At 47.3% G+C, this 54,975-nt stretch carries 59 protein-coding genes, 1 tRNA gene and 1 riboswitch; of the genes, 24 read left to right on the forward strand and 36 right to left on the reverse strand.

The genetic code is table 11. From position 1 onward, the window contains the following. Positions 1 to 47 precede the first annotated feature (47 nt). Positions 48 to 123, reverse strand: a tRNA-Thr gene (locus tag HP568_RS24300). 176 nt (positions 124 to 299) lie between these two features. Further along, entirely contained in the window at positions 300 to 1,169 is an 870-nt protein-coding gene (locus tag HP568_RS24305) for a YitT family protein (protein WP_056492436.1), read from the reverse strand. Between the two features lie 241 nt (positions 1,170 to 1,410). On the opposite strand from HP568_RS24305, the gene HP568_RS24310 reads away from it, so the two are divergent. After that, positions 1,411 to 1,707 carry a Fur family transcriptional regulator gene (locus HP568_RS24310; protein WP_048034340.1) on the forward strand — a complete coding sequence of 99 codons (297 nt, stop codon included), beginning with the start codon at positions 1,411 to 1,413 and terminating at the stop codon, positions 1,705 to 1,707. Positions 1,708 to 1,770: 63 nt separating this feature from the next. On the opposite strand, the gene HP568_RS24315 is transcribed toward HP568_RS24310, so the two are convergent. After that, on the reverse strand, positions 1,771 to 2,613 hold the full coding sequence (locus tag HP568_RS24315) for an aldo/keto reductase (protein WP_173630459.1): 843 nt from the start codon (positions 2,611 to 2,613) through the stop codon (positions 1,771 to 1,773). A 174-nt stretch (positions 2,614 to 2,787) separates the two neighbouring features. Here HP568_RS24315 and HP568_RS24320 point away from each other — a divergent pair, with 174 nt between their 5' ends. Beyond that, on the forward strand, positions 2,788 to 3,147 hold the full coding sequence (locus tag HP568_RS24320) for a winged helix-turn-helix transcriptional regulator (protein WP_048034342.1): 360 nt from the start codon (positions 2,788 to 2,790) through the stop codon (positions 3,145 to 3,147). A gap of 120 nt (positions 3,148 to 3,267) precedes the next feature. Here HP568_RS24320 and HP568_RS24325 read toward each other — a convergent pair whose 3' ends face one another. Beyond that, positions 3,268 to 4,104, reverse strand: a complete 837-nt coding sequence (locus HP568_RS24325; RefSeq protein WP_217366756.1) for a serine hydrolase — start codon at positions 4,102 to 4,104, stop codon at positions 3,268 to 3,270. A gap of 136 nt (positions 4,105 to 4,240) precedes the next feature. Between HP568_RS24325 and HP568_RS24330 the strand changes: the two genes are divergently transcribed. After that, a complete protein-coding gene (locus HP568_RS24330) occupies positions 4,241 to 5,353 on the forward strand; it encodes a GerAB/ArcD/ProY family transporter (protein WP_173630460.1) in 1,113 nt (370 codons plus the stop codon). A gap of 20 nt (positions 5,354 to 5,373) precedes the next feature. Here HP568_RS24330 and HP568_RS24335 read toward each other — a convergent pair whose 3' ends face one another. Beyond that, positions 5,374 to 6,054: a copper homeostasis protein CutC gene (locus HP568_RS24335; protein ID WP_173630461.1), complete on the reverse strand. Its 681-nt coding sequence runs from the start codon at positions 6,052 to 6,054 to the stop codon at positions 5,374 to 5,376. An 18-nt stretch (positions 6,055 to 6,072) separates the two neighbouring features. After that, on the reverse strand, positions 6,073 to 7,080 hold the full coding sequence (locus tag HP568_RS24340; RefSeq protein WP_173630494.1) for an asparaginase: 1,008 nt from the start codon (positions 7,078 to 7,080) through the stop codon (positions 6,073 to 6,075). A 172-nt stretch (positions 7,081 to 7,252) separates the two neighbouring features. Continuing rightward, positions 7,253 to 7,296: riboswitch (PreQ1 riboswitch) on the forward strand. 92 nt (positions 7,297 to 7,388) lie between these two features. On the opposite strand from HP568_RS24340, the gene queC reads away from it, so the two are divergent. From queC to HP568_RS24410, 14 genes are all read left to right on the forward strand, one after another. Next, on the forward strand, positions 7,389 to 8,057 hold the full coding sequence (gene queC / locus HP568_RS24345; RefSeq protein WP_048034346.1) for a 7-cyano-7-deazaguanine synthase QueC: 669 nt from the start codon (positions 7,389 to 7,391) through the stop codon (positions 8,055 to 8,057). Then, positions 8,057 to 8,545 (forward strand): 6-carboxytetrahydropterin synthase QueD, encoded by a 489-nt coding sequence (queD, locus tag HP568_RS24350; RefSeq protein WP_015892823.1) that lies wholly within the window; start codon positions 8,057 to 8,059, stop codon positions 8,543 to 8,545. The genes queC and queD overlap by 1 nt, the downstream gene beginning before the upstream one ends. Then, positions 8,542 to 9,261, forward strand: coding sequence for a 7-carboxy-7-deazaguanine synthase QueE (gene queE, locus HP568_RS24355; RefSeq protein WP_173630462.1), 720 nt, complete (start codon positions 8,542 to 8,544; stop codon positions 9,259 to 9,261). Before queD ends, queE begins: the two co-directional genes overlap by 4 nt. A 42-nt stretch (positions 9,262 to 9,303) precedes the next feature. Continuing rightward, entirely contained in the window at positions 9,304 to 9,801 is a 498-nt protein-coding gene (gene queF / locus HP568_RS24360; RefSeq protein WP_007729714.1) for a preQ(1) synthase, read from the forward strand. A 525-nt stretch (positions 9,802 to 10,326) separates the two neighbouring features. Beyond that, positions 10,327 to 10,530: a hypothetical protein gene (locus HP568_RS24365; RefSeq protein WP_173630463.1), complete on the forward strand. Its 204-nt coding sequence runs from the start codon at positions 10,327 to 10,329 to the stop codon at positions 10,528 to 10,530. Between the two features lie 161 nt (positions 10,531 to 10,691). Further along, a complete protein-coding gene (locus HP568_RS24370; protein WP_048034349.1) occupies positions 10,692 to 11,135 on the forward strand; it encodes a hypothetical protein in 444 nt (147 codons plus the stop codon). Positions 11,136 to 11,308: 173 nt separating this feature from the next. Further along, positions 11,309 to 11,674: an HsmA family protein gene (locus HP568_RS24375; protein ID WP_048034350.1), complete on the forward strand. Its 366-nt coding sequence runs from the start codon at positions 11,309 to 11,311 to the stop codon at positions 11,672 to 11,674. A gap of 263 nt (positions 11,675 to 11,937) precedes the next feature. Next, positions 11,938 to 12,615: a hypothetical protein gene (locus HP568_RS24380; protein WP_173630464.1), complete on the forward strand. Its 678-nt coding sequence runs from the start codon at positions 11,938 to 11,940 to the stop codon at positions 12,613 to 12,615. Positions 12,616 to 12,754: 139 nt separating this feature from the next. Next, a complete protein-coding gene (locus HP568_RS24385) occupies positions 12,755 to 13,111 on the forward strand; it encodes a group I truncated hemoglobin (protein WP_173630465.1) in 357 nt (118 codons plus the stop codon). A 197-nt stretch (positions 13,112 to 13,308) separates the two neighbouring features. Then, positions 13,309 to 13,488 (forward strand): hypothetical protein, encoded by a 180-nt coding sequence (locus HP568_RS24390; protein WP_048034353.1) that lies wholly within the window; start codon positions 13,309 to 13,311, stop codon positions 13,486 to 13,488. A 25-nt stretch (positions 13,489 to 13,513) separates the two neighbouring features. After that, the gene (locus HP568_RS24395; protein ID WP_048034354.1) at positions 13,514 to 13,984 is read left to right on the forward strand and encodes a GNAT family N-acetyltransferase; all 471 of its coding nucleotides are present in this window, start codon (positions 13,514 to 13,516) and stop codon (positions 13,982 to 13,984) included. A gap of 55 nt (positions 13,985 to 14,039) precedes the next feature. Further along, positions 14,040 to 14,327, forward strand: a complete 288-nt coding sequence (locus tag HP568_RS24400; protein ID WP_173630466.1) for a hypothetical protein — start codon at positions 14,040 to 14,042, stop codon at positions 14,325 to 14,327. A gap of 36 nt (positions 14,328 to 14,363) precedes the next feature. Continuing rightward, entirely contained in the window at positions 14,364 to 14,927 is a 564-nt protein-coding gene (lepB, locus tag HP568_RS24405) for a signal peptidase I (protein ID WP_048034356.1), read from the forward strand. A gap of 150 nt (positions 14,928 to 15,077) precedes the next feature. Next, positions 15,078 to 15,416 carry a YmaF family protein gene (locus HP568_RS24410; RefSeq protein ID WP_082517251.1) on the forward strand — a complete coding sequence of 113 codons (339 nt, stop codon included), beginning with the start codon at positions 15,078 to 15,080 and terminating at the stop codon, positions 15,414 to 15,416. Between the two features lie 44 nt (positions 15,417 to 15,460). Here the strand turns inward: HP568_RS24410 and cydC are convergent, their stop codons facing one another. The 6 genes from cydC to HP568_RS24440 all read right to left on the reverse strand — a co-directional run bounded on the left by cydC (position 15,461) and on the right by HP568_RS24440 (position 23,049). Further along, positions 15,461 to 17,218: a thiol reductant ABC exporter subunit CydC gene (gene cydC, locus HP568_RS24415; protein WP_173630467.1), complete on the reverse strand. Its 1,758-nt coding sequence runs from the start codon at positions 17,216 to 17,218 to the stop codon at positions 15,461 to 15,463. After that, entirely contained in the window at positions 17,215 to 18,960 is a 1,746-nt protein-coding gene (cydD, locus tag HP568_RS24420) for a thiol reductant ABC exporter subunit CydD (protein WP_173630468.1), read from the reverse strand. The genes cydC and cydD overlap by 4 nt, the downstream gene beginning before the upstream one ends. Continuing rightward, positions 18,960 to 19,973, reverse strand: coding sequence for a cytochrome d ubiquinol oxidase subunit II (cydB, locus tag HP568_RS24425; protein ID WP_173630469.1), 1,014 nt, complete (start codon positions 19,971 to 19,973; stop codon positions 18,960 to 18,962). The genes cydD and cydB overlap by 1 nt, the downstream gene beginning before the upstream one ends. Then, positions 19,963 to 21,378 carry a cytochrome ubiquinol oxidase subunit I gene (locus HP568_RS24430; protein WP_048034360.1) on the reverse strand — a complete coding sequence of 472 codons (1,416 nt, stop codon included), beginning with the start codon at positions 21,376 to 21,378 and terminating at the stop codon, positions 19,963 to 19,965. Before HP568_RS24430 ends, cydB begins: the two co-directional genes overlap by 11 nt. 341 nt (positions 21,379 to 21,719) lie before the next feature. Then, the gene (locus HP568_RS24435; protein ID WP_048034361.1) at positions 21,720 to 22,475 is read right to left on the reverse strand and encodes a hypothetical protein; all 756 of its coding nucleotides are present in this window, start codon (positions 22,473 to 22,475) and stop codon (positions 21,720 to 21,722) included. After that, the gene (locus HP568_RS24440; protein WP_173630470.1) at positions 22,465 to 23,049 is read right to left on the reverse strand and encodes a sigma-70 family RNA polymerase sigma factor; all 585 of its coding nucleotides are present in this window, start codon (positions 23,047 to 23,049) and stop codon (positions 22,465 to 22,467) included. Before HP568_RS24440 ends, HP568_RS24435 begins: the two co-directional genes overlap by 11 nt. A 128-nt stretch (positions 23,050 to 23,177) precedes the next feature. Here HP568_RS24440 and HP568_RS24445 point away from each other — a divergent pair, with 128 nt between their 5' ends. Further along, entirely contained in the window at positions 23,178 to 23,573 is a 396-nt protein-coding gene (locus HP568_RS24445; protein WP_173630471.1) for a hypothetical protein, read from the forward strand. Positions 23,574 to 23,677: 104 nt separating this feature from the next. On the opposite strand, the gene HP568_RS24450 is transcribed toward HP568_RS24445, so the two are convergent. From HP568_RS24450 to HP568_RS24465, 4 genes are all read right to left on the reverse strand, one after another. After that, positions 23,678 to 24,553: a pentapeptide repeat-containing protein gene (locus tag HP568_RS24450; protein WP_048034363.1), complete on the reverse strand. Its 876-nt coding sequence runs from the start codon at positions 24,551 to 24,553 to the stop codon at positions 23,678 to 23,680. A gap of 73 nt (positions 24,554 to 24,626) precedes the next feature. Continuing rightward, on the reverse strand, positions 24,627 to 26,360 hold the full coding sequence (spoIIP, locus tag HP568_RS24455; protein ID WP_173630472.1) for a stage II sporulation protein P: 1,734 nt from the start codon (positions 26,358 to 26,360) through the stop codon (positions 24,627 to 24,629). Positions 26,361 to 26,593: 233 nt separating this feature from the next. Then, positions 26,594 to 27,538 carry a GNAT family N-acetyltransferase gene (locus HP568_RS24460; RefSeq protein WP_173630473.1) on the reverse strand — a complete coding sequence of 315 codons (945 nt, stop codon included), beginning with the start codon at positions 27,536 to 27,538 and terminating at the stop codon, positions 26,594 to 26,596. 378 nt (positions 27,539 to 27,916) lie between these two features. Beyond that, positions 27,917 to 28,126: a hypothetical protein gene (locus HP568_RS24465; RefSeq protein ID WP_048034366.1), complete on the reverse strand. Its 210-nt coding sequence runs from the start codon at positions 28,124 to 28,126 to the stop codon at positions 27,917 to 27,919. A gap of 166 nt (positions 28,127 to 28,292) precedes the next feature. On the opposite strand from HP568_RS24465, the gene HP568_RS24470 reads away from it, so the two are divergent. Next, positions 28,293 to 28,811 (forward strand): acyl-CoA thioesterase, encoded by a 519-nt coding sequence (locus tag HP568_RS24470; RefSeq protein ID WP_173630474.1) that lies wholly within the window; start codon positions 28,293 to 28,295, stop codon positions 28,809 to 28,811. Positions 28,812 to 28,883: 72 nt separating this feature from the next. Here the strand turns inward: HP568_RS24470 and HP568_RS24475 are convergent, their stop codons facing one another. After that, positions 28,884 to 30,500 (reverse strand): peptide ABC transporter substrate-binding protein, encoded by a 1,617-nt coding sequence (locus tag HP568_RS24475; RefSeq protein ID WP_173630475.1) that lies wholly within the window; start codon positions 30,498 to 30,500, stop codon positions 28,884 to 28,886. A gap of 59 nt (positions 30,501 to 30,559) precedes the next feature. Continuing rightward, positions 30,560 to 31,057 (reverse strand): GNAT family N-acetyltransferase, encoded by a 498-nt coding sequence (locus tag HP568_RS24480; RefSeq protein ID WP_173630476.1) that lies wholly within the window; start codon positions 31,055 to 31,057, stop codon positions 30,560 to 30,562. 37 nt (positions 31,058 to 31,094) lie between these two features. On the opposite strand from HP568_RS24480, the gene HP568_RS24485 reads away from it, so the two are divergent. After that, the gene (locus HP568_RS24485; RefSeq protein ID WP_048034370.1) at positions 31,095 to 31,277 is read left to right on the forward strand and encodes a hypothetical protein; all 183 of its coding nucleotides are present in this window, start codon (positions 31,095 to 31,097) and stop codon (positions 31,275 to 31,277) included. A gap of 50 nt (positions 31,278 to 31,327) precedes the next feature. Here HP568_RS24485 and HP568_RS24490 read toward each other — a convergent pair whose 3' ends face one another. Further along, positions 31,328 to 34,240 carry a WG repeat-containing protein gene (locus tag HP568_RS24490; protein ID WP_173630477.1) on the reverse strand — a complete coding sequence of 971 codons (2,913 nt, stop codon included), beginning with the start codon at positions 34,238 to 34,240 and terminating at the stop codon, positions 31,328 to 31,330. 203 nt (positions 34,241 to 34,443) lie between these two features. Here HP568_RS24490 and HP568_RS24495 point away from each other — a divergent pair, with 203 nt between their 5' ends. Continuing rightward, positions 34,444 to 35,505 carry an AI-2E family transporter gene (locus HP568_RS24495; RefSeq protein WP_173630478.1) on the forward strand — a complete coding sequence of 354 codons (1,062 nt, stop codon included), beginning with the start codon at positions 34,444 to 34,446 and terminating at the stop codon, positions 35,503 to 35,505. A 51-nt stretch (positions 35,506 to 35,556) separates the two neighbouring features. On the opposite strand, the gene HP568_RS24500 is transcribed toward HP568_RS24495, so the two are convergent. Further along, positions 35,557 to 36,441, reverse strand: a complete 885-nt coding sequence (locus HP568_RS24500) for an NAD(P)-dependent oxidoreductase (RefSeq protein WP_173630479.1) — start codon at positions 36,439 to 36,441, stop codon at positions 35,557 to 35,559. 191 nt (positions 36,442 to 36,632) lie between these two features. Here HP568_RS24500 and HP568_RS24505 point away from each other — a divergent pair, with 191 nt between their 5' ends. Then, positions 36,633 to 37,331 (forward strand): cyclic nucleotide-binding domain-containing protein, encoded by a 699-nt coding sequence (locus HP568_RS24505; protein ID WP_173630480.1) that lies wholly within the window; start codon positions 36,633 to 36,635, stop codon positions 37,329 to 37,331. 23 nt (positions 37,332 to 37,354) lie between these two features. Further along, positions 37,355 to 37,783, forward strand: coding sequence for a DMT family transporter (locus HP568_RS24510; RefSeq protein ID WP_048034375.1), 429 nt, complete (start codon positions 37,355 to 37,357; stop codon positions 37,781 to 37,783). Positions 37,784 to 37,808: 25 nt separating this feature from the next. Here the strand turns inward: HP568_RS24510 and HP568_RS24515 are convergent, their stop codons facing one another. From HP568_RS24515 to HP568_RS24575, 13 genes are all read right to left on the reverse strand, one after another. Next, a complete protein-coding gene (locus HP568_RS24515) occupies positions 37,809 to 38,921 on the reverse strand; it encodes an aminopeptidase (RefSeq protein WP_173630481.1) in 1,113 nt (370 codons plus the stop codon). A 501-nt stretch (positions 38,922 to 39,422) separates the two neighbouring features. After that, positions 39,423 to 39,896 carry an MgtC/SapB family protein gene (locus tag HP568_RS24520; protein ID WP_048034377.1) on the reverse strand — a complete coding sequence of 158 codons (474 nt, stop codon included), beginning with the start codon at positions 39,894 to 39,896 and terminating at the stop codon, positions 39,423 to 39,425. A gap of 73 nt (positions 39,897 to 39,969) precedes the next feature. Next, the gene (locus tag HP568_RS24525; protein ID WP_173630482.1) at positions 39,970 to 41,658 is read right to left on the reverse strand and encodes a DUF4127 family protein; all 1,689 of its coding nucleotides are present in this window, start codon (positions 41,656 to 41,658) and stop codon (positions 39,970 to 39,972) included. Positions 41,659 to 41,688: 30 nt separating this feature from the next. Further along, the gene (locus tag HP568_RS24530; RefSeq protein WP_173630483.1) at positions 41,689 to 43,032 is read right to left on the reverse strand and encodes an FAD-dependent oxidoreductase; all 1,344 of its coding nucleotides are present in this window, start codon (positions 43,030 to 43,032) and stop codon (positions 41,689 to 41,691) included. Positions 43,033 to 43,076: 44 nt separating this feature from the next. Continuing rightward, positions 43,077 to 43,934 (reverse strand): carbohydrate ABC transporter permease, encoded by an 858-nt coding sequence (locus HP568_RS24535; protein ID WP_173630484.1) that lies wholly within the window; start codon positions 43,932 to 43,934, stop codon positions 43,077 to 43,079. Beyond that, entirely contained in the window at positions 43,924 to 44,862 is a 939-nt protein-coding gene (locus HP568_RS24540) for a carbohydrate ABC transporter permease (protein ID WP_048034381.1), read from the reverse strand. The genes HP568_RS24535 and HP568_RS24540 overlap by 11 nt, the downstream gene beginning before the upstream one ends. Before the next feature lie 11 nt (positions 44,863 to 44,873). Continuing rightward, on the reverse strand, positions 44,874 to 45,560 hold the full coding sequence (locus HP568_RS24545) for a hypothetical protein (RefSeq protein WP_173630485.1): 687 nt from the start codon (positions 45,558 to 45,560) through the stop codon (positions 44,874 to 44,876). A gap of 54 nt (positions 45,561 to 45,614) precedes the next feature. Continuing rightward, the gene (locus HP568_RS24550) at positions 45,615 to 46,907 is read right to left on the reverse strand and encodes an ABC transporter substrate-binding protein (protein WP_173630486.1); all 1,293 of its coding nucleotides are present in this window, start codon (positions 46,905 to 46,907) and stop codon (positions 45,615 to 45,617) included. 91 nt (positions 46,908 to 46,998) lie between these two features. Further along, on the reverse strand, positions 46,999 to 47,754 hold the full coding sequence (locus HP568_RS24555; RefSeq protein ID WP_173630487.1) for a response regulator transcription factor: 756 nt from the start codon (positions 47,752 to 47,754) through the stop codon (positions 46,999 to 47,001). After that, the gene (locus HP568_RS24560) at positions 47,726 to 49,582 is read right to left on the reverse strand and encodes a cache domain-containing sensor histidine kinase (protein WP_173630488.1); all 1,857 of its coding nucleotides are present in this window, start codon (positions 49,580 to 49,582) and stop codon (positions 47,726 to 47,728) included. The genes HP568_RS24555 and HP568_RS24560 overlap by 29 nt, the downstream gene beginning before the upstream one ends. Positions 49,583 to 49,665: 83 nt before the next feature. Next, entirely contained in the window at positions 49,666 to 50,202 is a 537-nt protein-coding gene (locus tag HP568_RS24565) for a GNAT family N-acetyltransferase (RefSeq protein ID WP_173630489.1), read from the reverse strand. Between the two features lie 85 nt (positions 50,203 to 50,287). Then, a complete protein-coding gene (locus HP568_RS24570; protein WP_173630490.1) occupies positions 50,288 to 50,800 on the reverse strand; it encodes a GNAT family N-acetyltransferase in 513 nt (170 codons plus the stop codon). 93 nt (positions 50,801 to 50,893) lie between these two features. Then, positions 50,894 to 51,286: a hypothetical protein gene (locus HP568_RS24575; protein WP_048034388.1), complete on the reverse strand. Its 393-nt coding sequence runs from the start codon at positions 51,284 to 51,286 to the stop codon at positions 50,894 to 50,896. 186 nt (positions 51,287 to 51,472) lie between these two features. Here HP568_RS24575 and HP568_RS24580 point away from each other — a divergent pair, with 186 nt between their 5' ends. Then, positions 51,473 to 52,441: an MraY family glycosyltransferase gene (locus HP568_RS24580; protein ID WP_048034389.1), complete on the forward strand. Its 969-nt coding sequence runs from the start codon at positions 51,473 to 51,475 to the stop codon at positions 52,439 to 52,441. A gap of 62 nt (positions 52,442 to 52,503) precedes the next feature. Here the strand turns inward: HP568_RS24580 and HP568_RS24585 are convergent, their stop codons facing one another. The 3 genes from HP568_RS24585 to HP568_RS24595 all read right to left on the reverse strand — a co-directional run. After that, the gene (locus HP568_RS24585; protein ID WP_173630491.1) at positions 52,504 to 53,367 is read right to left on the reverse strand and encodes a GNAT family N-acetyltransferase; all 864 of its coding nucleotides are present in this window, start codon (positions 53,365 to 53,367) and stop codon (positions 52,504 to 52,506) included. A gap of 15 nt (positions 53,368 to 53,382) precedes the next feature. Further along, positions 53,383 to 54,102 (reverse strand): 3'-5' exonuclease, encoded by a 720-nt coding sequence (locus HP568_RS24590; protein ID WP_048034391.1) that lies wholly within the window; start codon positions 54,100 to 54,102, stop codon positions 53,383 to 53,385. A 140-nt stretch (positions 54,103 to 54,242) separates the two neighbouring features. After that, positions 54,243 to 54,975: serine hydrolase (locus HP568_RS24595; RefSeq protein ID WP_173630492.1), on the reverse strand; the 733-nt coding region annotated here is incomplete at its 5' end.

Below are 54,975 nucleotides of genomic sequence, written 5' to 3' on the forward strand. Positions count from 1 at the left end.
CGCGCCATCAAGCGCTCCATTTCATTTCCCTACTACAGATTAAGTAGTGGTGCCGGCGATAGGACTTGAACCCACAACCCCCTGATTACAAGTCAGGTGCTCTACCAATTGAGCTACACCGGCATTTGATTTGTTTTTGGTTGTGTGCGTTTCATATGTGTCCCGCTCACGAGATTTAATATAGCACGTATAAATTTTAAATGCAATAGAAAATCTAAAATAATTTCATTCAAAATAAAAATCGAACAAAAAAAGAGCAGTGGAACGACTCCCCACCGCTCTTTTCTTCTATAATAATATTATCCCGCTCGAAAGCCCTCTCCCAACACTTCCTGAGCAGGGCATAAAATAATGAATGCATCTGGGTCCACGGATCGCACCATGATTTTCAGCTTACTCACTTCACTTTGGCTGACAACTGCCATGAGCACCTTACGCGCGTCTCCGGTATATCCACCAGCACCATCCAACAAAGTGACACCACGGTCCAAATCGTACAAGATGGTTTCTCTTAGCGTATCTGTTTCATTCGAAATGATATAAGCGACTTTGGATGTATTCCAGCCCATCTGAACAATATCAATCGTCTTGCTGGTCACAAACAACGCGATAAGTGCATACAATGCTTTTTCCGGATCGAATACAATCCCTGCAAACAAGATCACTAGTCCATCAAACACAGCTACACATGCACCCAAGCTAATTCCTGAATATTTGTGGAGGATTTGTGATGCAATTGAAAAACCGCCCGTCGATCCTCTCCCCCGAAATACGATACCAATCCCAAGTCCTACCCCGATTCCTCCATAAATACTTGCCAGCAGGAGATTCGTGGTTAACGGCTGTAGGTGACTGGTCAGCATGACACACAAAGGGAGAACAATCGAACCAACTGCCGCCTTCAAACTGTATTGCCGATCGAGAAGTTTGAATCCTAATAGAAACAAAGGAATATTCATTGCCCATTGCACCACTGCCGGAGAAAAACCAAACAAGTTGTGCAAAATCGTAGACAGCCCAGAAACGCCTCCAGAAGCAATTTGGTTTGGATTCAAAAACAGATTGAAACTAGTTGCCAATACTAGCGATCCTAGAACCAGCATGCCATATTCGAGCACTTTTCGCTGCGGACTGTTCATCTGGATTGCGGTTCGTCTTTTTCGTGCCACATGGTTCCACTCCTGACATTATCACGTAAGCAAAATCCGCACATACACTACCATGTTTTGGTCGAAAAGAAAACCCCTATTTCATTATCCCTCTTATGTAAGATTTACGCTTCCCCCAGAAACATGCACACGCAAACCCTGAGCTGGATAAGATATAGAAAGAAAAAGTTGACTACACACAAAATAAAAAGGATAATTATAATATAGTAATTATTATAATCTAAGAACGAGGTGACCTGTAATGGACCATCATATTGTCAGTGTCACACAACAAGTAAAGCATCTAGGAAAAAGATTAACCATCCAAAGAAGAGCCGTACTCCTTTTTATGCTTACCACTCGGAAATACTATACAGCCAAAGACGTATACCATGCTTTGAAAAACGAGATGCCAAACATCACACTCTCAACCGTCTACACCAGCCTGCGCTTTTTCGTGAAAATGGGGATTCTCAAGGAGCATGTTCACCACGACTCCCCCAATCAATTTGAATGTGTGGTTGCGATGGACGACATTCAGTTGCCAGAAGTCATTTGATTCCTTTTCCTCAACGCAAAAAACTCCTGATAATTTCAGGAGTTTTTTGTATGCGGTCAGCTATTAAAAATCAAAGTTATCCGGGTCTGGACCAACTCGGTGATTTTGGTTCAACGCATGAATCGTTTCCATGTCTTCTTTCGACAGTTCGAAATCAAATACGGATGCATTCTCAACGATTCGATGCTCTTTTGTCGACTTTGGAATGGTCACAACGCCATTTTGCAAATCCCAGCGTATAATGACTTGGGCAATGGACTTCCCGTATTTTTCTGCAATTCCTTTTAGTTCTGGATTGTCCAATAGCTGTCCTTGCATAAGCGGAGACCAAGCTTCAAATTGAATCCCTTGCTCCTGGCAATAGGCACGCAGTTCATCCTGGGACAGGCGCGGATGGAATTCCACTTGGTTTACCATCGGCTTAATCTCAGCGTCTTTAAGCAGTTCCTCTAAATGATGAACATGGAAATTGCTTACCCCGATAGCTTTTACCAACCCTTTTTTGTACAGCGTCTCCAATGCTCTCCATGCTTCTTTGAACTTTCCTTCTACCGGCCAGTGAATGAGGTACAAGTCCAGGTATTCCAGCCCAAGTTTTTTCAGGCTCGTCTCATATGCATTCAATGTGGACTCGTATCCCAAATCCGCATTCCATACTTTCGAGGTAACAAAAAGATCTTCTCGCGTGATACCCGCTTCCTGCAAACCTGCACGGATTCCACGGCCAACGCCTTCCTCGTTGTTATAAATAGCGGCTGTGTCGATACTGCGGTAGCCGTGCTTGATTGCTGTTTTTACAGCTAGCTCGAGCTCATGACCTTCCTCTACTTTAAAAACACCCAGACCCACCCACGGCATTTTTACCCCGTTGTACAGCGTAGTCGTATCTTGCAAATGTTTTGGCATAACTTGTCTCCTCCATCCTTGTTCTCTATGTTAGTATGACTGTTTTCAGCCACCTAATGTGCTTCATGTCGTTTGACAAGTGTTATTATGAGATAGACTAACGAAAAGTAAAAGTACGCACTTTTTTGTGTGATAGGCACCAAAAAGTACCTATCATTCAGGAGGAAATCAACAATGAAGAAGAAGTATAACATTTCAGTGGAAGCTACACTTGAGGTCATCGGCGGTAAGTGGAAATGCGTTATTTTGTGTCACCTGACTCACGGAAAAAAACGTACAAGTGAGTTGAAACGACTAATGCCCGGCATTACACAGAAAATGCTGACACAGCAACTCAGAGAGCTTGAAGACGATGGCATCATCAACCGGATTATTTACAATCAGGTTCCGCCAAAAGTAGAGTATGAGCTCAGCGAGTACGGCTGGAGCTTGAAAAGTATTCTCGATTCACTCTGCTTATGGGGCGAAAAGCATATCATTAAGGAATACGGTGACAAGTATGCTGTATTGGAAGAAAGTATCTTAAATCAATAATTAGAACGGGAGTAGGCAAATAAGGCAAAAGAGTTGGGCATTGCAATTATCGCCTATTCTCTACTTGAGCAAGGGATTCCAAGCAAGTTTTAGCCATAAACAAATGAAAAAGCTGCCGATCTAATCGACAGCCAGAATGGCGAAGTCATACACAGCTCTTCCCAGTAATCCTAGTGTGTTCAGAGCGGATTGAGCGGTTACCTCTTTAGATAAGGCCGTAATGGAAAAGCAGCGATTGTTCGTATACAGCAAGCCTACATCATGCTGTCTGCCGGTATCCCAGCCCGATTTACACGGCAGCTCCCATGCAGGATAATTGGATTCTTCCTCATTTGGCAATTGGGATGGCAGACCATTACGGACTTGCTGCTTTTTCATAATAGCGATCATCTCTTTGCAGGCGTGCTGAGACAGATAACTGCCCGTTGCCAAATGCCCCAGCATACTCGCAACATTCCCAGCGGTTATCGTATTGTTTTCTGTGACATCGAGTGGATAAATCATGAGTTTGCGTGAATAACAGCTTTGGCGCATTCCCAAATCAATCATGGTCTGATCAATCTGCGCTTTTCCTACCAAATCAATCAGCATATTGGTCGCCGTATTGTCGCTCTGAATAATCATGAGGGTCACCAAGTCGCGAATCGTTAGCTTCAAGCCTGGAGATAGCGCGTGCAAAATCCCAGATCCCCCCACCAGTTCCTCTTGGCGTAGAACAAGCTGATCATCCAATCGAAAATGCCCCTGCTCACTTGCCGCGAAAACGGCTGCCATGATCGGCACTTTGATTACACTCTCCGCAATAAACCGCTCGTTCGGTACATGTTCAAAACGGATTCCTTTAGCTACGCCTTGTTCCTCTACAACGACGCCCCAAGTCCCCTCCGCTTGTCCGATAATGGTCGACAACCTTTTTTCCAGCTCCACAGCTTTTCTTCCCTTCTCCTGTTGGCTCATCGTTTCTTGTCGCTTCCTTTTATCATACTATTCCGAAAACGAATCAGACAAGAGACCGCTCCTTCTTACTTTTCGTTTATCCATCCTGAACTTGGAAATAATACGTAAGATAAACCTACGGACAAGGTGAGGCATCATGCAGAACTCCGATAAGATTGGCAGCCGTCAATTCGTCATCCTCGTAACATTCATCACCATAGGAGATTCCATCCTGATCTTACCTACCGTACCTGCGACTGAAGCAAGTCACGATGGGTGGCTATCAGGATTGATCGGCATGGTACTGGGACTAGCCATCGTATACTTGTTTTGTGTAGTCGGTCGTATCTACCCCGAACAAACGCTGATTGAAAAGAACAAGCTCATATTTGGGCGTTGGCTCGGCACGTTCTTTTCTCTCTTCTTTTTGGGAGCTATATTACTCAACGGCGCTGTCTATATACGGACGATTGGGGATTTCATGACCACGCACATTATGAAGCAAACACCCATCCATGCTGTCATGTTTTTATTCGTTGCCTGTGCAATATTCGCTGTTCGATTAGGACTTGAAGCTTTTGCACGGACCAGCGAAATTTTTTTCCTCTGGTTTGTCTTTACATTCGTTATGTTTTTTCTTTTGTTAAGCCCTCAGTTCGAATTCAAAAACCTTCTCCCCTTCTTGGAAAATGGCATAAAGCCCGTCATAAGAGGAGTATTTGCAGTCACGGCTTTTCCCTTTTCGGAGCTGGTTATTTTTCTCATGATTACTCCACTCCTCGATGCAAAACATAAGCTCACATCTGCTTTTTTGCGTGGAGCCATTTACGGTAGTGTCTGTCTGCTTGCCGTCATTTTCTTATCGCTTTTGGTGCTCGGCCCGGAATTGGTTTCCCGTGAGACCTTTCCGAGCTACTCCCTCGCCAAACGAATCCATGTAGGGGAGTTCTTTCAAAGGCAGGAAGCGATGATGGCTCTCATGTGGTTTGTCTCCATTTATTTCAAAGTTGTACTGTATATGTATGGTTTCTGCGTGGGGATCAAGCAGCTTTTCCATTTACAGGGGCATCAGTCACTCACCTTACCCATTTGCGTCTTATATGTCGCCATTGCGATTATCATCGTTCCAAACGGAGCTTTCTTATACGAAACGTATACGTACTGGCCATTTTTTGATTTAACAAAAGGGTTCTTGTATCCGATAATTCTCATCGTCGGTTACTGGATACGGAAGCGAATGAACAACAAGCCGGCTACCCTGACGAAGTAAGGTATCGGCTTGTTCTATGCTTACAGTAGTTGTTTGATGACTGCCACTCGCTCTGCATCGACGTATCGAAGAGCCTGTCCTTCTTCTCGTACTGCCGATCCAAAATGAACCTCTTTGACACCCGTACGTTTCACGAGGTCTCCCACGTTAGCCAGCGACAATCCGCTTCCTGCCAAAATCGTGAGCTGCGTGTTCTCTGTCAGCTTGACGAGCTGCTCGATGCAATCAGCTCCCTCGATGGCGGTTTTTTGCCCCCCAGAAGTAAGAATGGTGCGCACTTGGGGATATTCCAGGAGAATACGCGCTGCTTCGATTTGATCCACAGCATCATCAAAAGCACGATGGAATGTCACATTCAAAGCACCTGACTCACCAAGCAATAGCTCCAATCCCCGCTGATCGAGCGTATTTTCTGGAGTCAGCATGCCAAAAACGACACCTGCTGCCCCAAGCTCACGGATGACACGTACATCCTGCTGCATGACCGCCAGTTCTTCTGCTGTATAGGAAAATGATTGGCTATGCGGTCGCACCATGACGTTTACCGGGATGGAAACCGCCTTGACCACTGCCTCAATCAATCCCCAGCTCGGAGTAATGCCTCCCTCCAAAATTCCCGAGATGAGCTCCAGCCTGTCAGCTCCGCCCTGCTCCGCACGTTTTGCATCCTCAACTGAAGTCGCAATCACTTCCACTAGCATGATACTTCCCCTCCGTTTTTAGCATTTGTTCAAAACAAAAACTGGTCGTTTCTCCCCTACCACCAACTGATTGTCGTTTTTAATAGCTTTTGGTGCCAGTGCATGCAGTCGGTCGATGGTTTCCTGATTATCATACTGAATCTGCTCCAAGATCGATGCGATAATAAGCGGCCATACTAATTCCGAACCATTCAGTACCTTAAGCGAGAAGCTGAGTCTCTCCTTTTTCAAAGCAAAGCCATATACACCCATCGCCCCGCCTTTAGCAATTATATTTTCATCCATTAAAAGTGCTGTGCAGATGAAGTTGTGGCTGGCAATGATCTCGGGACTACTCGTCATCCACCCTGTCACACTCTCTACTGCCTCACGCGTCGTGCGATCCTCGATCAGGTCCGGGCAAGCGAGCTTTAGATAGGCGATCGCCAGGTTCTTGAGCGGTAACGCAAAAACCGGGAAGCCACAGCCGTCGACACTTAGCTGAACCTGCTCTTTTGGATAGTCAGCCAGGTTGGCAAACACCTCCAATGCCTCCTGTTGCGCTGGATGCTCTGCCTTGTAGTAATCATGAGTGGAATATCCTTGATCCTTCGACAGCGCCAAGTACCCCAAATGCTTTCCCGCACAGTTATGAAAGAGTCTGCGTTTTTCTATGCCTTGGGACAAGCAAGCGAACTTCGGCTCCTCGTTGAGCGGATAAGTCGGGCAAGTAAGCAATTCGTCCTCCCGAATGCCGGTCTTTCGTAAAATCGACTCCAAGCCTTCCATATGATAGACTTCACCACGATGTGAGGCCGCAAAAAGTGCTGCTTCGCTGCTGTTCAGTCCGAATTTTTCATCAATTTTACGTTTGGCGATGGGAATGGCTTGAAAGGGCTTAGCTGCGGATCGCAATAAGGTGATATGGTTCTCATCACCTGCCTGATAAGCCACCTCTCCTTTTTCATTCACGCCGCACACGATGCCGTTATGTACGTTCTCCAGAATGCCGCCGCGATATTCTTCCACGAAAGGGACATCTCTCATCAAAATCACCCGCTCCACTCCATGTTGATCGATTATGAAAAAAACACTAGCAGTAGCACCTCCATCCGTCAATCTTTTTCCAAGCGATAATCCCCCCACTTTGGCGCTGATTGTTGTATAATGTCTCAAGGTGCCCATTTGGGTTCCACAAATAAGAAATCCGTGCATCTGCACGGGAGAGGTTCGCGAACTCCCTCTATAAAAAACTAAGCCGGATAACAGTACCTTTCTTTGGTATTGTTATTGTTTTTTTGCAGGAAAGTTCAAGAACTCTCTTTCTTCGATACTTCAAAAGGAGATGGAGAGCAATGAAAAAGGAAAAAGCCGTTGTCGTCTTTAGCGGAGGTCAGGACAGCACTACCTGCCTGTTTTGGGCGAAAGAGCAATTCGGCGAAGTAGAAACCCTCACGTTTGATTACGGGCAGCGACACAAGCTGGAGATCGAGTGCGCCCAGCAAATTGCCGCAGAACTCGGCGTCAAAAACTCCGTATTGGACATGAGCCTGTTAAACCAGCTCGCGCCCAATGCACTCACCCGCACAGATATTGATATTACCCAGGAAGAAGGCCAATTGCCATCCACGTTCGTCGACGGACGCAACTTGTTGTTCCTTTCCTTTGCGGGCGTCTTCGCCAAGCAACGAGGAGCACGTCACTTGGTTACCGGTGTATGCGAAACGGATTTTAGCGGATATCCCGACTGCCGTGACGCCTTTATCAAATCACTCAATGTGACATTGAATTTGTCGATGGACTACCCGTTTGTGATTCACACGCCGCTCATGTGGCTGAACAAAGCACAAACGTGGAAGCTGGCGGACGATCTGGGTGCCTTCACCTATATTCGCGAAAATACCCTCACCTGCTATAACGGCATCAAAGGGGACGGCTGTGGCGAATGCCCTGCCTGCCACCTGCGAAAAGCCGGACTGGACACGTATCTTTCCGAGAAAAATCAACCTGGAGAAAAAGCCTGATGAGTGCGAACTTTGATTTTCGTATCGTCGACCGCATGCAGGCACTGGGTACCCATATTCAAAAATCACAGCTTCGCTACCATAACAAACGCGTTTTGGTAAGCAAGGAATTTACTTTTGACGCTGCACATCATCTGCACGCCTATGAAGGAAAGTGCAAAAACCTGCACGGCCATACGTACACGGTCGTATTTGGCATCAGTGGCTTTCCAGACGAGATCGGACTCGTGATCGATTTCGGTGACATCAAGCAAATCTGGAAAGAGCACATCGAAATTTATTTGGATCATCGCTATCTGAATGAAATGCTTCCTCCGATGAATACCACCGCCGAAAACATGGTCGTGTGGATTTTCGAAGAGATGGAAAAACAATTGCAGTCAGATGCCTACCGTGACCGCTACGACGGCGCTCGGGTGGAGTTCGTTCGCCTGTTCGAGACACCGACCAGCTATGCAGAGGCAAGACGGGAGTGGATGATGGAATGATCCCGGTCTTGGAAATATTCGGTCCTACGATTCAAGGCGAAGGAATGGTTATCGGACAAAAAACGATGTTTGTTCGAACTGCTGGCTGTGACTATCGTTGCAGTTGGTGTGACTCCGCTTTTACATGGGATGGATCTGCCCGTGATGAAATCCGGCAAATGTCGCCCGAGGCGATCTGGGAGGAGCTCACTCGCTTAGGCGGGGACCGTTTTTCCCATGTCACAATCTCCGGGGGAAATCCTGCGCTTTTGGCTGGCATCGGTGACTTAATCGCCCTTTTAAAGGAACATGGCATTCGCACAGCAGTCGAAACACAAGGCAGCAAGTGGCAAGCGTGGCTACCACTCATTGACGACATTACAATTTCACCAAAGCCGCCTAGTTCCGGGATGGAAACAGATTTTCTAGCGCTTGATCGAATTGTGCACGAGCTGTTGGAACAAAAACATCCAGGACTTAGCCTGAAAGTCGTTGTTTTCGACGACGCCGACTTTGCCTATGCACAGACGATTCATCAGCGCTATCCAGATGTTCCTTTCTACTTACAGCCAGGAAACAGTGATCTGACGGACGCTGATACGTCTCGGCTTCGGGAAAAGCTTTTGGAGAGCTTTGAATGGCTGATTGATCAGGCGATGGCGACACCTGACATGAATGACGCGAAGGTTCTTCCCCAACTACATGCGCTTGTTTGGGGCAATAAACGAGGCGTTTAAACGATATTTTACTCTCATGGAAGAAAAGAGGACTGTACTCATATGGCACATCAACAAGAACGCGATTTATCCTCCCTCACTCTTTTGGGGAATCAAGGCACAACGTACAACTACTCCTATGACCCTAGCGTACTGGAATCTTTTGACAACAAGCATCCGTACCGCGATTATTTCGTAAAATTCAACTGCCCTGAATTCACCAGCCTGTGCCCGATTACCGGCCAACCAGACTTTGCGACGATCTATATCAGCTACATTCCTGACATCAAAATGGTAGAGAGCAAATCGCTCAAGCTGTACTTGTTCAGCTTCCGCAATCACGGCGATTTCCACGAGGATTGCGTGAACGTCATCATGAACGATTTAATCAAGCTGATGGACCCACGCTACATCGAGGTATGGGGCAAGTTCACTCCGCGCGGCGGCATCTCGATCGATCCGTATTGCAACTACGGGAAGCCGGGGACGAAATACGAGGAGATGGCAAGCCATCGGATGATGAATCATGATATGTATCCAGAAAAAGTGGACAATCGGTAGAGCGAGCAGGTTATGAGAAAAGGAAAACCCTTATTATTTTTTAAGGGTTTTTCTTATTTTTCTTCGGCTTCAACGGAATTACTTCATCTCAAGAATGGTCCCTCCGTGATATGATTTACATATAATCCCATACACTTTAGGAAGGATGCTCTTGTGGATATTTCCCTTTACCTATTTGTTGCGTTCGCTCTGGCTCAACTTGCGAATAGAATCTACACATACAGACTCACTCGGTACAACCTGGATAGCTTTGGAATATCCAGTATCGGTATGATCATGAGTTTTCTGTATGGTTATTTTCATAGCCGCAAATATACATAATCCATACAGGTAAATGTCGGTCTGCCCCACGTTGTTGCGGAATCATGGTTACGTGGATTTCCTCGGAGAATCGTTCGTTCTGGGCACGAAAAACCCTTATTTACAATAAGGGTTTTTTTCCTTTTCCAATTGGAAATCAAGGTCATGATCGTTGGTGTGATTCTACTCCTTCTGCTACGGTTTACTGCGGAAGGAGGTGATATTATGACCAAGTATCTGTATTTTTACGCAAGTTTCGAAGATGCAGCGCGACTCAATCGGGAGTTGATTCAGCTAGGCTACAGGAATTACTATTTGGAGCCGCACGAACACCTGGTTGCTTTTGTTTTCGAGCCTGTGACCGAGGTGAGCCACGCCATCTTGAAACACTTGTTTGATGCAGATGATCTGTCACAACTAGAAAACTAACTCTGCAGGGCTGGTGCTCCTCGAAAGGGGCATCAGTTCCTATTCCATGTATTCCTTTAAAATGGGCCTTTATTATGTATATTTCTCACCTGAAAATATTGCTAATTTTTGGATGCAAAGGTAATGTATTATTAAATACCAATAAATTGGAGGTGGTAATAATGAAAAAATTTATTCAAACCACACTTCTCGCATTATCTGCCATGCTTGTTATTCCGACAAGCACAATAGCTAGCAGTCCCCAACCACAGTCTACAGAAGCGGTTGCTCCTGTTTCGAAAACCACAGAAGTTTTGCGTTACACTAAATTAGGGAGTAGAAGCTCTGTTGACTCTAAATTGTTCGATATTCAGTCACCTGGAAAGATTACTGTTCATGTAACGCAGAAAAGCAGGCTTTCCTCCATTAAACCCAACTTGACCTATCGAATCTTGAGTTTTGGTCCAGATGGATCTAGTGGAACATTGGGTACTGGACGCTTTGAGGGTAGCGGATCCTTTACTTTTACAAGCTCCGAAGAATTACCCGCAGGAAAATACTATATATTGGTAAGGAACACTGGAATCGGGAGAGCAGTTGGAACCGTATCGGTGACAATTCCTTAAATGTTTGGATTATTCATGGAGGCTTTCGCATATGAAAGCCTCTTTTTTCTACGCAACTAGTTGCTGACGAATACTTACTCTAGACACTTAACGATTGTGTTCATCTCTCGTTCATATTCAACGATTACACTTACAAGCGTAGTCAAAAGAAATGATACAGGAGATGATCTAACATGTTAACAGCAGCTGTCATTTTTATAAATCTCGCTCTACTTGCCTACACGATTGGCGTATGGAGCGAAAGACGTTCTGGAGAACTAAAGCTGACCCATCTTATCTTTTTTGGTTTCGGTTTAGTATTCGATACCATTGGAACTACCTTTATGAAATTGCTCGCTGAGAGCTCCAGCTTAAATTTGCATGGCATTACTGGGTTGATCGCTCTGATCTTGATGTTTTTCCATACAGTGTGGGCGTGTGTCGTACTGTGGAAAAAGAAAGAAAATCAGATCAAGCAATTCCATAAATTTAGCCTGATCGTATGGATTTTATGGCTTGTGCCTTATTCCATTGGTGTGGCTCTAAGCTTTATGAAATAGGAATACTCTCTATTACGCACCGCGCGCGGACAATCTACCCTTACCTCAACCCTCTCAACTGATGAGAGGGTTATTTGCTTTTCTCACGCCTGTTCAACATATTGTCAACTTTGCGTGCCATTCGACAATATCTCCTAAAGTAATCAGAACGATAATCGTATAAAATGTAATAAATTGGTATTTTTAGAAATATACAACTTTTTAACTGCGACTCGATGATTGTTTTCTAAACAACATTCACCATTTCAGAAAGGTTGATGCTCATGTTTAAAAAAGCACTTATTATCCTGTCATTAAGTTCAGTCGTCGTAGTACCCTCTCTAGCCACACAAGTCCAAGGGGCAGCGCTCCCTACACAGGAAAAAGCAACCACCTACGCTTCCAATAAAAACATCAGAAACGCCACGTATGGTGAAGAAATCTGGGTGTCGCTTACCTCACCTATTCCAGCCGGATGGGTTATCGTTAGAACTTTAGGAACGCAAAACCTGATCAGGAATGTGAACGGTGCTTCTTATGGCACGGAGGTAGAGGTGCTGCTCGCTTCGCCTATCCCAATCGGATGGGTCATGGTTCGAGCCTTTAGAGGATCGAATGTAATCAAAAATATGAACGGTGCTTCTTATGGTACGGAGATAGAGGTGATGCTCGCCTCCCCTATTCCTGAAGGATGGGTCATGGTGCGAGCCTTTGGAGGATCGAATGTAATCAGGAATGTGAACGGTGCTTCGTACGGCACGGAGGTAGAAGTGATGCTCGCTTCGCCTATCCCAAAAGGATGGATCATGGTTCGAACCTATGGAGGATCGAATGTGATCAGAAATGTCAATGGGGCTCCTTACGGAACACAGATTGAGGTACTGCAAGCCTCGCCTGTTCCTGAAGGATGGATCATTGTCAGTTCAGGTGGAAATTCGAAAGTGATCAGGAAAGTTGGCTAAAGCAAAGCCCACATAGCATGCATCTAGTCCGCAAGCTGACGTCGAAACGCAATCGGCATCAGCTTGCGGGCTTTTCTTTAATAGGTTTCCAACAATGGTGGAATATATAAGGGAAGCAAACGTCCTAAGGAGGCCAATAATGAGCACGTTTTACGAGAAATATGGTGGGGAAGATACGGTCGCAAAAGTAGTGGACTACTTTTATGATTTAGTTTTAGCTGATGACACCGTGAACCACTTTTTCAAAAACACCGATATGGAAAAACAGCGTAAACACCAAACAAAGTTCATCAGCTATGCCCTCGGTGGTCCGAATCAATATTCTGGCCAGTCCATGGCAAAAGCTCACGAAGGAATGAATCTGCAACCCATTCATTTTGATGCTATCGTTAAGCATCTGCGTGATGCCTTGACTCACTTTGGTGTCAGCGAAGAAGATATTGCCGATGCTCTCGGCAAAGTAGGATCACTACGGGATGATATTTTGTATAAATAACCGAGCATCAAAACGCATGATGTAATGGTTCAGGGAACCACTCGACCAAGTGAATTATGCTCCTCTCAGTGGCCCTTCGTTTTCGATTGGCCATTTTTAGTTTGTTCATACACATTTTGTAAAACTCTTAGCAACTCTATTCTCTTTATTACGTATATGATAGGAGCAACATATCAACAATGGAGGCAGATTCTCAAATGGAAGATCAATATTATGTTGGTTGGGGTACATTGGCCCTCATCAACGCTGGACTAGCTCAAGGAAAAAATCGTAGCGGTCTTAATTGGTTTTTTCTTTCTTTAATCCTCGGTCCTATCGCAACGCTAATCATAGTAGTCTGGGAAAAACTGCCGGAGCAGAAAGACTTGTCACAGTGATTATATTGATAAGGAGACACGCATGATGAAAATCCGAAATGTAGAAGAGCAAGACTACCTCAAAGTTATTACGGTTCTCAACGATTGGTGGGGTGGGCGACAAATGTCTGATATGTTACCCAAGCTGTTTTTTATCCATTTCCAGCCAACGAGCTTTATTGTTGAAGAGGATGGAGAAGTTATCGCTTTCCTCATCGGCTTCTTGTCCCAGACGTTCCCCGGAGAAGCTTACATTCACTTCGTTGGGGTACATCCAGACAAGCGAAAAGATGGATGGGGCCGCGAATTATACCATCATTTCTTTCAAACCGTAAAACAAAAAGGATGCGATACGATTCGATGCATTACCTCCCCTGTTAATAAAGGCTCAATCTCCTTCCACACGAAGCTAGGTTTTGCGGTTGAAAAAGGAGATCAAATGGTGGATGGAATCGATGTGACTTCTAATTATGATGGAAAAGGGAACGACCGGGTTACTTTTATAAAAAAGATCTAATCTTATGACCACTCGTCATTATCGTCTACACTATCCAAAAAAGTAGGTCGTTCACATGCTGAAAGCACTTGGTTTTGGCGCTGTTTTGCAGATTCTCTGTATGATCATAGCGATGACGACAGGGAACATCGATCAGGCTGGCAATTATGCTGAGTATCTTGCGTTTGGTCTCCTTACACTAGCTGGATTAATGGTCTATAACGCCCTTAGCACTCCCTCAGCTTATTACCAAGAACATGAAGTGCAAGATTATAAAAGCAGATGGAAATGGACCTTAATTTCGTTTGCTTCACAAGCTTCTCTTCTCATTTCCGTAACCAAGAAGCACCATTTCACGTACTAATCAATAGCCACACCAAGTAATTTTTCACGTGGAAGGATGCGGTCTGAATTGAAAAGTGTAAAAGAAATATGGGGCTGGACCAAAACGTTGGGCATCTCCCTTTCACTTGCGTTGCTGGTTAACATATTTGTTCTCCAACCTTTTAAAGTAAATGGACAATCGATGGAGCCCACATTGCAAAACGCCGAACGCATCTATGTGTCGAAATTGTCCCACACATTCTCTTATCTCCCTGAGTACAACGATATTGTAGTGATCGACAGCCGTGTAGACCGGGATCGTACGTTAAAAGATGACATCCTTGAAAATCCTCTGCTCATGCTCGCCATGGGGAATAGCGATGCCAAAACATTCTGGGTAAAACGAGTCATTGGCAAACCTGGCGATACTTTGGAGTTTAAGAACGAGAACCTGTATCGGAATGGGCAGCCGTTAAACGAGCCGTACATAAAAGAAAAGATGGTCGACGTACCTGATTCCAAAATCGTCATACCGGAAAACCATGTGTTTGTGATGGGAGATAATCGTAACAATAGCGATGATAGTAGAGTCATTGGCGTGATTCCACTCGATCATATCATGGGGAAAAAACTGTTTTAATCAGACGAGAGCCTTCTCCAATGAGGAAGGCTCTTTTGCTTTTCGTGTTCTGCATTTGCAAGTTATGAAACGGCATAGACGAATGTCCGTTTCGAAACGCCTGACGAACGCATTTATTAGTGATAAATGATTGTAAAGGGGCGTTTCTTAATGAGCTCTCAGCACTCTCATTCATTACGCTTTATACGATTTGCTGATCGACCTGGGCATTTTCATGGGTATGATACACTAACAAGCATTTCGGATCGTCATCGTCATCGAATACGTGGCAGAACGTCGCCCCCAGAAGGAATGAGAGATCGGCACGTCCATTACTACGAAGGCACGACCACGTTTGATGATGGACATGTGCATCACTACAGGGGATGGACGAGTCCGCCTATTCCGTTGCCAGACGGAAGTCATTACCACGAGTTTTCAGGGCAAACCACTTATGATGACGGGCACACTCATTACTACCGGGGTGTAACCAGCGAGGCCTTATCTTAAGCGAAAAAGGCTGTCCCTCTTTGGAACAGCCTCTCTTCCCCTTCTTATTTTTCCAACACTGGCGCCAATGGACAGTCCAATGTATACAGGTTGCGATACCTTGGATTGTCCTGATACAACTGCTCATGTGTCCCTCGCATTGAGATGAATCCCTGCTCCATAAAAATGATCTCGTCCATTTGCTCTACTCCGCTCAAGTGGTGAGTCACCCAAATCAATGTTTTCCCTTGCAAGACACGGAAGATCGTTGCCATCAGATCGCTTTCAGTCAACGGATCTAATCCCACCGTGGGCTCGTCAAGGAGAACAATTGGCTTGTTTTGCAGCAAAATCCGGGCAAGGGCTATACGCTGCCTTTCTCCGCCAGAGAAGCGCAGACCGGTCTCCTGCATCCGTGTTTGATAACCGTCCGGTAGGGATTCAATCAGTTGATCCAGACCGACTTGAGCTGTCACAGCACGCACTTCTTCATCGGAGGCATCGGGTCGACCCAGCCTGATGTTGTTGGCTACGGTTGTGTCAAACAAATACGGCTGCTGATTCAACACGGAAAACAAACAAGCAGAAGTCTCCTCTGACTGGACAGGCTGCCCATTTACGGTCACCTGACCTGCTTGTGGCTGTATGGCACCTCGAATCAAGTTTAGTATCGTCGATTTACCCGCTCCGCTGCGACCGAGCAACGCGACTTTCCCCCCTTGAGGCACCTCAAACGACACATCCTGCACACTCAAACTGCTGGCATGTGGGTAGCGAAAATGAACATGATCGAGCTTCAAACTACCTCCGGCTTGATTAGCCAGCTTTTCCTTCTGCGCTTCCGTAATGGTTGGACGACTGCCCTCGATCTCCCGAAGCCGCTCCAGAGACTCCTTGTATTCTGGCATTCGCACAACAGCGTCAGAAATACGGGCAAACGCATCCATCAACGGAAAGGCGACCAGTCCAATCGCAGCAACCAACGTAGCGGGAATCTGATCCGCAGCGGCAAGTCCGCCCGCCCAGATGACCAATAAGACAATAGCCCCACCGATTGCACACTGCGACATCCACTGGACGCGCCATTCTCCGCGTCGAATGGCGTTTTCGATTTGGGTAGCTGTCTTTTGCCGTCTTGTAAACAACTGGAGAAACTGCTGCGTACGACCACTGAGAATCCAGTCACTCATGCCAAAAACAGCATCGGTCAGCTCCCGGTATGCTGCCTGTCTCTCCTGCTTGAACCGACGACTCTTGGCAATGGATGACCACAAGACTACCGCGGGTGCAACAAACAGCAGAAAACCACAGTACAACGCCATCAGCAGCGCGAACATCCCGTCCATTCTTCCCAGTGCTACAATACCTGCCCCATAGAGGAAGACCGCCGAGACGGCTGGCAGCACAAAGCGCAGATAAACATTCTGTAGTTGCTCAATGTCATCCGCTAGTACACCAAGCAAATCTCCCGTACGAAAACGAGTGCCAAGGAGCTGATCTTGCGGCTCGATGGCCTGATACAAACGCACACGCATACGCGATAACACACGCAAAGCTGCATCGTGCCCAACCAAACGCTCCAGATACTGAATGACTGCTTTGCTAAAACCAAATGCCCGGACAAGTACGATGGGAACATAGACCATTAAGACGTTTTCGGGCTGGAGTGCGGAGCGAGAAATCAGATACCCGGACGTATACAGCAAAGCACCCGCGCATGCCACTGCCAAGGTTCCCAGCAAAGCCGCTGCGGCAAACTGCCAGAAAAACTGGCGAAAGTATGGAAGAAACCACCCCTGATTGCCTTCTCGCGCTTCCTTCATCCTTTCTCCCCCTTGGCACCAGCTGTCAACAACCGATAAAATACACTTTTTTGTGCAACGAGCTGTTCATAGGTCCCCACTTCTACCAGCCGTCCCTGGTCGATTACCCAAATCCAATCCATGTCTCGCATCCAATGCAAGCGATGCGTGGCCAAAAATACGCGCCTGTCCCCCAACACCGACAACATGGTCTGTTTGAGCTCCCATTCCGTTTCAATATCTAAGTGAGCAGTCGGTTCGTCGAGCAAAATCACTGGTCGGTTACCAAGCAGTGCACGTCCCAATGCAACCCGCTGTGCCTGTCCGCCGCTTAACGTGCGTCCCCCTTCGCCAATGATTTCGTCACAGCCATTTGGCAAGCTGTCCACCAGCTCTCCCAGACCAACATCACGAATCACTTGCTCCACCTGTTCCTGCGTCGCTTCCGGCTCATAGAAGCGAATGTTATCCGCCAACGATTGATTGAACAAATACGGATGCTGTGGAATGTAAGCGATTTGCCGCTGCCACTCCTGCTTCGCATCCCCCGTAATGGGTTGCCCATCTACTTGTACCACGCCAGCTTCGGGATCAGAAAAGCCGCCTAGCACTCCAAGGAGGGTTGATTTTCCAGCCCCGCTCGCCCCTACAATGCCCACTCTTCTCATGTTGCTGCCCAATTCCGCAGATACCTGACCCAGTACCTGTCTTCCATCCTCACCGACGACACGAATATCGGACAAGGTAATCGTTCCATCCAAAACACCTGTCAGAGACGTCTGGCTATCTGTTGCTTGTGGCTCCGCCTTATGTTCATCCGTGGCGGCACTATCGATAATGGTACGAATAGTCCCCAACGCTTCCTTGCCATCCAATGAGGCGTGGTAGTCCGATCCCAGCATCCGTACTGGCAAAAAGTATTCCGGTGCAACAATCAGGATGACCAATGCCGTTTCAAATCCAAAGTTTCCTTCAATCAGCCGCAACCCAAGACCAACCGCCACAAACGCAACTGACAGCATGCTGAAGAAGTCGAGTGCCAATGAAGACAAAAAGGCCACCCGCAACGTACGCATCGTAGCAGATCGATATTGATCGCTCACTCGCCCGACGGTTTCCCCATGGTCTTTGCTACGTCCCAAAAACCGGAGCGTCGCAAGCCCGCGAAGCGAATCGGTGAAGTGATGGGATAGCATTCGATACGAACGCCATTGTTTGTCTGCCTGTTTACGCGCCGCCAGACCAAGTACGATAAAAAATCCAATGAGAACAGGCATCGTTACCGTCAGAATCAGTCCAGAAATCACATCTTGCATGTAGACAAATGCCAGAAGCGGAAACGTAACAAAAACCATATCCAGCGTACGCGGAACAGACAACTCCAGGTAGGTGCGTACACGCTCTACACCTTCTAGGACAAGCGTAACAAGTTTTCCGCTTCCTTCACTGGCGGCAAAACGTGGACCACGCGCGAACAATCGAGATAGAACTCGCTCTTGCAAAGACTCACTGGAAGCTTCAGCAAAACGGCCAGCGACTTTCTTTTGCAGCCAAACGATGGTATGACGAGCGGCTATCATGACCAAAAACAGTGCAAGCGGCTGATACGCCATCTGAACGGCTTGACCTTCAAACAAGATTGCGATCGACTTCGCCAAGAGTAGTGCCTGACCGATAATCGCCGCACTTTGCAGGAGGGAAAGACCGGCTAGCAGCAGCATAACCGGTCGGATTCCTTGTAAGCGGAACAATTCCTTGTCCATTAGTACTCCAAATGATCCTTTTCAGTGACTCGTTTGTGGAAAACGAAGTAGCTCCACGCCTGATAGGCAAGCACAAACGGTAAAAGCACTGCTGCAACAATGGTCATTGCTTTTAACGTGTAAGGACTCGAAGCTGCATTATAGAGGGTCAAATCAAACGCGCTATCAATCGTGCTGACCATCACCCGTGGGAACAAGCCGATAAACATCGAGACAAACGTCAAAAGGATCATCGCACCTGTCATCCCGAAAGCCCATCCTTCCCGGCCTTGTCTCAAGAAGTGACGAGCCAGTACAAAAGCCACAACACCTAAGAGTACGGCTGCTGTCAACAAAATACCCTGGCGCTCAAAGAGATCGGTTACCATGAATGTCCACCCTACAAGCACCGCCATGAGAACCGCTTGCATCGGCAACAGCTTTGCTGCCAGTACACGTGATTTTTCACGCAGCTCGCCCACGGTTCGTAGCGAGATGAAGTTCAGGCCGTGCAACAAGCATAGTCCTGTAACTGTCACACCTGCCCACAGCGAGTAACCATTCACAATGTCAGAGAAGCCAGCAGTCATTTCCATATTCTGATCAATCGGCACACCCTTCACGAGGCTGGCAAAGACCATTCCGAACAACATTGGCGGTACAAAGCTTCCAATCAGAATCGCTGCGTCCCACGTCTTTTTCCAAGCCTCGCCTTTCCCTTTGCCTCTAAATTCAAATGCTACGCCGCGTCCAATCAACGCAAGTAGAATCAGCGTAAGCACGAGATAATACCCGCTAAACATCGTGGAGTACCACTCCGGAAACGCTGCAAACATCGCACCAGCGGCTGTAATCAGCCAGACTTCATTGGCATCCCAGAACGGGCCAATCGTATTGATCAAAACCCGGGTTTGCAAATCATTTCGTGATAGCAGACGTGTCGCCATTCCGACACCAAAGTCGAAGCCTTCGAGAAAGAAAAATCCGGTAAACAGAACGGCAATGAGCAAGAACCACAGTTCATTAAGCTCCATAACGTTCACTCCTTACACGATCAAATGGGTCCTGAAGCTGTAAATCCTCTACATCCCCATGACTATCCATATCCGGTCCTTTTTTGGCCACACGAGCAAACAGATAAGCCAAGAGACACAGCAGGATGAGATAAATCGTCGTGAAGGCGATGAGAGAAAACCATACCTCTCCTGTGCTAATGCTTGGCGAAACTGAATCTTCAACACGCAGTAGCCCGAATACCGTCCACGGCTGACGCCCTACCTCCGTCATAATCCACCCTGCCGAGTTTGCGATGAATGGCAACGAGATACCCGCAACCATCAACTGCATGAACCGCTTGTTTGGCTGTTCCAGCTTTTTGCGTAAAGCGAGATATGCCCCGTACAAAGCCAGCAAAATCATTGCACTACCGCCCGCTACCATGATGCGGAAGCTCCAGAAGGTCGTCCGAACGGGTGGAATGTAGTTTCCTGGACCGTAGGTTTTCTCATACTCTGCTTGCAATTCCAACATGCCCGGTACAGAACCTGAAAGTGAATTGTACGTCAGGACGCTAAGCAGATAAGGAATCTTTATTTCAAAACCGTTTTCTTGTTTTTCTGGATCAATCGTTGCAAAAACTGTCCAAGGTGCTGGATCTGAGCTTGTTTCCCAGAGCCCTTCACTCGCTGCCATTTTCATCGGTTGGGTAGCAACCAAATACTGTGCCTGACCATGACCGAATTGAGCAATAGCAAGAGAGGAAATCAATGCTACCACGATCGCAATTTTGAAAGATTGCACAAAGAATGTAACGTCTTGTTTTTTCAACAGCTTCCAAGCACTGATACCTGCTACCAGGAAGGCACCTGTCGCAAATGCCGCAAATACGGTATGCGGGAATTCATATAGTAATTGTCCATTGGTAAGGAGAGCGAAGAAATCGACCATCTCTGCACGTCCGTTATTGATAGCGAAGCCGACTGGCTGCTGCATGAACGAGTTGGCTGCCAAAATCCAAAGAGCCGAAAGAATCGTTCCGATGGATACGAGCCAAATACATGCGAGATGCACACCTTTGGACAAACGATCCCAACCAAACACCCAAAGCCCAATAAAAGTCGATTCGAGGAAAAATGCTAAGAGGGCCTCAATCGCTAGCGGTGTTCCAAATACGTCGCCGACGAATCGTGAGAAATCAGACCAGTTCATCCCAAATTGGAACTCCTGCATGATCCCTGTCACAATCCCGACAGCAAAATTTATGAGCAAAAAGGTTCCCCAAAACTTGGCCATTTTTTTGTACAAGTCATTCTTTTTTACCACATACATCGTTTCCATAATGGCTACTAATAATGAAAGCCCGATGGAAATCGGCACAAAAACAAAATGGAAGATAGTCGTTATCGCAAATTGAAGTCGTCCCAAATCCACTATATCCATGTACAAGATCCCTTTCTATTCGCGTTTTGGCCTTTATGTACCGGAATTATACCAGTGGGGAAACCAGCATTTATTACGACTTTGTGAAAAAAATCACAAATTTATGTGAAAAAATTCACAAATGATTCTCTCTCTTGTAACCCCCTTTTTCGCATTCATCTTCGTGAGAGAGTTTTTTGTTTTGTTTTACCCTGTATATTTCCGGTCATGTATAATTGTAGCAGGACTTTTGACCCTAGAGGGTGTCCGATTCGTTACATGATTTTTAACACTCTGTGACGGCACATAGAAAAATGGGCCCTGTTACTAGGCCCATCTTGAGTGGAACAGTTAACAACCGCTTATTTTTTGACGGATTTCGTTGACAAGGAATCAATGATGTTGCCGATAGTAGCAGCATCAAAGCTCTTCTCTGCCATCTGGTACAGCTCGTACGTGAATCCTTCATGCTCCCAAATCACGATCCCGTTGGCGAAATATACCTTTTTCCCGCCAATGGTTTCGATCTTGACACCCTCTGTCGTGTTGATGCCGTTTTCGCCACCGTTTGAAATCAACAAGGAAATAAACTCGTTCTCTTTTTTATACTGAATTTCTACCATACCCTTGCCATGAACGACCGTGTTTTTATAGGAATAATGCTCTGACAACCATGTCGGTGCCGGAAAGTCCATTTCGCTGGCTGCGCGTGCTTCTTCCAATGTCATCTGTGGGGGGGCCTTGTGTTCTACAGGTATCTCGATTCCTTGGGTATTGGACTGTGTAGCAGGCAGCTCTTTATCATATTGGGTAATTTCCATGTTCCCGACCTGAAAGCGTGCCAAGATCGTCTGGAGCATTCCTTGGGCAAACGATGTAGTCGAGAATGCCCCTAAAAGGCAAACAACAGCAACAGCACTAACGGTAGCAGCTTTCCATTTATTCGTTTTCATATTGATCCCGTCCTTTTTGCTATCATGTAGTTGTATGTTTCCTGATTCCAATTTGAATTTCAGCCGATTATATATGTTGGCTTTTGGAGTGGCGTCATCTAGTTCCAGATCAGTAAGCAAGTCGGTGAGTTCACGAAAATCGTCTAGATCATGCTTACTCTTCATAACGGAAGCCTCCTTTTTGCAATTCCATTTGCAGCTTTTTCAAGCATCTGTAGAGCACGACGCCAATATTTGAACCACTGACACCCAGAAGTTCTGCAATTTCTGCGTTTTTAAGACCAGCCGCATATTTCATGGCGATGATATTGCGCTCCTTGTCACTCAGCTTCGCCAGTGCTCGAAATAAGGCTTGATGATTATCGTCGCGGATCACGATGTCCTCCGGTGACGACTTCGGTAAGACCAGATTCAGAATCGAATCCAATGAAAAGCTGATTCTTTTCTTCTGTGAGCGGAAGTAATCTGTCACTGCGTTTCTGGCGATCGCAAACAACCAGACCTCAAAGTTTGATTTATCCGGCGAAAAGCTGCTGTATTTTGATATCACCATTTCAAACACATGACTGCATATTTCTTCTGCTGCATAATGATTGTTGATCCGATAGCAGATATATTTGTAGACGCGCTTATAATAAGCACCATAAATTTGGGCAAAAGTTTCGGTCGACATGCTTTCCGCTTGCCTTTCATGTTCTTCGTTTTGGCAGATGCCTGTGTTCACTTGGGCAATCTCCAACTACTTCCCCTCCCTTCTGGATGGAATAAACAAATTGCGCAATTTGTTTGGTTGTGAGCCTCACGATAGTTAATACGGCAAAAGTAGAAATGTATTAACAACGTTTTTCAAAGATCGGAGGAATTAACATGTGGATACCCTATCAAGAAATAAGGAGGCACCCCGCTGATTTTCGGGTGAAGTATCGATTTTACTCTGAAAATGAAGGCGGAAGAAAGGTGACGCCGTTTCAAGGATATCGAAGTGATTTTTCTTACGATGGGGATGACACGAGCATAACAGGCATCTTTGCCATCCATCCTGAATTTGAGGATGATCACGGAGAAATCATTTTAGATAACACAAGCCCAGTTCCTACAGAAGGAACAGCTCGCATGTGGATTCTTTTCCCCCAAATGCGAAAAGAGGTTCACACAAAAAGAATGGAGCTGGGTGTGCTCGGATATTTTATGGAAGGTGCAAGAAAAGTAGCGGTAGTCGAAGTGATAGAAATAGTTGGGTTACATTCAAATCCAACCTCGTAAAAAATGCGTCTTGTCTTGGAGGGAATCACATGTCTGGCGAAAGTAGTGTTGAATCAATAATAAAAGCAGACCATCCACATCGGACAGTCTGCTTTTTGCAAGCTTTATGCTTGGGAATGAGCCCAGTGCGGTGGGCGCGTGAACGAAGGTGGCAGCTTGGTGCTTGCATCGCCCTTCGCCGCGTTGAGCTGAACCTGCGTGAGAAACAACGTCTCCGTCAAGTTCGCTCCGCTCACATCTGTATCGCGAAAATCTGCACCAATGAGGTCAGCTCCCCGCAAATCTGCTCCTCTCAGATCAGCAGCAATCAAATAAGCGCCGCGCAATTGAGCTCCTCGTAAATCAGCACCTTTGAGCTTGGCACCGATGAGATCAGCGCCTCGGCCATAGGTTTTTCCTTGCTTGCCCCCTTTGTACTTGGCAAGCGCGTCCTTACGTACCCATTCACTTGTCTGCAACAATAGTTCGTTAACTTTTGCTCGATGAAAAGCGATGTCCAGCTTCAGGATGTCCTCAGGACTGTGATCCGTCAGGCGTTGTGTCTCCGCCAACGCTTCCTTCAATGCAGGATGGAGGGACTGGGCAGCTTGCTTGGTCAACGCCTCCGTTAAATACCAAAGAAGCTCGTGAAGCTGCCACATGATCGGAAATACTTCGTACATTTGCTTCGCTGATCCGGATTCTTTACGCCAATCTTGGCCGCCATAAGTGACTTGAGACACCTTTTGACCAGCTCCAAAGCAATCGTAGACCGTACATCCGCGAAAGCCGATGTCCCTCAGCTTTGTGTGTACACCACATCGAAAGTCTGCCTGTAAGTTACTACAGGGCTTGCCTGCGTCTTTATTGATGGCAAAGTCAGAGGAAGCAGCAAAAGGCAATGCCACACAGCACAAGCCAAAGCAGCTTTCACAGTCCCCCTGAAGATGACGACGACTTTTATCGTCAGTTGATTGTATGTGTTCTTGATGCGTAGCCATAAATGATCCTCCTGGAAAAAAACACGATTCTCTCGCATGTGGCGAAAAGAATCGTGCTACTTTTATTGACCGTTTATTGGAATGCAATTTGAGATTCGATCAGGTAATTCCCAAAGACTTCGGCAAAGGCTTCTGCAGTATTATAGCCTTCTTCCAAGGTGTTGTTCGTACCACCGAATTCCAAAAGCAGGGCTCCCTCGGAAATGGACTGATTGTACACGCCGTTCCCTTGGTTTGAGCCTTTCAGGATAATCCCCCGCGACAAACCTGGATAAGAGGCTTCCAGACGGGCGTGCAGCTCTTCCGCCAGCTTTTTGTTCGCCAGATGGTTCGGATTCGCTGTTCCGATTACAAACAGCATCCGGGAATAGGTTTTGCCATTGATCGTGATCGCTACCTTGCTGCGTGGCTCATCACTGTCCCGATGAATATCGAAAATGTACTGCAAGTGTGGACTGGTTGCTGCCGCTGCCGCTACCGCCTTGTACGACTCGGAATAAGACATCGAGTAGCTTTTATTTTGTTCCCTCAATCTTTGAGCGAAATCGTCCTGGCTCGCCATTGCCGAAATGCCTCTTCCTTGCAACAGCTCGCCCAGCCTTTTCCCAACAAGCGTGATGTTGATCTCAGGATCATCTACCGAGCTTCCTTGTTGGTTCCGTGCTACATTTCGCCAAGACTCACGGTTATGGGTATGATAGATATACACTTTCTCGTTTCCAATCATCCCATTGTTGTACTCGTACGTTGCTCCTGTCGGTGGCAGAGTACCAGCTGGTTGAATCTTCTCTACGATCCACCCTGCGATATAGGCAGTCGAATTGTCTGCCAGCCTGATGATGTACCAGTCTCCTGCTGTTTGTACAACCGGGAATACTTGTCCGGGTTGAACGGTTCCAATTATAGCATGATCGGTTGAGGGACCGTTGCGGATGTTGGAATCAGGATTTTTGACACGAATCTGTAGTTCTTGTACAGAGGGAGGCGTTGTTGTTGGCAAAGTCGCTGGTACCCCCGGTGTTGAACTCGGCAATGATGGAGCTGTCCCAGTCTGTTCCATTGGTTTGAAAATATAGGCATAGGTACCGTTGAAGTTGATGGTATACCAACCATTTGCATATCCGTAATGGTTGATCGTCATCCCGCCATGGATTTGACCAATGACGGTACCAAGAATATCTGGCTGCGCATAAACTTCATAGCCTTCCGTTAATACGATTGTCCCTTGTTCGAATCCACTCCCTGTATTGGATGGGAGTACAGGAGGGGGCGGTGCTGGCACAGTAATCGGATCCGGGATTTGTGGCGGTACCTGGGGTGGTTTTGGTGCTGGCGCCGTTGTCTCCGTCAAATAACTGGCTTTCACCCAGCCGTTCTTTTGATCAGACAGCTTAATTTGTGCCCATTCCCCTTGCTTTCTCATTTGCAAAAACACACCGTTTTTGTCGATGATCTGCAAAATTTGTGCAGTGGCATTTGGTTCTGCCCGAACATTCAGCATGTCCACATTGCTTTTGACATATTTGATCTGTGGAACTTCTATCATCTTCACATACTTATTATTGACCCATCCGGTATTGCCGTTCGGCAGCTTTACCTGCGTCCAATCTTTTTGCTGTTTGGTGATTGGCAACCGCGTGGCTTTTTTGAGTGTTGCGACAATCTGGGTAGTCGTACCTGGCTCGCTTCGGATATTTAACTGATCGACCGCCACTTCTACATGGGTGGCCGCTCGCGCAATGGACAGAGGCATCAGCAAAATCAGGAAGAAAACAGCTAGCAAGCTGACATTTACTCGTAAAAGCAAGTTCCTCGTTCCCCTCTGTTTTTCTCTTATTTTTGGAAAATCCAGCTAATAGAAAGAACTTCTCGATTCGTCCGCATATTCCTTCATGTTTTGACATCTTTTGCTCTCAAAACAGCAATATCGTCACGATCATTCTATCTCCTGAAAATAGTGACGTTTTTGCTAGAAAAAAGTTACAGAAAAAAGGATGAAGCAAAAAGCTTCACCCTTTTTCTTTCGACGCTATCTCCTTCCTACCATTTCGCTGCCCAAGCTTCTATCTCCACTTTGAGCGAAGGGACTGCCAATGCCGGGACGTAAGACATGGTCATCGCTGGCGGTGTCCCCCCGTGGAACTTCTCCCACACCTGATTAAAATGCCTCCAATCCATTTCTTCGGTTGCCCATATATTGATTTTGATCATATGGTCCGCAGTTACTGACTCACTTTCGAAATTGCGCAGTATGTTTTGTAGCGTGTTTTCTACTTGTTCTTTCATTTCTGTCGGCAACTCTCCGTGCTGGTCCATCCCTACTTGCCCAGAAAGTACGAGCAAATCGGCTCCTTTTGGAACGACCGTCAGATGTGTATACGATCCCATAGGCGGAGCAACTGTACTAGGATTTTTGCGCTGAACCTTGGGCTTCACCTGATCGGTTTGCTCTTCTTTCACGATCGCCAGTGTTTGATGATCTTCCCACCGACCATTGATTTTCACGTTTTTCTTGGCAAGCCCTTCCTTGTGAAAACCAGCCTTTAGCAGTACCTTGATCGAGCCTATATTATGCGGCATCACGCCTGCTTCCAAACGGTGAAGACCTAATGTCTCGAAGGCATATGCCACGACGAGCTTTACCGCTTCGGTCATGTAGCCTTTTCCATTATGCTCTTTGTCCAGGAAGTAGCCGATCCAGCAGCTTTGCAGATTCTCTCTTACGACCTCTGAGAGGATGACTTCCCCAATGATTTCATCCTTTCCTTTTTCCGCAATGACAAAGACGTACCCTCTGTCTTCTTCTTTTAAAGCCACCACGCTCTTAATTCTGTCGATTTGTCCTTCCAGCGTATAAAATGCCTCTTCTCTCTTTCCAGTGAAGTTTTGAAAGAAGTCTCTGTTTCTCACTTCAAGCGCCAAGAGGCTCTGTGCATCTGATTCCTGTACCAGTCTTACGTAAATGTTCTCTCCGTTTCCTTGCATACAATCCATCTCCCTTTTTTCGAAATAAAAAAACACCACAGGAAATCCTGCGGTGCCCTAAAAAGAAAACCACAGGAAGCGACCTGTGGCGTTTTTCCACTGTATCCTGATGAATCCCACTCCATCAAAGGATGGTCGCTATATCCGTTTTTGGACATACTTCTCCCGTGATTTAGTCAGATCAAAGAAAACAGCGGTGGAGTATCCAATTCCTTTTGGCAAAGACATTAATGATCTTTTTTTCATGTGGATACCCTCCTTTCCGCTGTTTTTGTGCATACAATTTCGATATAGGGACGGTCGTAGCAACAACCGTTACATATTTATCCATAAACTACTCCACCAGTATAGCGGCAAATGACATTCGTGGCAACAGCATTAGTGTCTCTTTTTGCCGTTTTGCCAAAGCATAAACACATTCGCAATGGAGGTCAGTACAAGTAGACCCAACAGGATGTTTGTGACAATCAATGTGTTCGTCAAATGCTGAATGGGTGCATGAATAACAGATAAAACGCTCATCAACTTGTTCGGAATATCATTGATCGAGGCGATAAGATTATTGAAATACTGCACATAATCCCCCAAACGGAAAACCCCCTCTCGCATACCTTATCCCGTCCATAGCCTTTGATAAAATTCGCCGTCTTACTCCAAGGAAGAGGATTAGATCCATTTTTTTGTGGAACAATGAAAAGGAGAGAAGATTGTCATCATTCATAATCCGATTGCAAGAAAGAAGGGAGCTACCTTTATGACGATTCAACGTTTTGTTCGGGAGTCGCGCACGTTCAAAGCAAGCCATGTGCTGCCCCCGGATACGAACAATCACAATACGCTGTTCGGCGGCAGGCTGATGGCGCATATCGACGATGTTGCTGCGATCTCTGCCATGAAGCATGCCCGTGGACCAGTCGTTACTGCTTCTACTGATTCAGTCGACTTTTTGCAGCCCATCCGGGTGGACAATGAGGTTGCACTCGAAGCCTTCGTCACATGGACGCATAACACATCAATGGAGGTATTTGTCAAAATTGTTGCGGAAGATTTGCTAACGGGCGTTCGATGCGTCTGTGCAACGTCTTTTCTGACGTTTGTCGCGATTGGCGAGGATGGGCGACCTACCCCCGTGCCCCAGATCGTGCCGGAGACGGAAGAGGAAGTATTCCTGCACAATGGTGCGGACGAGCGAGCTGCGGCACGTAAAATCAGACGCAAGGATAACAAGCTTCTCGCGGATATGCTTGGGACCAGACGTCCTTGGGAGCCGTGATTTGACACCCATAAACGAAAAAAAGTCCCTTTCCTTTTAGCAGGAAGGGGACTCTCTTGTGTTTTTTACGCCTTATTCTTTGGAAGCCCACTTGTAATCGACCACGCCTTGATGATCCATGACAACATCTTTTAGCTTCTCATCTTGAACCCAATGTCTGGTATAAAAGTATACCGGAGCAACGGGCATTTCCTCCATCAGGATCGCTTCTGCCTGGGCCAGCAGCTGCTTTCGTTTCTCAGGATTTTTCTCTATCACGGATTGATTCAAAAGCTCTTGATACTTTTTGTTTTCCCATCCGGTATCGTTGCTGCGTCCTTCCTTCTCCTTGAGCAGCTCCAAATAGTTGCTCGGATCATTGTAATCTGCATGCCAGCCCGTCCGTGCAATCTGATACTTGCCGTTCTTTATATCTTCCAAATACAACTTCCATTCTTGATCATGCAGTGTGACATCCACACCTAGTGTTTGCTTCCACTGCTTTTGAATCGTTTCTGCGATCAAGCGATGATGCTCGGATTTGTTATAGGACAAGGTTATTGGCGGGAGCTTTGTCATTCCCAGCTCCTTCATGCCCTCGGCCAGCAGCTTTTTCGCTGTCTCCTGATCGTTATCCTTGAAGTAGCCATCCTTTTTCAGGTTCATCGTAGGTGGCAGAGCACCTGTAGCAGGTATTTGCACACCATCGAGCAGCACATCATCAATCGCCTGACGATTCATTGCATAGGCAAACGCCTTGCGAATCTTTGCGTTGGTAAACGGTGCCTGCTCGGTGTTGAACTTGTACCAGTAAACACCTGCAATCGGCTTTGTTTGCAATATTTCTTGGTAATTCAGTGCTGGCAACGCCTCGACGGGTAGAGATCCAAACGGAGCGCCTGCCCAGTCAGACTTGTAATTATCGAACATATAGAGCTGTGTATTCTCATCCTGAATCACGTCAAATTCCAGCTTGTCCAGCTTCACAGCCGCTTTATCCCAATACAGGTCGTTTTTGACCACCGTGATTTTTTCTTTATCTGCGGAAACTAATTTAAAAGGTCCGTTCCCGACATGTGTCGCAGCTTCTCGGAACCAACCCGGGTTTTTCTCATCGACCTTTTTGTTCACCGGATAAAAAATCGGTGTGGCCGTTACCTCTGTAAAATATGGTGTAGGCTGCTCCAACTCTACGCGCAATGTCTTGGCATCGATTGCTTTTACTCCTACCTCGTCTAGCTTCAACTTGCCTGTGTTGGCTTGCTCCGCATTTTTGATGGAATAGAGCAAGTAAGAATACGTACTATCTGTTTCCGGGTCTAGCACACGCTTCCAAGCATATTCGAAATCATTGGCAGTGACTGGATCACCATTGCTCCACTTCGCCTCACGTAAATGAAACGTATATGTTTTCCTATCATCTGATACGTCTATTTTCTGGGCGATTGATGGCTGAACTTTTCCATCTGGACCTAAGCGGACCAACCCATCAAACATCGTATGCATCACAGAAAACATCGCTTCATCCTCAGCCATTGCGGGGTCCAATTGGCCTGGCTGATCAATCAGGTTCAACCGCAAAACCTTATGTAAAGAGGTAGCACTTGTTTCCTGAGATTTTACTTCGTTCGCTGAAGCATATCCGACGGAGGAAACCAACACTCCTGTCGACACCAGAATCTTCGCAATGATCTTACCTTGACGTTTCATCTCAATCCCCCACTTCACTCTATTAACAAACTTTCCATACAATACCAAATTATCACTTATTAGACAACGAACAAGCGATAGTGAAGAAAATCATCCGCGCTATCTGGCTGCATGTCATGGGGCTCGAATCCATTTTTCAACAACACTTTTTGCGAGGAGATGTTATCCGTTGTTGTTTTTGCACAGATCATTCTGACATTCAAGTGGGGAACATGCCCCTCTAAAAAGACCTTCAGTGCCTGTGAAGCCACTCCTTTTCCAGCGGTATCTTCCCCGACTCGATAGCCGAGATGTCCGATTCGGTCGTCTTTCTCAATGTCTACCAAATTCATTCTGCCCAAGATGTCACCTTGGCTGTTTTTGATGAGGCCAAAAAACGAGATTCCTTGCGCCTGCTCGTCGAGTAAGGCTTGCAGACCTCGTAAAAAATGTTCATATTGGTAATAAGCGTCTCCCCGACTGGGAACCGATTTTTCAAAAAAGACGCGATTGCGCACTTCAAATTGAAACAAGCTGGCTGCATCTTGTATGCTTAATTTTTCGATCGTAATTATCATGGGGAAGTATCCTTTCTTGAATTGAGGTGGAATGAATATGACAGTTGCTTATTTGGAAGAAGGCACGTTTATCGCCTTTATTGCCTTTACGATATTTTTCTTTGTCGCTTACAAGCTCGATCAGATTTCGTTTGTCTCGTTCATTGTGTCCGTAGCCGTCTCGGCTTGCGTTCACGCTGCCTTCTATGTACTAATTGTAAAATATTGGCCGTTTTTTTAATAGCACGAAAAAGGCGCAGGATGAACACCTGCGCCTGTACATTTCTCTGCTCACAGCTTCGCTTCATAGGCCGCAAGCAATTGAGCCGCTTGCTTGTTGTACTGATTGACCAAGCCTTGAATGGCTTTCTGCCACTCAGCTTGTGGGAGCGGCACTGGCAGTTGATCGGCCGGCTTGCCGTTCACGATCAGGGCTGTTGTGAGCATTTGCTGTTGTGCGTCACTGAGAGAAGCCGTCGTCAACACCTTTGGCTTGAGCACTTTCTTTCCTTTCAGGGAACGCATGAGCTCTGTCATCAAGATGTGCTGATACTCCGCGTACAAATTCATCGTCATGTGGTAGCTCATTCCCTCTCGCACCGGTACAATTCCCCGCTTCTGTGCCCACTCCATCACCTGTGGCGTCGTCATCGCTTGACTTGTTTTGCCCGTCGCCATGAAATAGGCCACTCGGAACATATCTTCGTCGCTCATGACAGAACGATTCTCATCGGCTTTGATGATCCCCTTGGACACCAGTTCTGAAAGTACCGCTTGCTTGCCTGCATCCTTCGACAGATTCAAATAAAGCGCCAGATTGGCAAAAAAATGGCTCTCGCTGTTGCCACCAGCTGGCCAGCTATACGGTTTGCCGAAATCGATCAGCTCAAGCGGGCGTTGTCGCATCGTATCCGAGTAGGCCGAAAACGATTGGAATGTGATCGGACTATACGAAATCACTGGTTTTTTCGTCAGGAATCTTGTCACAAACAGCTCTTGCCCACTTTGACTGAGATAACCGAATTGATCTTTGGTTGTGAATACATAAGGCGTCTGATGATCTGCCTTGCTCCACACCTGTGGGAATACTTTGCTTGTTGGCAAAATCGCCTCATATTTGGCCGCTGTCAGCACCTTTCCTTCCAGCGACATAAGGCCGTACAATCCCGTCTTCTTGTCCTGGTAGGCAATGGCACCCGTCTTGAGATCATATAAGTGCATATACTTCATGGACTGATAATCGCCCGTGCTTAAGCGGATCAACTGCGGTGAATAGACATCCCATCCTGTAGTGGACTGGATCAATACCCGATCAAAATAAGATTCCGTGTGAAAACCTTTCACGCTAGTGAGCTTGTTAGCGAGCTGGTTCCCTTCTTGCGCCCATACATCCAGCGTGCCGTCCAACCGTGCTGTCATCGCGATCTTTTGATTTTGTACCATCATTTCATTTGCATCTCGATACACAAAATCGCTCAAGACCTGGAGCTGCCCGCCATCGGCCTTGATCATCGCCATTCCGACATTCCCCGCTTTCACACCCATGGTGTATACGGAATCAGCAACTTTGATCAAGGTGAGAGGCGGTCTGTCGTTGCCTGACTTCCACACCGCGACTTTGATCTCCGTAGTCAACAGCTTGCCCTCAGGCGTATAAAGATCCGCCCAATCGTGATCCATTGCAACGATGAGATTGGTATCGGAATCCATATAGACAGATTGGTAGAACTTGCTGATTGGTTGATTCGTCTTGCGGTCCACAATCATCTCGCCTTTTCCCGGCTCATACTTTTTCGTTAAATCATCGGACAACGGATTGGGATTGACAGCTTCTCTTTGTTTCCCACTGATGCTGTATCGCAGCAACTTTCCATCCGGCTCTGTCACCAGCACCTCCCCCGTTACTCCCTCGTGGCGAATGATTCGATTCTCAACAGGAGACAGGACCAAGCCTTCATCTTCAGAATAAAGTCCGACTTTGTTTCCGTCCTTAATGCTAAGCATGCTGTAGCTGCCCAACGTCACATACGAGTCGAACCAAAAATCTGGCTCCTTGACTTCTTTTCCCCAGCCTGGGAGGATCGCTTTTTTTCCATCGCTGCGGACGAGCAAGCGTGCAGCTGGCGGACCTTCTACCGAAGAATAAGTGAATGGTATGACCGTTCCTCCTCCAACCTGGGCGACTCCGTACAGATTCGTCTTAGGGTCCTGTCCCAACACGTAGCTGCCATGCAAGTACTGAGCTCCTTTTTTCAATGGGTGCGACGTACCTTTGGACTTGGAATGATACGTGATGACATCTCCAGAAACCGTGTAGTACATATCCGGATTGTTATGCTCGAACCCGACTTCTTTGTAAATGGGCTCTGCCAGCATCCGTCCGTCCTTCCACAGCCCTTGTCCCTTGGGTCCGATCACCTGAAAGTAGCCATTGTTCCAAGCATAAATCGCAGTGTATTTCGGCTCTAGTACGTACTTGCCATTGCGATCGATCAAGCCTTCTTTTCCACCGGATCGTACCTTGAGATACGCGGTGTCTGGACCGCCTTCGTTTGGAATCAGTTCTGCTTTTGGCAGCGCAAACAGCTTTTTGCCGGAAGCAGGATCGTACATGATGAGCTCTTTGGGAGTAGTCGCGACGAAATACCGCTTTTTCTCCGCCTCTTTATTTTCCGTCTGATCAGGAGCAACGAGTTGTACCATCGACAGCTTACCTGCAACTGGCGGAATCAGCACCTTTCCATCTACATGGAGCACCATAGATGATTTTCCCAAGAACATAATCGCTGTTCCCTGCTCTTTGGATAAATGATACGGATGCGCCCCAGCAAATTTCATGGTTGACAGCTTATGCGTCTTCAAATCGATATATTGGAACCAGCCGCCTTTTTGAACAATCGCGATATTTTTGGAATCCGGAATGTCAATATAATCCCAAATCGCAGGAGTTATTTCCTTCCCTGTCCGCACGTCGAGAATTCCTTTTTTACCGTTCTTTGTTACGATCATGTTTTGGGAAAATAGCTCAAAATCATCATAAATAGCCTGTGTGACCAGCTTGTTACCGTCCGTAAAACCGATCTTGTAGTCAGTTATATACGGCTGAATCTGGGAAAACGTAGCCGCATGGACAGAAGAAGTCCACGCACTTGCCCCGAGTATGACCGCGGTAACCAGACTCACGGTTTTTGTTTTTATGTTCATTGGTGATTGGCCTCCCTTGGCAAACATTCCCTTCCTTTGACGCTTCGTAGGGTGAAATAGTTTCGCTGCACTTTTTCAAACAACTGGAACCTTTTCTTTCCGTCCACTCGCTTTTAAGCGTGCTATAATTGTTCACACCGACGCAGTATAATCATCGTATACGGATGGGAGTGCTGAAAAGAGCACTTGGAAAGGATGTTCCCATGAATTTCTTTGCTGCCGCCTTGCAAAAGCCGGATGTAAGACGATTTGGGATTTTGGCGTTGTTTTGTTTGTTGCTTTACTCCTTGGGAAGTATGCTGAACATGGTTTTGCTGACCTTTTTAGTTACCTATTTAATGAATCGACTGCATCAATACCTCACGCGTCTCACACACAAAGTCGTGCCGATCCATCCCAAGCTGATTCTCATTTTTCTCTATATGTTGCTGACGTTCTTTCTCATTGTGGGTGGGATGAAAGCCATTCCAGCGCTGATTCACCAAACCGGACAATTGTTCCATGTCATCGAGCAAGTGTACCACCAAAATCAGCACAATGAGTTTGCCCCCTATCTGATGTCTGTTGTTGGGAAGCTAGATATGAAGGGTATCGTACAAGGCAGCCTTGATTTTCTCGCGGTGGTCAGAAACGTTGGGTTCAATGTCTTTCTGGCGATTATTCTGAGTCTGTTTTTCCTGCTCGGCAAAGACAATGTCGTTACATTTACCGCTCAATTTCGCACGAGTAAATTATCCTGGCTGTACAACGAAATTGCCTATTTCAGCCAAAAATTCATCCTGACCTTTGGCAAAGTAATTGAAACACAGCTGTTGATCGCCTTATTCAATACGACCTTCACCGTCATCGGACTATGGATCATGGGCTTTCCGAATCTATTGGGACTCGCGATCATGGTCTTCATACTGGGGCTCATTCCGGTTGCAGGTGTCGCCATTTCATTGATTCCGCTCAGTGCTATCGCCTATAGTGTCGGTGGTATCGCAACCGTCGTCTATTTGCTCATTTTCATCATGGTGATTCACGCACTTGAGGCCTATGTGTTGAATCCTCGCTTGATGGCAACCAAGACGCACTTGCCGATTTTCTACACATTTGTCGTTCTGATCTTTTCCGAGCATTTCTTTGGGGTATGGGGACTAATTGTCGGGATTCCGTCCTTTGTTTTCTTGCTGGACATCTTAGAAGTGAAGAAAATGGAACAACCCCCTTCCAAAAATAGATCCGTTCCAAAAGATGTACGCGATATACAAGTCAATACGTGACAGATAGACATAAAGAAGGAGCCCCTCGTGAAAAGGGCTCCTTTTTTGTCTTTACTTTCCTTCAAACCATTTGATCAAAGCTTGCGTGCCGCTATCTGCCTCGCCGTTTGCTGCCAGTTCTTCATAGAGCGATTTGGAGAGCGCGAGTCCTGGTGTCATCAGCCCCATTTCCTCCGCTGCTTCCAATGCGATTCCCATGTCCTTGATAAAATGTTTGACGTAAAAGCCAGGTGCGAAGTTGCCCGCGATCATGCGCGGCGCCAGATTCGACAGCGACCAGCTACCAGCCGCACCTGCTCCAATGCTCGTCAGCACTTTCTCTGGGTCCAGACCTGCTTTTTTCGCATACGCAATCGCTTCACAGACACCGATCATGTTCGTGGCAATACAAATCTGGTTGCACATTTTGGTATGCTGCCCTGCACCTGGTCCCCCCTGCAACACGACGTTTGTCCCCATGATCGTAAACACTGGCTCCATCGCATCAAATACTTCCTGATCGCCACCAACCATGATAGTCAAACGCGCTTCGCGAGCTCCCACATCTCCACCGGAGACAGGCGCATCCAGGGAATGCAGCTCGTGCTTTTTGGCTTCCTCATAAATATGTTTCGCCAACGACGGCTTCGATGTCGTCATATCGATTAAATAAGTGCCTGGCTTCGCATTTGCTACAATTCCGTCCGCGCCGAGATACACTTCCTCGACATCAGATGGGTAACCGACCATTGTGATGATGACGTTTGCCTCTTTTGCCAGCTCACTGACACGCTCCTTCCAGATCGCACCGGCTGCCAGCAAATCTGCCGCTTTTTCCTTTGTACGCGTATACACCAGCACTGTATATCCTGCTTGCAGAAAATGGTTTGCCATGCTTTTCCCCATGACGCCCGTTCCTACAAATCCAATGATTCTTTCACTTACAGGCAAAACCATGTGAACCACTCCTTCGTTTCTCTCTTTCCTGTTATCTCGACAATGTTACTTCTCGAATCTATCCGAATATTCCTGCTATGCGTCTTTTGTGTTTAACTGGGAAAAAGGACATATGTCCTTTTTTTTCGTGCGCAAATGCCTTTTACTAAAGAGGGTATAACCTGCAAGCAAACGAGCAGGAGGCTTGATACATGAAAGAACTTCACGACCGCACCCTTTTGCATACGCTGGTGCAAAACAGTCCCTTGCCCGATATTTTTGATGCCGCTACTCTCCATGAAATGCGCCTGTATCTGGCTGAGAAGGGTGACATCCTCTGTTCGAAGGGCGATCAGCTTCACCACATGCACTTCATTTTGGAGGGAAAAATCAAAATTTTCACGACGCTTCCTAACGGAAAATCTTTGTTGCTGCGCTTTAACAATCCACTGGCGATTATCGGAGACGTCGAGTACGTCACACAATGCGAGGTCCGCAATACGGTTGAGTTTGTCCATCGCAGTCTCGTGGTCAGTCTCCCCTTCAAAGTTTTGCAGGAAAACTACCAGAACCACCCGCCTTTTTTGCAATTCATTCTTCATAAAATCAGTCACAAGCTGTATACATCATCGAACTCCACCAGCCTGAACCTGCTGTATCCTGTTGAAAATCGCTTTGCCAGCTATTTGCTCTCCACGCTGTCCAGTGATACGGGGTCGACCGCTTCCGAGGAGCTAAAGACGGCGAAGCTGACAGAGGTTGCCGAGCTGTTGGGTACAAGCTACCGACATTTGAACCGGTTGATCCGCAATCTTTGCGCAGCATCCGTGATCGAACGCAAAAAAAGCGCACTGATTATCAAGGATCGAGAAAAAATCAGTGCACTTGCAAGCGGAAACATCTATGAGTAATCAACCATATAGGAGGTCATCTTGTGCAAGGCATTCTCTTTTCGTTACTCGCTGGCGTTTTTATTTGTCTGCAAAGCGTGTTCAATGCGCAAGCCAGTACAAAGCTCGGACTGTGGCAAACCAATGCGATTGTTCATGCGGTAGGTTTCCTTGTATCATTCGCGATCTTTCTCTACGTTCGCGATGGCGATTGGAAAAGCATCGGGGAAGTAAACAAGGTGTATTTGCTAGGAGGCGTTTTCGGGGCACTGATCGTTTTTAGTGTGATGAAAGGCATTACGACTATCGGCCCTGCCTACGCCGTATCGATTCTGCTCATCTCACAATTGCTCGTCGCTCTCCTCATTGATTCTCTCGGCCTGTTCGGTGTGCAAAAGGTTCCGATTACCTTGAACAAAATCATCGGAATCGGCATCATGATCGCAGGCGTAGTGGTTTTCAAACTCAAATAAAGAAGGAGGGCATTATCACCCTCCCCTACAGAATCAATTGCTCCGGATTCAGCCCCAGCAGAGCCTCATGCACAAACCTTCCGTCTTTTCGAATCAGTACATCGTCAAACCAGATTTCGCCGCCACCGTATTCCGGGCGCTGAATGCAGATCAGGTCCCAGTGAATCGCGCTGCGGTTGCCGTTATCCGCTTGATCATAGGCACGACCGGGTGTGAGATGGAAGCTGCCGGCTATTTTTTCATCAAACAAAGTATCGCCCATCGGGTGCAAAATGTACGGGTTAAACGCAATGGCAAATTCACCGATGTAGCGTGCACCTTCATCCGTGTCCAATATTTCCGTTAGCTTGTCCGTTTGGTTCGCGTACGCCTCGACAATCTTTCCTTCCCGAAAAGTAAACCGGATGTTTTCAAACGTCGTGCCCTTGAAATTGCTGGGGGTATTGTAGCTGATCGTCCCGTGAATCGAGTCGCGTACGGGAGAGGTATACACTTCACCATCGGGAATGTTGCGTTTGCCTACCGCTGTCCGCGTCCCAATCCCCTTGATCGAAAACGTCAGGTCTGTCCCTGGTCCGACGATGCGCACCTTGTCCGTTTTGTCCATGAGGTCGTACAACGGCTGGCACGCTTCGGCCATTTTCTGATAATCGAGCGAACATACGTTGAAATAAAAGTCTTCAAACGCTTCTGTCGTCATGTTGGCCTTTTGGGCAATGGCCGAGGTCGGGTAGTTAATGCGCAGTCCCGTAATTTGATTGTCGACATAATGGAAAATGGAATCATACGCTTCTGCGTACAGACGGTACTTCTCCTGTGGAACTTCCTTCATCTCACTGTCATTTGTCTCGCCATGAATTCCGATATAGCCTTGCAGGCCAAACCACATGTCCTTTTCCAACTGAACGGTCTGGGCAAGCTGCTCTTCCGTTAACCCTTTCAACCATTCCCGCTGGACCTTCGGCCGTACAAAGCGCAGATGGGGATACGCTCCCTTCGCGTACAGCCGCTTCACCAATTCCATTGCCAGCGGCTCTCCTTCATCTACGACCATGATCATAATATGCTGTTTGGCTTGCACATCCAGGCTGTACGAAATTAAGTTATCTGCTATTTTTCCTAATCTTTCATCTCTCATCGCTCTCGCGTCCTTTCCAGATTTTTATTACTCTTCCAGCATACCGCGCGTTTGTCAGAGGAATATCATCTGAAAACAAGTGATCACCACACTGTTGTGGCAGGGCTTTCGTACAGCAGTAAATTCCTTCGTGTTATTCAAACATTTTGCAAGTTAACGCAAGGAAGCTTGTGAAAGTCAATTCAGTTGAAAGAGAACATCTTAGAACCACTTTCAACGAATGAACGAATAGCTACGTAGGAAGAAGCGAATTTCCAGTCCAAGCGCCTCTGGAGCCCAACCTAGCGTAGGTATAAATGGCGGGGAATTTAAGCTTCACTTATGAAATACTTCCTCGAAACTTCTACGTTTGAAGCGCTCCCGCCATTTATTCCGAAGCGGACAGTCTTACCTCCCCTTGCAGGGCGGAGGCCGAAGCGCAGACTGGAAATTCGCTTCTTCCTCCCATTACGGCTCCTGCAAAAAGTAAAAAGCGATGCTAATGCACCGCTTCTCCGTGATTCACTTTCCTAACCGCCTGTGCTGGACATCCTCCACACGCTGACTGATCCTGGCGAGTACAAAGGCGATGATGACCGAGAATATCACAATGCCGTAAAATCCGGCTCCGATCCCGATACCAATCCCGCCAGCGAAAAAGATCATGGCTGCGGAGGTCAGTCCTTTTACTTTCAAGCCGTCCTTCAAGATGACGCCTGCTCCCAAAAAGCCAAGACCTGTGACAATCTGTGCAGCCAAGCGCATCGGGTCCATCATCGTTCCGTTTCCAGGCGCACTGTATAGCTTTGTGCTGTAAATAGAAACGAGTGTGATGAGCGTACAGGCTACGGACACATACATGTACGTTTTCAGCCCGGCAGGCTTGTTTCTGTGCGAGCGATCCCACCCGATGAACAAACCAAGAATCGCGCTCACCACAACCCGCATATACATTTCCAATTCATACTGCACATACAACCATTGTAGAGTCTCCATCCTCGTCACCTTCTTATAGCGATAGAGACATGATATGTGCAGATTCGAAAAATAGAACGGCTTTTTCTATGTCTTACTCCCTTTCAATCTTCACTTCTGGCCCGACAAAGACTTCAAACAACCGCTCCCACGGAAGCTTGATCTCCAGATCCGATAGTTCGACGATTTCGCCTTCAAACGTATTCTTGCCTCGCTTTCCGATAACCAGCGATTGATTGGCAAAATAGTTTTCGTACCAATCTTCCGCATGTGGTGTCAGTGCATCTCTTACAAAGTCATTAACTTCGTCGTAGTCATCTCCGAGATTCCACTCATTTCCCTTTAACTCTTTTACGAGGTCACGTGCTTCGGCCATCACTTCATTTCGGTAATGATGGTCATTTACAAACGATGACAAGAGCAGATTAATATGGGTTTCTGCCGCATCCACCGTTAAGGGCACACCGAACTGATTTCCTTTTTCCAAAAAGGCTGATCGCTGCAACGCCTGTCCCAACGCGCTTCCCATGTTATTTCCCGCCGTTCCCCATGCCGTGTAGGCGAAAAGCTCCGGCAGCTTTACTTCTTCTTGTAGTCGCTCGATCAACTCAGAGTCAGCTTTGTTTGTAATCGTAACGTCTGTAAGCGCGACCTGCTTTCCTTCCTCCAGAAGATCATTGATTTCTTCGACGAACTCATCCAGGTCTTCGCGTCTCTCTGCATTGCTTTGTCCTTTTTTCTTCGGTGAATGGATCATTAACACGATATCTGCATCGTCTTCATCCCGAACGGGCTTGCCGCCTGCTGCGATAATATGCTTCTCGACGTTTACATCAAAGGTCGTGTCTTCAAACGGCGCCGTCCACTCGCTGCCGTCTATACCCGAATACTCGACTGCTACTTTTGGATGGATGCGCATTTCGTTCAAGGCGAATCTGCTCAACAAGACGGTTCCTACTTCGTCCGCTCCAGGGAAAATCGCTACACGATCCTCTACATCCAGCTTCTTTGCTTTTTGGACCAAAATCTCCCGCTCTGCCCGGTGAAGACCATGAGGAGCAGCGTCATCCTGAGCTAGCACTAAATAATCAATGGTCCCATCCTCTACCCAGTCGATCAACAGTGAGTTAATCTTGTGGTTGCGCTCGCGGGCATTCAAGTAATCTTCCAGCACAGACTCGGGAATCTCCCTTTCCAACTGATCGAGCCGATCCTTTTTTTCTGTCATGCCGAGGTTGTGCACCTCATCGTATAAAATGGCCCATTCTCTGATTTGCTCATAGTACTTCAAAGTTTCAGGATCAGTCGCCGTCACCGCCAAGCGTTGAATCGTATCGAAGACGTAGATCGGCTTTTTAGAATGCTTATCTCTCAGTCTCTTAATGGCTTCGATATTCGACAGGGCCTCTTCATAGGACTGTTGATCGGTACGGGACGCAACCAGTCCGCCATATGCTAGCATGCTGACAGAGATGACCGAGCCGTCCACTTTGCTTGCTTGTTTGATCAGCCAATCGCCAATTTCTTCCCCATCGCCCGGCGTCATAAAGTGACCGAGCATGTCTTCATCGGGCATAATCGCCTCCACCCCGCCTGCCCTTGCTGACATTTGTGGAAAATACGTGTTGACCGGACGATCATCGAGGGGGACAAGGGCGACTTTGGCAATTGGCTTTGGTGATGCTTTTTTCGCCGCAACTGTACTCGTCTGCGTAAATGGAACCATGCCTGTTACTAGTGCTGCCATAGCCAGTGTTGAAATGACAACGCGCAACTTTTTCATAGACCCAATCTCCTTTCAAAATGAAAAGGTTTAATCGAGGACGGCATTCGCTAGACGCAATTGTTCCTGTAATTTTGCCACGTGAAGCAAACGCGGAATGGTTTTGTCGTGAAACGCAATGGCCGCTGCTGTACCTGCTGCTTGACCTGTAGCCATACAGCTCGGGGTAAGCCTGGTCGTAGCCAGCGCCTCATGTGTCGTAGAGATACAACGCCCCGCCGCAAGCAGGTTGTCAATGGATTGAGGGATCAGGCATCGATACGGAATGTCATAAGCGCCCTCCCCTTCAATATCTGCTGCCACTACGCCTTTGCCAGAAGGATCGTGAATGTCAACCGGATAGCCGCTTCGTGCGATGACATCCGGAAAACGTCTGCCCGCGACCACGTCTCCGATCGTCAAGCTGTACTCCCCGACGATTCTGCGTGTCTCACGGATGCCAATTTGCGTTCCGACTGCGGAGACGGATGCTTTCGCGAACCCGGGAACTTTATTTTTCAAAAATTCAGACATCAATATCACTTGACGTCTCCCTTCTTCCTCCGCTTCCGTCAAATCCTCGACATCTGTTCCATCCAATCCCTGCACCCGCGTGCAATTGATCAGAACTTCATCACTCTCGGGCCCTGTGAAAAACAGAATTTGATCCCGATTAATCGGAACGCCTGACATTTTCCAATGCGTATAAAAGCCTTGAACACCTGTCAGCGGAATGGACGGCAACTGTGCAAACGGCGTCTTGTGATAAAACTCATCCGGATGATCAAGCATGTACTGCTTCACCTGCTCCAGATCGACGCCGCGCATGCGAAACTTCATGGTCATCGGCTGTGTCAGCCCATCTGCATCTCGCCCTTTACTCGTCGGCGCTCCCGATAAATAAGCGATATCTGCATCTCCTGTTGCATCGACGAACACCTTGGCCTTGATCTCATACTTGCCCGATTTACTGGAGAGGGTAACAGAAGTAATCTCTGTCCCCTCTACCTTCACCTGATCGACAAAGCTGTGGACAAACAGCTTGACGCCCGCTTCCTTGAGCATTTCCACAGCGACCAGCTTGTAAATTTCCGGATGATACGGCGTGACTGTACTGACGAATCCCACCGTATCCTGCAAATGTCCAGGCGATCCCCCCTTTTCTTGCAAGCGGTCGACGATTTCCTGTGCAATTCCTTTAATGACTTGCTCGCCACTCTCCGTATGAAACGTCATCCACGGATAAACAAGCGCAATCGTCGACATCCCTCCGAGAAAGCCGTAACGCTCGATCAGGATCGTTTTGGCTCCCAATCGTCCGCTGGCGAGAGCGGCACTGATTCCTGCCGGTCCCCCGCCTATCACGACTACATCTGCTTCCACTACTCGATTCATCTGCACTCACTCCTTGTTGAGCTTCCTTTCCATCCATGCTTCCTCTAATCTTTGAGACCCGTCATCGATACACCCTCGATAAACTGCTTTTGGGCGAAAAAGAACACGATCAAAAGCGGCAAGGTCGCCATGACGGACGCACTCATCAGATGATGCCACGCTGTCCCTACTTCATCGGTAAACAAGGACAAAGCAAGTGGCAGTGTCATCAGCTCTCTGTCGTTGATGAAAATGAGCGGATCGTAAAACTCGTTCCAGCTCGTCAAAAACGTAAAAATCGTCAGCGTGGCAATAGCTGGCTTCGCCAATGGCAGCATGATGCTCCAGTAAATCCGCCAACGCGAGCAGCCATCGATCATCGCCGCCTCCTCCAATTCTTTTGGAATCCCGAGGAAAAACTGGCGCATGACGAACACTCCAAAAATTCCGCCTGCCCCGAATATCGGAAGCACAATCAGCGGCACATGCGTGTTGATAAGCCCAAGCATGCGCATGAACAAAAACATCGGAATCGACGTCACTTCATGCGGGATCATCATCGTCGACAGCAGCACCAGAAAGACGATATTCCGTCCGCGAAACGGGATTCGGGCAAACGCATAGCCCGCAATCGAGGCAAATAATACCGTTCCAACCGTGACCAAAATCGCAATGTACAGGCTGTTCCAATAGAACAAATGAAATGGCGTATTCGCCAAAACCTCCGTGTAGTTCTCCAAGCGGATCGACGAAGGGATAAACTCTGGCGGAAAGACGAATATTTTGGCTGGCTCTTTTAATGATGTAGAAAGCATCCACAAAAAAGGCACCAGCATCAGTAGGGAGATCGCTCCTAACGCGACATAGTGACCGCCAATCCCCAATAACTTGCCCGCTTGTAATCCGTGGCGATTACTCTTCATGGAACACCCACCTTTTTCTAAACTGCCACTGCAAGAGCGTAAACACTAAAATGATAAAGAAGAGCACAAAGGCAAGTGCAGACGCATAGCCGAATTCAAAGTTTTTGAAGGCGCGCTCCCATATGTAATAGACGAGCACCTTTGTACTGTTATCCGGCCCACCCTGGGTCATGACGTAAATCTGCCCAAACACCTTGAGCGAGCCGATGATCGTCAACAACGTGGTTAAGAAAACCGTCGGACTGATCATCGGGATCGTAATCTGAAACAATTGACGCGTCCGACTGGCTCCATCAATACGCGCCGCCTCATACAGGTGAACGGGCACCTGCTGTAAGGCAGCAATGAACAGAACCATGTTCAAGCCCACATTTTTCAGGACACTTGTCACGATCACCACCGGCATCGCCAGCTTTGGATTGTACAGCCATGAGGGGCCTGTAATCCCGAACATCTGCAAAATTTGATTGATAAACCCTGTGTCTGTCGCAAACAAATACTTCCACACAATCGCCCAGACGATTAGTGATGTCATGACTGGCACGAAAATAGCTGTGCGGAAAATCCCGATCCCGGGCAGCTTGCGCACGAGCAGTAAAGCCAACCCCAACGCCAGCACGATGTTCAGGGGGACGAGACCGGCCGAGAACGTAAATGTATTGCCCACAACCCTCCAAAATTCGGCATCCTGAAAGATCGCTCTGTAATTTTCCAAACCAATAAATTCGGCTTCCCCCAGTAACGGCCAATCCGTAAAGCTCATGTACAGCGCGAGCAAAAGTGGTCCTAGCAACAGCACCACAAACCCGATGGCCATCGGGCTGACAAACAGCCATCCCGTCAAATTCGCTTCCCGGTTGAAGGATTTTTTCCTTGTGCCACTTGTTCTCTTGTCAGGAGAGAGCGGGACATTCAACTTGCTCTCCATACGATCCCTCCTTAGTTGTCGATCGCATTCCGCAATGCATGAATAGAACGGCGCATTTCATCCTCGGTCCTCCCAATCGCCATCGCTCCAGCTAACAGGACACGAACCCCCGTTTCTCGTAGAGCTCCTATATCCTCCGCCATAATTTTTCGCTGTGTCGGGACGATGATGGGGATGCCCGCCTTCTCAACGATGTACCGATAGGTGAGCAGGTCGGCAAATGTAAGCCTCGTGCCATACTCACTTCCCGGAATAATCGACGCCTCCAATGCGGTCATAGGAAAATGCTTCACGGCTTCCAATCGGGACAAATCAAACTGATCATCGATGGCAAACGTACTCGCCACCCCTTCGATTTTCATAAGGGACGCTGGCAAATGATGACCATAGATGGAGAGGAAGTCGATTCCCAGCGAATCGAACTGCTTGATTTCCTCGGGATTGAGTTCCTCCATTGATCCGCCCGGAACAATGCCAATCGGCCCCGCGAACTGGCTGCGTATCGTTTGGAGAAAGTCCGTATATTCAGCCAGAGGACCGAACCGGTTGCCACTGGCACGATGGTACACATTGATGTGCATCTTCAAGCCATCTGCGCCTTCCTCCATCGCTGCTCTGGCCAAGGTCTCATCGTTTTGCGGGAGACTGACCATGAGCAGAAAAGGCTTCTCTTCCAGTGCCTGTCGAAAACGATTCATCATAACCTCCCACTCAAGTCACAACGGCCTGTATCCCAGACCGTTGTGACGAGCTTACTTTTTCATGATCGGATTGACTTTCTCTTCCAGCGACTTCACGATATCCGCAGGCTGTGCCGTTTGACCGAATAATTGATCAAAACCAGCCAGTATCGTTGTGTCGATTTTTTGCCAATCAACATGCCCTGGCTGCAGGTGTGCCTTAGGCATCTCGTCGATAACCGCCTGCTTGATGTGTGCAGGGTCGGGGTTGCCTGGAACATTCAAAAACGGATCGGAATTCAGCACGGACAAGCGCGGTGGTACAAAGTAAGTCGAGGTCTCCTGGACACCCTGCTCGCTCGCGAGGAATTTGAGGAATAACTTAGTCTCCTCCAAATGCTTTGTTCCTTTGAAAATCGAATATCCTGCCTGACCGAGCATCGGTGCCGAGCCTTTTGAACCCGCTGGCATCGGAGCAATGTCCCACTTGAAGTCCTTGATTGTCCGCGCCTTCGAAACGTAGCTGTACACATCAAAGAACATGCCAATTTTGCCTGATTCAAAGCTGACTTGCTCACCCGCCTTCGGATGCGATCCATCTGTAAACATCATCCGTTGGAGCATGCTGAGTGTCTCCACCCCGTATTGGTCATTCCACGTAAACTGATTCATTTCTTTGTTGAACGGGCCGCTGCCATTTGACCATGAATAGGAAGACAGGATGATCCACGTTTTCCAATCGCGGAAGAAGTTGGCCCCGTAGATTTTGCTTGCTCCTGTTCCGCTCGAGATCGCTTGCGCCGACTTTTCGAATTCCTCCCACGTCCATTTTCCTTCTTTCGCTAGATCGTTCGGGGATTTCAAGCCTGCCTTGTCAAACAAGTCCTTGTTGTAAAACATCACGGTAGGCGGGGTAGAAAACGGCAGTCCGTACAGTTTGTCGTCTTTTCGGAACAGCTCAAGCGTCGACGGAATAAAGTCGTCCAGCTTAAAAGCAGTGTCGTTCTTTACATCCGAGACATCTTCCAAAATCCCATTTTCCATAAACTGTGGTACCATTCGTTCAGACACCCAACCGATGTCAGGCAGCTCCTGACCAGCAGCGAGCACCGTCACCTTTTGCTGATAATCGGGGAATGGAACAGATTCCAGCTTCACCTTGATGGTCGGATTTTGTTGCGTAAATTTTTCAGATAGCTTCGTATACAGGTCTAGGTGGGCTTGGTTGCCCCATGTTAAAAACGTAAGCTCGACTGCTTCTTTCTGACCCGTTGCGGAGTCACCGGGAGTCGTCGCGGTGTTGCTGCACCCAAATGTAAACGCTGTCAAAGCAGTAGACAATGCCAACAGGATTGCCTTTTTCATGGCGTACCTCCTTATCTGTTTTCCCTGTCACCAGTATAAAATTGAGTGAATAGTAAGATAAATCACGTGAAATTTAGATTTGGTATGAGATTTAAAGATCTTCACTGCCTTCGAGGTCTCGGTAGCTCCCGGGTGTCATCCCGACTTCCTTTTTAAATACCAGCATGAAATGCTTCGCGCTCTGATACCCTACTAAGCGGGCGATATCATACACCTTCAGACTCGTCTCGTGTAATAGCTGCTTGGCGCGGTTCATCCTCACCTGCGTGATGTAGTCGGAGACATTTTCCCCCGTCTCGGTCTTGAACAATTGACTCAAATAGATCGGATTCAAATGAACAGACTCCGCCAGCGTCTGGAGTCTCAGATCGCCGTCCAAATGATCGTGAATGAATGCTTTTACCTTGCGAATGATTTGTCTTTCTTCTCTAGGACTACCGTCGACGCTGCTTTCTTCCCGGACTTTCTTTTTGCGATCCAGCACTTGCCTGATTTTTGTGAGCGTGCTCACCAGCTCTAATCGATCAATAGGCTTCAAAAGATAGTCAGAGACTTTGTACTTCAACGCTTTCTGTGCGTAGTGAAAATCACCATAGCCACTAATAATCACGATGGGCAGATCCTCGTACATCTCCCGGATTTTCCCGATCAGCGCCAAGCCGTCGACTTCCCGCATGCGGATATCTGTCACAATCAAATCAGGCATTTCCGTGCGTAGATAATGCAGGGCATCCTTTCCATTTTCCGCTTCTGCCATGACGGCAAAACCAGACGTTCCTTTTTCAATTAACGCTCTCAAGCCTTCCCGAATCATTCGTTCATCTTCCACCAGCAATACTTTGTACATCGCGTGTTTCTCCCTTCTGGAAATCGAGCGGAATCTTCATCGTAATTTCCGTGCCTTGATTCGGTCTGCTCACAATGGTTAGCCCGTACTTTTCCCCGAACAATAAGGTCAGCCGCTGGGAAATGTTTCGCAATGCTGTCCCATTGTGTGGGTTTCCTGTCATCTCATGCTGCTGCATAGGCGTATGCAGACTTGCGAGCAGACGAGTTAATGATTGCTCAGACATTCCCTTGCCATTGTCCCTCACGCTGATATGCATGACACCCTCCTGACAAAGCGCCCTGAGCCATATCGTTCCTCCCTGTTCCTGATGTTCAATCCCGTGTACCATTGCATTTTCAAGCAATGGCTGTAGCAGCAGCTTCGGGATACGCTGATCCGACAGGCTCTCTTCCACGTCCATATACACCTGAAGGCGCTCTCCCAGACGAATCTTTTGGATACGAATGTAGGATTCTAACGATACCATCTCTTGTTTCAGCGTAACGTGCCCATCCTCTCGAGCGACCGTATAGCGCATGAGTTTTCCGAGCGAAGAAACCATGTCTGACACATCGTAGTTACCCGAGCGGATCGCCATCATATTGATCGATTCAAGTGTGTTGTAAATAAAATGTGGATTGATCTGGCTCTGTAAGGCCGCCAGCTCCGCCTCCCGTTCACGCAAGCTGCTGAGATACACCTCATTGACAAGGCGGTTGATTTCCTCGACCATCTGATTGAATTGCTCGCTCAGCTTCCCGATCTCGTCTTGGGAATCGACAGGAACTCGTTCATGCAAGTTCCCTCGTTTTACTTGCAGCATTTTTTCTTTCAATTGAACGAGCGGCTTGCTGAGCGAATAGGAAAAATAAATCGCGAGCCCGCCAGCAACGAGTAAAAACATCGCCGCAATCAGCATCGTAAAACTACGCAAGCTATTGGATTCTGCAAGCAGGATATCGAGCGGTATCAAACTGATCACCACAAGCCCCGTCTCTCTCGATTGATGATCCACGAAGAGATATCGCTGTCCCTGAATCATCCTCTGGTTCGCATCCCCACGATTGATCCCGTCGGTTTCTTGCAGCAAAGTACGATAGCCCGGCGAGCCTTCGCTCTCCCGCTTTTCATAAAACAGCTCGTTTCCCTCATTTACGATGAGCAAGCTCCCGTCCTTGGTAAAAGGCATATCGGACAAAATCTGGTCAAACATGTCCATTTTCATATCGATTTTCATGATTCCGAGTGGTACTTTCGTATACGGCTCTCGCAATAATCGAGCCACTGACACATAGCGCTCACCAGAGGTATCCAAGTAATAGGCGGGCCGATGCTGTGGAATTATGACCGCTGCCCCCTGTCCCGTGATCACGCGCGAATACCATCCCTCTTCAGCCAAATCTCCCTTGCTCTTCATGACAGAAGGGTCCAGATTGGAAAAAATCATGCCATTCCCCGCAATGATTTGAATGCCTTTTACTTCCGGTCGGCTATAGGAAAGACTGGATATATACAGCGTCATCTTCTCCCTTTTTTCCATGGAGAGAAAAGAAGTAGCCGACGTATTTGTCTGAATTTCTTTTAAAATGGACAGGACTTCTGGGTCGTAGAGCGGCATGAGTGATAAACGCTTCATCTCCCGAATATTGCGCTCCAGGTTGCGATTGATCTGACCCACAATCTGTCCTGTGTATTCAGCCGTTCTCGATTCCGTTGAAGCCGAAAACTTGTTGTACGTGATGATTCCCTGCAAGCTTAACGGGATTGCGATCAAACAAAGAAAAAGCGTGAGAATCTTCGTCCGCAGTGTTCCTTGCAAAAAAAACGTAGAGACTTTCCTTTTCATGATGGCCCCTTTCTGTATGTTTGAATAATCAGTATTTTGTTCATCAAAAAATCCGTCAGGTCAAAATCCTGACGGTCTGTTCCTCAGTCTATTTCGATGCCCATGCAAAGACAATCGTAGAATGTATCCTCAATTAAAAATTCTCTCGTCAACGTCCCCATTTCCTTGAAGCCTAGCTTTTTGTACAAATAAATAGCAGAATCGTTGTCTGAACGGACTTTCAGATTGATTTTTCGTATCACCTTTGATTGCTTGGCCCATTCCAGCAGGGATTCCAGTAGAAGTCTTCCAACCCCTGATCCCCAGAACTCTTTCAAGACGCTAATCCCAAATTCACCTACATGCTGCGTCCGCGATCGGATACCCCCTCGAAAAGTCAGGTTCCCCACAATTCTCCCGTCCACCTCTGCAATCAAACACAGTTGATTAGGAGCTTCTTGAAATCTTTTGATGTTTTCTTTTTGCTCCTCAGGGGCTACTGTCCATTCTTGTGGGCCAAATGACAAATTGTCCGTCTCTCCTGATACCTGATGTATGAACGCAACTAAGGCTTCAGCATCTGTCAGCTCCGCTAATCGGATGATGACATTTTGACCAGACTTCAGTTTGGATACCTTCATAAGAACCTCCTCGCATCGGAAACTTTTCATACTATTTAAACAGAAAAACGGACGCCTGTTAACCGTCCGCTTGTAGCTTGTTCGACTATTCCATTGTTTTAAAGTAAAGGACGGTATCATGCAGGCTGCCATCAGCCGATCGGGCAAACCCCGGAATGCGCCCTGCTTCTTGATAGCCCATCGACTGATACAACTGGTTGGACGGATCGCCCGCTCGTGTATCCAAAACGAGGAGGCTTCGGTTATCAGCAAGAGCCCTTGCCTCCGCCAGCAGCATCAGTCCACGACCAATTCCTTGACGTTGCGCTCTGGGATGAACCATCAGCTTGGCGATCTCTGCCCGATGCAATCCATTTGGACGACTCACCAGATGGAGCTGGATGGTTCCGACGATGATATCTTCCTGTACTGCTACCCAAATTTTCACATGTTCATGGAGCACCGAAGTCCAATAGGTGCGTGCTTCTTCCAGCTTCATCGGCGGTAAAAAGCCAAGGGAAGCCCCATCCTCCACAACATCGATCAGCAATTGGGACAGTTGACGCAGTTCTTCCTCTGAAAATTCGATTCCTTCCCGATAACAAAGCGCTGACTTCATAACAGCCCCTCCGTATTTGAAGAAGATTTTTTCTCCCTTCTTACACTATAACGGAGAAATCAAAATCATGTAAGATAATCTAACATCACCTTATCAAGGTCGATATCCGTACATACTGAAAACAAACAGCAAGCATAAATAAATAATTGCTGCGGGTACAATGGTAAGAGCAATGAAAAAACGTTTCTTCACACTGTTGGCATTTCGAAATAGCCAAAAGTAGATGAACAGCAGGATGAGAAGGAACGGGACAAAATAAAAGCCCAGCATGAACCCCACCCAGTCCGAGTTGGTTTCCCAGAACTGTTCCGGCACGGGCACCCGATGATATTCACTATATATCTGTTCTTTACGTGAGATAAATAGGTAGGATAGCACAAGGTAGTAACCGAATATAACGAATTTCAGCCAAGGCTTGATCTGTTTCGCCGCGAGTGTTATAGAAAAGATGATCCCTACGATAAACCATAATGACAAGTATTCCATCTGGATCCCTCCTACGAAGGATTATAGGGATCCGTTCTGTTGGAGATAAGTACCAACTTTTTTTGGTACCTCACCCTCGCGTGATTACAAGAGTCGACAAAATTTGGAATCCTTCCTATAATAGACTTGTCAAACAACACGGTATGCGAGTATCTTTGCATATAGAAAGCTCACTACCTGTAGGAGATGGTCACGATAACGTACGCTCTTTCGTTTTTACTGTCGTTTTGTATCGTTATGGTGCTGATTCCGCCTCTGGCTAAATTGGCATTTCGCCTTGATTTTGTGGACAAGCCACGTAAAGACGTGGAAAGAAAGATTCACCGGGAGCCTATCCCATTGACCGCCAGCTACGCTATTTTTGTCGGCTTTGCTGCATCGTTTCTGCTCTTCTCGAAAGAATCTACCGGGCAAACGATCGCTGTTCTGTCAGGCTCACTACTGCTGCTTATTATTGGTACCATTGATGACTGGTACAAGACGCAAGGCAAGGATTTTTCCGCCCTGCCCAAGCTGATCGTCCAAGTATCGGCCGCCGTGATTGTCTACTTGTCGGGAATTACTTTTTCCGGCTTTTACAATCCTTTGAGTGGCGAATACATATTGCTCCCGGAATGGTTGCAGTTCATCCTGACTATCCTGTGGATTTTCGGAGTAACGACGGTCATCAATTTTTCGGATGGCATGGACGGTTTGGCTGGAGGGCTTTCTGCAATCTCCGCAGGCACGCTCTTCGTAGTCGCTTTGGTTAAAGGACAAAGCACATCTGCGATTATGGCGATTAGTCTGATCGGTGTTGCCTTGGCTTATCTGCGGTACAACAAGCCACCGGCCAAAATTTTCATGGGAGATGCAGGCGCGACCTTCCTCGGCTTTATCTTGGCGGTCATCGCGTTGGATGGTGCCTTTAAGCAAGCAACCGTTCTCTCCTTGTTCATTCCGATTTTAGCACTCGGTGTGCCGATTTTTGATAATCTGTTTGTGGTGACCAAACGCTTCCTGCAAGGAAAGCCGATCTACCAAGCAGATGCCAGCCAGGTTCATTATCGCCTGCTGCGTTCTGGACTCAATCCAAAACAGGTCGTCACCTTCCTGTGCTTGATCAGTGTTTGCTTTAGTCTGACGTCCATTATCCTGCTCCTGCTCGGGGTATAGATTATCGGTCACAATGAAAAATGCCGCTTGGGTCTAATCCCTGCGGCATTTTTTTGAGCGGATTACGCAAAGCCTCTCTTCGCTGTCGTGGTCGTCTGAAACGTCTGGAAGCCTGTCCGTTCGTACAAGGCAATCGCAGGGTCATTGTGAGTACCTGTGACGAGATACGGCTGCAAGCCCTTTTCCAGCGTCTGGTTCACAAAAAAGCGGACAAGCTCTTTGCCGTAGCCTTTGCCTTGATGCACGGGATCTACGAACACATCGTAAACCTCGCCATGTCCTGTGATGATCAGGGACCCTACGAATACTCCCTCATGCTCGAACAAATAAATATCCTCTCTCATATCGTTCAGGAGCCATTTCTTCCATGCGTTCATCGTTTTCTCAGGATAATCCGCCAAACGGTATGGCTGAAGGTCGATGCCTTTGCGCACCTCATAGTAAGCGTCACTCTGCGATTGGATATACATATCCATATCGGGCTCGGTGAATTTGCGTACGTCTAGTGTCGGCGCAGGCCCGATCTCTCCTGTGTATTTCATCAGATGATGGCCCCAGATAGAAGCAAAGCCTCTCTTGGAAAAGAAATCAGCACCCTGCCCGTGGTCAACCCGATAGGTAGCCATGACTGCCGTCGGCTTCTCCTCATGCTGTTGCAGTTCCAGCCAAAGCTTATCGAACAGCCGGGAGCCGATTCCCCGCTTTCGATGGTCTGGCCGTATATAGACGTATATTTCTGCTGTCCCTTCTTCTCCAGAGGAGTTCAAATCATAAGTGCCACAGCCGATGATTTGATCATCCTCCTCCCAGATGTAAACCGTAGCTTTTTCCACGATATCAACAATCTCTTCGGTCCTCCAAAGCATGCCTTCGCCAATCATCGTCACGACGGTCTCTTTGTCAGTTGATTGTGCTTGTCGTATCATCTCTGTACTCTCCCGTTAGCTCTGTTGGACGGTTGCTGCTTCTGCGGCTTTTTCCAACTTCTTGCGATGCTGCAAGCAAGCCTCGCATCTTCTGCTTTTTCGCCCGAAAGCCGTGTAGTATTTGCTTTTTTTGCAGGATCGGCACGTAATATACAACGAGCTCGACAAATTGTAGTTCTCTTCTGGCGTGTTTTCTTTCAGGTGTACCGTCTTGTTGTATTTGATGAGCAAATGAGCTGTGTGGATGGCATCGACCAAGGCGGAGTGCAACCTACCCTCCTGGATGATTCCTGCCGTGTCGATCGCTTCTTTCAGACTCATCTGTTTGCGATCAGCCAAAAGCATGCTAATTGGCGGCTGGATGTCGTTGTAATTGCGCATCCAGTTGAAGTCCAAACCAAACCGCGCACAATGCTCGATCATCAGCCGCTTGTCGTCTTGCCCCCATGTGCACAAGTAGTATTCAGAATCGGTGCCAATCCACTTCATAAATTCTGCGAATGCCCGGCGAAACGGAATAAAGGTTGGCATGTTCTCTTTATCGAGACCAATGAATTTGCGCGTTCTCTCCGTGATCCTACGTTCAATCGCTGGAAAGGTGTAGCGCTGAAATGTGTCGACCTCCACGCCATTTTTTCCGGGTACGACTTTTGCCGCTCCGATCTCAATAATTTCCGGGATCTTGTCTCTCTGATAAGTCAGTGTCGTTTCAAGGTCAAAAACAATGATCTGCAAGCGTAATCACATCCTGTATGTATTGTCTCTATTATGGCTTGGATTGGGCATAGAAAGCAAAACAAAGACAAAAGCGGCTGCCTGATTGAAACGAAAAAGGATAAGAACCCCATAGGATTCCTATCCTTGTGTTTATTTGTTTAACTTGGCGATTTTGTGGATTCCCTCGTCAACTGACGCAATCCGTAGCTCATCCTCGCTATTTGCCCGTCTTCATCCCGGAAAAACTCAATCCAAGGGATGGAATCTCTTTTTTGGAAAATGAAGCTGTCTTTTTGTACTGGTATCAGTGGATACGAGAGACCATCCACCTCCAGGAATAGCTTGCCTTCGTTTTTGGCTATCGATGCGCTTACCCATTCCTGCGAAGAGTAGCGACCCTCGTACAGTGACAACTGCTCATCTGTGACCTCGTATGGATCATAAGCATAGACCGGAGCTCCAGCCGGTCTTGCAAAATAACTGTTCAAAAAGCCGATGACCAACTCTCGGACGCTCACTCCATCGAGATTGACCAGAATCACACCCGTAATCCCTTGATCCGGAACCGAAAAAATGTGCGAGCTGATTCCCTTCAGCGATCCGCCATGCTCTACCAGAGAGCCCTCCGGAAAGGCCGGCGAGACCATCAGACCATAGCCGTAGGAGCGGTGTCCGTCCACACGAGCAAAGGGAGTGAGCATCTGCCGGACGCTATCGGCAGACAGAATCGATGTCGGGTTTCCCGTTGCCCCCAAACGAAAGACTTCCAAATAAGCAAGTAAATCATTCACGGTCGATTTGAGGAAACCGGCTGCTCGCATCGCCGGAGCATCGTGCCAGATGGGTGCTGCAATGATTTGGTTTTCGTCATCGATTTTTTTGTTAGTATAC

The organism is Brevibacillus sp. MS2.2 (assembly GCF_013284345.1).
GTDB classification, from domain to species: Bacteria; Bacillota; Bacilli; order Brevibacillales; family Brevibacillaceae; genus Brevibacillus; species Brevibacillus brevis_C.

Coding starts and splice junctions, on each gene's coding strand:
- HP568_RS24310 (WP_048034340.1), top strand. CDS start 1,411: ATGGACCATCATATTGTCAGTGTCACACAACAAGTAAAGCATCTAGGA.
- HP568_RS24315 (WP_173630459.1), bottom strand. CDS start 2,613: ATGCCAAAACATTTGCAAGATACGACTACGCTGTACAACGGGGTAAAA.
- HP568_RS24320 (WP_048034342.1), top strand. CDS start 2,788: ATGAAGAAGAAGTATAACATTTCAGTGGAAGCTACACTTGAGGTCATC.
- HP568_RS24325 (WP_217366756.1), bottom strand. CDS start 4,104: ATGAGCCAACAGGAGAAGGGAAGAAAAGCTGTGGAGCTGGAAAAAAGG.
- HP568_RS24330 (WP_173630460.1), top strand. CDS start 4,241: ATGCAGAACTCCGATAAGATTGGCAGCCGTCAATTCGTCATCCTCGTA.
- HP568_RS24335 (WP_173630461.1), bottom strand. CDS start 6,054: ATGCTAGTGGAAGTGATTGCGACTTCAGTTGAGGATGCAAAACGTGCG.
- HP568_RS24340 (WP_173630494.1), bottom strand. CDS start 7,080: ATGAGAGATGTCCCTTTCGTGGAAGAATATCGCGGCGGCATTCTGGAG.
- queC (WP_048034346.1), top strand. CDS start 7,389: ATGAAAAAGGAAAAAGCCGTTGTCGTCTTTAGCGGAGGTCAGGACAGC.
- queD (WP_015892823.1), top strand. CDS start 8,057: ATGAGTGCGAACTTTGATTTTCGTATCGTCGACCGCATGCAGGCACTG.
- queE (WP_173630462.1), top strand. CDS start 8,542: ATGATCCCGGTCTTGGAAATATTCGGTCCTACGATTCAAGGCGAAGGA.
- queF (WP_007729714.1), top strand. CDS start 9,304: ATGGCACATCAACAAGAACGCGATTTATCCTCCCTCACTCTTTTGGGG.
- HP568_RS24365 (WP_173630463.1), top strand. CDS start 10,327: ATGACCAAGTATCTGTATTTTTACGCAAGTTTCGAAGATGCAGCGCGA.
- HP568_RS24370 (WP_048034349.1), top strand. CDS start 10,692: ATGAAAAAATTTATTCAAACCACACTTCTCGCATTATCTGCCATGCTT.
- HP568_RS24375 (WP_048034350.1), top strand. CDS start 11,309: ATGTTAACAGCAGCTGTCATTTTTATAAATCTCGCTCTACTTGCCTAC.
- HP568_RS24380 (WP_173630464.1), top strand. CDS start 11,938: ATGTTTAAAAAAGCACTTATTATCCTGTCATTAAGTTCAGTCGTCGTA.
- HP568_RS24385 (WP_173630465.1), top strand. CDS start 12,755: ATGAGCACGTTTTACGAGAAATATGGTGGGGAAGATACGGTCGCAAAA.
- HP568_RS24390 (WP_048034353.1), top strand. CDS start 13,309: ATGGAAGATCAATATTATGTTGGTTGGGGTACATTGGCCCTCATCAAC.
- HP568_RS24395 (WP_048034354.1), top strand. CDS start 13,514: ATGAAAATCCGAAATGTAGAAGAGCAAGACTACCTCAAAGTTATTACG.
- HP568_RS24400 (WP_173630466.1), top strand. CDS start 14,040: ATGCTGAAAGCACTTGGTTTTGGCGCTGTTTTGCAGATTCTCTGTATG.
- lepB (WP_048034356.1), top strand. CDS start 14,364: ATGCGGTCTGAATTGAAAAGTGTAAAAGAAATATGGGGCTGGACCAAA.
- HP568_RS24410 (WP_082517251.1), top strand. CDS start 15,078: ATGAGCTCTCAGCACTCTCATTCATTACGCTTTATACGATTTGCTGAT.
- cydC (WP_173630467.1), bottom strand. CDS start 17,218: ATGAAGGAAGCGCGAGAAGGCAATCAGGGGTGGTTTCTTCCATACTTT.
- cydD (WP_173630468.1), bottom strand. CDS start 18,960: ATGGACAAGGAATTGTTCCGCTTACAAGGAATCCGACCGGTTATGCTG.
- cydB (WP_173630469.1), bottom strand. CDS start 19,973: ATGGAGCTTAATGAACTGTGGTTCTTGCTCATTGCCGTTCTGTTTACC.
- HP568_RS24430 (WP_048034360.1), bottom strand. CDS start 21,378: ATGGATATAGTGGATTTGGGACGACTTCAATTTGCGATAACGACTATC.
- HP568_RS24435 (WP_048034361.1), bottom strand. CDS start 22,475: ATGAAGAGTAAGCATGATCTAGACGATTTTCGTGAACTCACCGACTTG.
- HP568_RS24445 (WP_173630471.1), top strand. CDS start 23,178: ATGTGGATACCCTATCAAGAAATAAGGAGGCACCCCGCTGATTTTCGG.
- HP568_RS24450 (WP_048034363.1), bottom strand. CDS start 24,553: ATGGCTACGCATCAAGAACACATACAATCAACTGACGATAAAAGTCGT.
- HP568_RS24460 (WP_173630473.1), bottom strand. CDS start 27,538: ATGCAAGGAAACGGAGAGAACATTTACGTAAGACTGGTACAGGAATCA.
- HP568_RS24470 (WP_173630474.1), top strand. CDS start 28,293: ATGACGATTCAACGTTTTGTTCGGGAGTCGCGCACGTTCAAAGCAAGC.
- HP568_RS24475 (WP_173630475.1), bottom strand. CDS start 30,500: ATGAAACGTCAAGGTAAGATCATTGCGAAGATTCTGGTGTCGACAGGA.
- HP568_RS24480 (WP_173630476.1), bottom strand. CDS start 31,057: ATGATAATTACGATCGAAAAATTAAGCATACAAGATGCAGCCAGCTTG.
- HP568_RS24485 (WP_048034370.1), top strand. CDS start 31,095: ATGACAGTTGCTTATTTGGAAGAAGGCACGTTTATCGCCTTTATTGCC.
- HP568_RS24490 (WP_173630477.1), bottom strand. CDS start 34,240: ATGAACATAAAAACAAAAACCGTGAGTCTGGTTACCGCGGTCATACTC.
- HP568_RS24495 (WP_173630478.1), top strand. CDS start 34,444: ATGAATTTCTTTGCTGCCGCCTTGCAAAAGCCGGATGTAAGACGATTT.
- HP568_RS24500 (WP_173630479.1), bottom strand. CDS start 36,441: ATGGTTTTGCCTGTAAGTGAAAGAATCATTGGATTTGTAGGAACGGGC.
- HP568_RS24505 (WP_173630480.1), top strand. CDS start 36,633: ATGAAAGAACTTCACGACCGCACCCTTTTGCATACGCTGGTGCAAAAC.
- HP568_RS24515 (WP_173630481.1), bottom strand. CDS start 38,921: ATGAGAGATGAAAGATTAGGAAAAATAGCAGATAACTTAATTTCGTAC.
- HP568_RS24520 (WP_048034377.1), bottom strand. CDS start 39,896: ATGGAGACTCTACAATGGTTGTATGTGCAGTATGAATTGGAAATGTAT.
- HP568_RS24525 (WP_173630482.1), bottom strand. CDS start 41,658: ATGAAAAAGTTGCGCGTTGTCATTTCAACACTGGCTATGGCAGCACTA.
- HP568_RS24530 (WP_173630483.1), bottom strand. CDS start 43,032: ATGAATCGAGTAGTGGAAGCAGATGTAGTCGTGATAGGCGGGGGACCG.
- HP568_RS24535 (WP_173630484.1), bottom strand. CDS start 43,934: ATGAAGAGTAATCGCCACGGATTACAAGCGGGCAAGTTATTGGGGATT.
- HP568_RS24540 (WP_048034381.1), bottom strand. CDS start 44,862: ATGGAGAGCAAGTTGAATGTCCCGCTCTCTCCTGACAAGAGAACAAGT.
- HP568_RS24545 (WP_173630485.1), bottom strand. CDS start 45,560: ATGAATCGTTTTCGACAGGCACTGGAAGAGAAGCCTTTTCTGCTCATG.
- HP568_RS24550 (WP_173630486.1), bottom strand. CDS start 46,907: ATGAAAAAGGCAATCCTGTTGGCATTGTCTACTGCTTTGACAGCGTTT.
- HP568_RS24555 (WP_173630487.1), bottom strand. CDS start 47,754: ATGTACAAAGTATTGCTGGTGGAAGATGAACGAATGATTCGGGAAGGC.
- HP568_RS24560 (WP_173630488.1), bottom strand. CDS start 49,582: ATGAAAAGGAAAGTCTCTACGTTTTTTTTGCAAGGAACACTGCGGACG.
- HP568_RS24565 (WP_173630489.1), bottom strand. CDS start 50,202: ATGAAGGTATCCAAACTGAAGTCTGGTCAAAATGTCATCATCCGATTA.
- HP568_RS24570 (WP_173630490.1), bottom strand. CDS start 50,800: ATGAAGTCAGCGCTTTGTTATCGGGAAGGAATCGAATTTTCAGAGGAA.
- HP568_RS24575 (WP_048034388.1), bottom strand. CDS start 51,286: ATGGAATACTTGTCATTATGGTTTATCGTAGGGATCATCTTTTCTATA.
- HP568_RS24580 (WP_048034389.1), top strand. CDS start 51,473: ATGGTCACGATAACGTACGCTCTTTCGTTTTTACTGTCGTTTTGTATC.
- HP568_RS24585 (WP_173630491.1), bottom strand. CDS start 53,367: ATGATACGACAAGCACAATCAACTGACAAAGAGACCGTCGTGACGATG.